This window comes from Escherichia sp. MOD1-EC5990, assembly GCF_002965285.1.
GTDB lineage: Bacteria > Pseudomonadota > Gammaproteobacteria > Enterobacterales > Enterobacteriaceae > Escherichia > Escherichia coli_F.
Genome location: NZ_PTRV01000021.1, coordinates 1 through 57,671 on the forward strand (window position 1 = coordinate 1; position 57,671 = coordinate 57,671).

Genomic DNA, 57,671 nt, shown 5'->3' on the forward strand with positions numbered 1-57,671 from the left:
GTGGTGGGTGATGACGGGATCGAACCGCCGACCCCCTCCTTGTAAGGGAGGTGCTCTCCCAGCTGAGCTAATCACCCGATACTACGCTGGATACTACAACTAACTAGGTTAGTGGTGGGTCGTGCAGGATGACTCGACTTCGTCTCGCCCTTCGGGCCGTTGCTGACGCAACGTTATCCTTCACGTTTTACTACCGCTTCCACCTTAGCGATTGGTGGGTCGTGCAGGATTCGAACCTGCGACCAATTGATTAAAAGTCAACTGCTCTACCAACTGAGCTAACGACCCACTTTTTCGTTGCTTTCGGTTTGTTTGATATCCCGTGGCAACGGCGGCATATATTACTGATTTCAGACTTGAGCGCAACAAAAATTTCGATGCAGATCACTCAACTGCTTATGATTCGCACGACACGACCAGAAATAATGCGACTTCTGGTCGTGTGTTATGCATTACATCGCGTTCAGACGTTTTTGCGCCTGTTTAGCGCCATCAGTACCAGGGTATTTACTGATAACCTGCTGGTATACGGCTTTCGCTTTTGCGGTGTCACCTTTGTCCTGCATGATGACGCCGACTTTAAACATCGCATCTGCAGCCTTCGGTGACTTCGGATAGTTTTTCACTACCGAAGCAAAATAGTACGCCGCATCATCTTTTTTACCCTTGTTGTAGTTTAACTGACCCAGCCAATAATTGGCGTTTGGCAGATAAGTTGAATCAGGGTAATTTTTGATGAAATTCTGAAATGCCACCATTGCGTCATCCTGGCGGGATTTATCCTGCACCAGCGCAATAGCTGCATTGTAATCCGTGTTTGCATCACCGCTTTTCACCGGCGCGCCAGCATTCGCAGTACCAGCATCAGCTGTCGGCGTCGTTGATGCCGCCGCACCGCTTTGATCGCCGCTGGTTGATTGCGCCGCTGCACCATCGCTGCTGAGGCTATCGATCTGCAACAGGATCTGCTTTTGCCGCTCCACGACCTGATTCAGTTGATACTGATTTTCCTGAATCTGACCACGCAGGGAATCAATATCGGATTGATTATCAGAGAGTTGTTGCTGGAGTTGGGTTAAAAGCTGGCTGTGAGCATTAGAAATACGCTCAAGTTGAGTGACGCGGTCTTCGACCGAGCCTGAGCCGACACTACTGATTGGTGCCTGAGCAAAAGCGGCCCAGGGGGCCGCTATACCAACCAGTAACGACAGACTCAATAGTTGATGTCTGAAGTTACTGCTCATGCAATTCTCTTAGTAAACCAGTACCGCACGACGGTTTTTGGAGTATGCCGCTTCGTCATGACCCAGTACTGCAGGTTTTTCTTTACCGTAAGAAACGATGGAGATCTGGTCTGCAGAAACGCCTTTACCCTGCAGGTACATCTTAACGGCGTTCGCACGACGTTCACCCAGGGAGATGTTGTATTCCGGAGTACCACGTTCGTCCGCGTGACCTTCTACGGTGACTTTGTAAGACGGGTTGCTACGCAGGAAGTTTGCGTGTGCATCCAGCATTTGAGCGAAGTCAGAACGGATATCGTACTTGTCCAGATCGAAGTAAACGATGTTGTTCTGCTGCAGCTGTTGCATTTGCAGACGAGCCTGCTCTTCGGAAGACATGTTGCCATTGCCGCCGTTCGCATCCATACCAGTGCCGGCACCCAGCATGCCTTCGCTGCCGTCATTGCTGGCGTTCTTGTTGGAAGAACATGCCGCAATTGCCATAACAGGCAGAGCAATCATCAGCCCTTTCAGCACTTTGTTCAGTTGCATTTCAATGATTCCTTTACTATTCAATTAATTATTATCACAGATACGGCGACCAGGCAGGGAATTTGACCTGTCCATCAGTTGCCGGAAGACGCGCTTTGAAACGCCCATCTGTAGAAACCAAATTCAGCACGGATCCCATCCCCTGAGAAGAGCTGTAGATTACCATAGTGCCGTTAGGTGCCAGACTTGGCGTTTCATCCAGGAACGTGGACGACAGAACTTGTACGCCTCCCGTTGCCAGATCTTGTTTGGCAATGTGCTGCTGCCCACCATTGGAGCTGACCATTACCATAAATTTACCGTCGCTGCTGACATCCGCATCCTGGTTCTGCGAACCTTCCCAGGTAATACGTTGTGGCGCACCGCCGTTGATATTCACTTTATAAACCTGCGGACGACCGGCCTGGTCAGAAGTAAATGCCAGGTTCTGGCTGTCCGGGAACCAGGTCGGTTCGGTATTGTTACTGCGACCATCAGTCACCTGGCGGATCTGACCAGAAGCCAAATCCATTACGTACAGGTTCAGGCTACCGGTTTTCGACAAGGCGAATGCCAGTTTGCTGCCGTCTGGCGAGAATGCAGGTGCACCGTTGTGACGCGGGAATGAAGCCACCTGACGTACAGCACCATTTGCCAGCGTTTGAATAACTAGCGCTGAACGACCGCTCTCGAAAGTCACATAGGCCAGTTTAGAACCGTCTGGTGACCACGCCGGAGACATCAGCGGCTGCGGAGAACGGTGAACGACAAACTGGTTGTAACCGTCATAGTCAGATACGCGCAGTTCATACGGGAACTGACCGCCATTGGTCTGAACAACGTAGGCAATACGGGTACGGAACGCACCTTTAATGCCGGTCAGTTTTTCAAACACTTCATCACTGGCGGTATGACCAGCATAACGCAGCCACTGCTTGTTCACTTTGTACGAGTTCTGAGCAAGTACAGTACCCGGTGCGCCGCCAGTGTCAACCAGCTGATAAGCAACATTGTAAGAGCCGTCCGGATTCGGAGTGACCTGGCCGACAACCACAGCGTCAATGCCCAGCGCAGACCATGCTGCTGGTTGTACTTCCTGTGCACTACCCGGCTGCTGTGGCAGACGAGCGCGATCTAATGGATTAAATTTACCGCTGTTACGCAAGTCAGCAGCAACGATGCCGCCAATATCTTCAGGTGCTGCACCAGGACCCGCCCACTGGAAAGGAACAACGCCAATAGGACGACCGGAATCTACACCGCTGTCGATCACAATGCGGACTTCAGCATGCAGAACTGATGCCCACAGTATGAGAAAACCAAATGCTACTCGTAATGCCTGCTTCATCATATCTCCCTTATCTGGACCGATGGCCCACGATAATTTAGCAGAATGTTAACAAACTAAAATACACAAAACTACCAGAACCCCGTGGCAACCGGTGTCTGATGTTGACCGTCGGAACAGTCAGCATCGCGATTACGGTTTGAAGTCCAATGGCGCGTTTTTGAACACTTCATATACTGCCTGGCTTGGTGGTTTCGGGATCTTCGCAAGTTTAGCTGCTGCCAACGCAGCCTGACAAAGTGCGGGATCGCCACCTTCAGGTTTGATATCCAGTAACATACCATCGGGTGCCAGTTTTATGCGCAGCGTACAGGTCTTGCCTGCATAGGACGATGCGTCATAGAACTTACTTTCGATAGCAGATTTAATCTGCCCGGCATAGTTATTGATATCGGCCCCTGATGCGCCATTGTTTTTAGTATTACCACTCCCGGCAGGCGAAGCATTGTTCCCTTTCGCCCCTCCCCCCGTTTTCGGTGCATTCTTACCAGAGCTTAGCTCACCGAAAATATCATCTGCCTCTGCGGCAGCTTTTGCTGCAGCGGCTTTTTCAGCTGCAGCTTTTGCCGCTGCCGCTTTTTTGTCTGCGGCGGCTTTTTCTGCCGCTGCTTTCTTATCAGCTGCTGCCTTTTCAGCAGCCGCTTTTTCTGCTGCTTTTTTGTCGGCTGCAGCTTTCTCTGCCGCTGCTTTCTTATCAGCTGCAGCCTTTTCAGCAGCCGCTTTCTTCTCAGCTTCTGCCTTGGTTTTTTCAGCAGCTTCAGTTGCCGCTTTTTTTCTTGCTTCAGCTGCAGCTGCTTCTGCCGCTTCCGCTTTCTTCTTCAGCGCCGCAGCGGCTGCTTCGGCTTTTTTCTGCGCTTCGGCTGCGGCTTTGGCGGCTTCTGCTTCTGCTTTTTTCTTCGCGTCTGCAGCCGCTTTCTTCACTGCTTCTTCCGCAGCTTTTGCATCCGCTTCAGCCTTCGCTTTAGCATCTGCCGCCGCTTTCGCTGCCGCCTCTTCCGCTTGCTTCTGCTTTAACTCGGCCTGTTTTGCGGCTTCTTCAGCCTGCTTTTTCTGCTCCTGAGCCGCTAACCGCTCTTTCTCAAGTTGCTTCAGGCGTTCCTGTTCAGCCGCTTGTTTCTCACGCAGTTCTTCCGCAGCCTGCTGTTCCTTCATCTTGCGCTGCTCATCAGAACGCTTCGCGCTTGATTCCTGGCTTTGCATGCGTTTGTACTGCTCAACTACCGCACCTGAATCAACCATTACAGCGTCGATGGACGAACCACCGCCGCCTCCGGCTGAAGCTTCTATATTCTCATCGAACGAACTCCAGATCAGCGCCGCAAATAAGATGACATGCAGCACTGCTGAAATAATTATCGCCCGCTTGAGCTTGTCGTTTTGTTCGGTTGCCTTTGACACTCTCGGTTTCCAAAAACTGTTCGCCTGTTACCCGCTCTCTTTCAAGCTAGGGAAACGCAGATGTTTAGATAGGCTGCGTCATTAAACCAACCGATTTCACACCCGCACTATGTAACAAGTTCAGTGCTTTAATTATTTCATCGTAAGGCACATCTTTTGCGCCACCGATCAGAAAGACCGTTTTCGGGTTGGCCTTGAAACGGCTGGACACTTCCGCCACCACCTGCTCTGGTGGTAAACGCTCCAGGCGATCTTTCTCAACCACCACGGTGTACTGACCAATACCAGACACTTCAACAATCACTGGCGGATTATCGTTACTGCTCACCGCCTGTGATTCAGTAGCGTCTGGCAGATCGACCTCCACGCTCTGGGTGATGATGGGCGCTGTCGCCATAAAGATCAGCAACAGCACCAGCAGTACGTCCAGCAACGGTACAATGTTGATTTCGGACTTGAGATCGCGACGACCTCGTCCACGCGCTCTGGCCATGGCTTACCCCTTGTTGCTCTCGCTAACGGTAAACGCCTGGCGGTGCAGAATCGCGGTAAACTCTTCCATAAAGTTGTCGTAATTCAGTTCCAGTTTGTTTACGCGCTGGTTGAGGCGGTTATAAGCCATTACCGCCGGAATTGCGGCGAACAGACCAATTGCCGTCGCAATCAACGCTTCTGCGATACCGGGCGCAACCATTTGCAGTGTTGCTTGTTTTACCGCCCCGAGGGCGATAAAGGCGTGCATGATCCCCCAGACCGTACCAAACAGACCAATATACGGGCTGATGGAGCCAACCGTACCGAGGAACGGAATGTGCGTTTCCAGATTTTCAAGTTCACGGTTCATGGAAATACGCATCGCTCGCGACGCCCCTTCCACTACGGCTTCCGGCGCATGGCTATTGGCACGATGTAGGCGCACAAACTCTTTGAACCCGCTGTAAAAGATTTGTTCCGAACCGGTCAGATTATCCCGTTTCCCCTGGCTCTCTTGATAGAGGCGAGAAAGTTCGATTCCAGACCAGAATTTATCTTCAAACGCTTCGGCTTCGCGCGCCGCTGCGTTAAGAATACGGGTCCGCTGGATAATAATGGCCCAGGATGCGATTGAAAAACCAATCAAAATCAACATGATAAGTTTAACCAGAAGGCTAGCCTTCAGGAACAAATCAAGGATATTCATGTCAGTCACTGCTTAAACTCCGCGACAATAGACTTGGGAAGCGCACGAGGCTTCATTTTGAGTGGGTCAACGCAAACAACCAGAACCTCTGCTTCATTCAGCAAAGTATTCTCGGCGTTGACAATACGTTGCGTGAAAACCAAAGAGGTGCCACGCATTGATGTTATTTCAGTCTGTATTTCGAGCATATCGTCGAGCCGCGCAGGTGCATAATATTCCACCGTCATTTTACGCACCACAAAGGCAACGCGTTCAGCCATCAGCGCCTGCTGACTGAAGTGATGATGACGCAGCATCTCTGTGCGTGCTCTTTCATAAAAAGCGACGTAACTGGCGTGGTACACCACACCACCGGCATCGGTATCTTCATAGTAGACGCGAACCGGCCATCGAAACAGCGTTGTATTCACTTTACATCCCGGTAATGCAACAAAAGTTAGAGCTTTTAAACGCTGCTACTATACGCGCGCGATTGAGGTTTGGGAATGAGGGCAAGTTAAGGGAGCGTAAAAATTTATGGGCCTGAAGCGGCCCATAAATTTTTAAAGAGAATTCTGGTTTAAAAGAAGAAGAAAATCAGCCCGACAATGAGAACAATATCGGCAAGCAAAGGGCAAAAAATCCCTTGCCAGAGAACCTTCTGCGGACGAAAGCCCACGCCGTGAATAACACCAGCACAGACGGCCCACATCAGCAATAAACCATGCCAGATTTCCAGTTCACTGGTCTTCGCGGCGAAATGTGACGGGTCCCAAAACATACATCCTGCTAACAGAAGCGCCATCACGAAGGAAAGCGCCCGCAGGGGGCGCTTGTCCATTACCGCATACAAGGTTGCGATAATCTTACTCATCAGATGTCTTCTTGACCGGCTTTGCCTGATTCGACGTGCTCAAGCGCCAGCGCGGTGATTACCCCAAACGAACAGGCAAGAAGCGTTCCAAGAATCCATGCGAAATACCACATTTTTAGCTCCTTACTTAGTACAGAGAGTGGGTGTTACGTTCAATATCTTCTTTGGTGATACGACCGAACATTTTCCAGTAGCACCAGGCGGTGTAGAGCAGAATGATCGGTACCAGAACCACCGCAACCCAGGTCATGACGTTAAGCGTCAGCTGGCTGGAAGTTGCATCCCACATTGTCAGACTTGCGTTCATCATGGTGCTGGACGGCATCACAAACGGGAACATTGCAATACCGGCAGTCAGGATGATGCAGGCCAGCGTCAGGGAGGAGAACACAAACGCCCACGCCGCTTTATCCATACTTGCAGTCAGAATGGTCAGCAGAGGCAGAACCACACCCAGTACCGGAATAGCCCACAGAATCGGCGTGTTGTTGAAGTTCACCAACCATGCGCCAGCTTCACGAACCACTTCTTTATTCAGTGGGTTAGATGCCGCGTAATGGTCCATTGTTGATTTCACAACATAACCATCGATACCGTACATCACCCATACGCCAGCCAGTGCGAAGCAGACCAGTGTCACCAGAGCCGCCACCTGAGCCGTTGCACGGGTACGCAGGTGCAGTTCGCCCACGGTACGCATCTGCAGATAGGTTGCGCCCTGAGTAATGATCATCCCTACGCTCACCACGCCAGCCAGCAGGCCGAACGGGTTAAGCAGCTGGAAGAAGTTACCGGTGTAGTACAGACGCAGGTATTCATCAACGTTAAACGGTACGCCCTGCAACAGGTTACCGAACGCCACACCAATCACCAGCGGCGGAACGAAGCTACCAATGAAGATGCCCCAGTCCCACATGTTACGCCAGCGGGTTTCTTCAATCTTGGAGCGGTAGTCAAAACCGACCGGACGGAAGAACAAAGACGCCAGCACGAGGATCATCGCCACATAGAAGCCGGAGAACGCAGCGGCATAGACCATCGGCCAGGCAGCAAACAGAGCGCCACCCGCAGTGATCAGCCATACCTGGTTACCGTCCCAGTGTGGTGCGATGGAGTTAATCATAATTCGACGCTCGGTGTCGTTACGACCGAGGAAACGGGTGAGCATGCCCACCCCCATGTCGAAACCGTCAGTGACTGCAAAACCAATCAGCAGAACGCCAACCAGCAGCCACCAGATAAAACGCAATACTTCATAATCGATCATTTGACGACTCCTGTCTTAGCGTGCCGGCTGAGTAGTCGTGGAAGACTGCTCAAAGTGATAGCGACCGGTTTTCAGGCTGCTTGGGCCGAGGCGTGCAAACTTGAACATTAAGAACAATTCTGCCACCAGGAACAGGGTATACAGGCCACAAATCAGCACCATCGAGAAGATGAGGTCGCCTGCGGTCAGTGACGAGTTCGCTACAGCTGTCGGCAGCACTTCACCGATAGCCCAAGGTTGGCGACCATATTCAGCCACGAACCAGCCCGCTTCTACAGCAATCCACGGCAACGGAATACCGTACAATGCAGCGCGCAGCAGCCATTTTTTCTCGCCAATACGGTTGCGGATGACACTCCAGAAAGAGAGCGCGATGATTGCCAGCAGCAGGAAGCCACACGCCACCATGATACGGAACGCGAAGTACAGCGGCGCTACACGTGGAATGGAGTCTTTGGTTGCCTGTTGAATCTGCGCTTCAGTTGCATCCGCCACGTTTGGCGTATAGCGTTTCAGCAGCAGACCGTAACCGAGGTCTTTCTTCATGCTATTGAACTGGTCACGAACCGCCTGGTCAGTAGAACCAGAACGCAGTTGCTCGAGCAGAGAGTACGCCTTCATCCCGTTACGGATGCGTTCTTCATGCTGCACCATCAGCTCTTTCAGGCCGATAACCGGGGTATCCACGGAACGCGTTGCAATGATGCCCAGCGCGTAAGGGATCTGGATCGCAAATTTGTTCGTCTCCTCTTCCTGATCAGGAATGCCGAACAGAGTAAAGGCAGCAGGTGCAGGTTGCGTTTCCCACTCGGCTTCAATAGCAGCCAGTTTGGTTTTCTGCACGTCGCCCATTTCATAACCAGATTCATCACCCAGAACAATAACAGACAGAACGGCAGCCATACCGAAGCTGGCAGCGATAGCAAAGGAGCGTTTAGCAAAGGCGAAGTCACGACCTTTCAACATATACCATGCGCTGATACCGAGGATGAACATCGCGCCAGTCACATAACCAGACGCTACAGTGTGAACGAATTTCACCTGAGCAACCGGGTTAAGCACCAGCTCGGAGAAGCTCACCATCTCCATACGCATAGTTTCAAAGTTGAAATCGGACGCGATTGGGTTTTGCATCCAGCCGTTCGCAACCAGAATCCACAGCGCGGACAGGTTTGAACCAAGCGCCACCAGCCAGGTGACACACATATGCTGAACTTTACCCAGACGATCCCAACCGAAGAAGAACAGACCTACAAAGGTGGATTCGAGGAAGAAGGCCATCAGACCTTCGATTGCCAGCGGCGCGCCGAAAATATCCCCTACATAGTGGGAATAGTAAGACCAGTTAGTCCCGAACTGGAACTCCATGGTCAGACCGGTTGCCACACCCAGAGCGAAGTTGATACCAAACAACTTGCCCCAGAACTTGGTCATATCTTTATAAATCTGTTTGCCGGAAAGGACGTAGACCGTTTCCATAATGGCCAGCAGGAACGCCATACCGAGCGTCAGTGGCACAAAAAGGAAGTGGTACATCGCGGTCAAGGCAAACTGTAAGCGCGACAGTTCGACTATATCTAACATCATGACTCCTTGCTCATCGCATGAAGACTCCGAGAGTGAACCCCGTTAGAAAGGGTCACACGCATGCCCCAATACAAAATTATTTGCTCGCCTCTATCGCTGTCTTTTCCTCAAAAGTGGAAAAGACAATGATAAAAAAGTTACAAATATGTTAATGAATAAACCAAATTGATCCCGTAATTATATTACGCCGCAAAATCCTTACAATAAACAGGTTTTTATTGAGCAAATTTGCATTTTTCGACAGTGATCAATTTATAGCGAAATTGTCACGACCTCACCAATTTGATCTACGACAATTTATCGTGTTTTGCAGATTTTTTTCAAGAATTAAAAATTGATTTATATCAAAACCAGTCAAGTATGTTAATTATGTATAAACCATAGACCATTGGTAATTTTATTGTTAATTTATTGTGAAATATTTATGTAACACAATTATTACAATAAAAAGACATAGATAAAAAACCAGTGTTTTATTTAACAGAATCGCCTTATCAACTTTTTATAATACCAATTGATTAGAGTAGCCAATTTGTTGCTATTTTACATAACATATTTTTATCAAAGTTAATTGATTGTTGCCTTTATGAGCATTGCCGTAAGACCGCCATGTTATTGTTTCATTTGTAATAATCACCAATAAGTATCGATGAGAGAGATATCGCTTAACAGAGGCGACTGTGTCTGCATGAACACAGGCAACTTTCGCCTGATAAATGAAAAATGAGCGATTTTTGCAAGTTAGTTTTTCTATAGCCGGGTACGCTGAGCGCCTCGCTTGATTACAATGAGGTTGCTGCCATGGGTCTTGATAATATAGGTTCTGTTGTCAATCGCTTCTCTGGTTGGCCATCAAATGATCCTCTAAAAACAGATAACGAATCAATGACATCACCCGTGACTGTGCAGGTAATAAAGTTGATTGCCGCCATCCTTGACCCACATCGGATAGTCGTTGGTATCGATACACTTTATACAACGCAGCGCAAAACATTTACCTCAGAGGGTCAACAACTCATTGAATCAGCATTGAAAACACTTAATGTGATGAATTTAAATAACCTGGAAACAGATCGTGATGAGGAGGGTAACTATCTGGCTTTTGGATATAACGTTGACACTCCTGACAGAATAACCGTTTCTGCTTATAATGAAAAAAAACCTTTCTGTTATGGCCAATGTCTTTTAATACAGGATGAAGAACCAGATTTATTTAACCTGGTAAAAATTAAAATCTTTGAAGCCAGGCATAATTATGTTTCTAAATTGATGAGCGATCCGGAATTTATGTTTAAATTCAGTTATAGCGCCCAACAAAATAGATTAGAACCTCATCTTCTGGTTCCCACTTATTTCCCTCTAAAAACAAACCAACCGGTTACGCTAGAGGATGTACTGATACTTTATCGTTTCTTTAAAATGAATGGCGATTTTAATATATTAACATCAGATGAATACATGAGTATCATGACACCTCTGATGAAGTGTGAGCGTAGTGTCCACGACCATAACAGGTATGTGACGGGCAAAGATGCTCTTCTTCTGGACAATCCTCCGTCTGGTAACCAGATATATTTCCATATTTCCCCTGACGAATCAGCAACACTTGTCCTTTATTTTTCAGACAATAACCTTGAATCCTTCGTCTTTGAAAATGATATTCCGAGCCAGTATCGACATTTCAAAATGTTTACCAATTTAGCACTAGTTATTGATCAGTTAACCGACGCCAATCAAATACTTTAATTTTCTATATATCCCCTATGGTAAATATTACTAAACAATACCTGGGGATTAATTTTTATTACTCACGGAAAGATTTAAATAATGATACCATCTCAGATTTCTTTTAATACTCTTCCTGTCAATGCAACATGCACTTCAGAGATAACAGTAAACACACAAAAATTCTCTGACATCCTCTACTCAGTGGGGTATTCCCTAAAGGATCTGGCTTATCTGAGCAGATGTCTGGCATCATTACACCCGACACTCGCCAAAAACATTTATGAAACGGAAAATCTCAGCGATCAAAAATTACTTTATATAGATTGCCGTAGTACAAATGAAATCAAGATAAATATCTTTTTAGGTCAAAAAAGAGAAGAATTAATCGAAATTAGTTCTGATACAGTCATTTTTTCGATACTGTCTTCATTGATTGACTCAGCTATTTCTGAACATCGACATCAAATCACCGTTAACGATTCAAATAATTCTGAACTATTTTATGAGGATTATACTGATTAAATCCACTCTGTGCGAACCTGTCCTGCATTTATGCCAGAAGTATTAGAATCTTTGCTTAACGTTACTCATACAGTAGCACCTTCATGTGCCTCTCTTTTTTACGAACAATCAAAAGAACTAACAAAGGGCATAATTCGTATAAATCATTAATTATTTGTTATTTTCAACATTATTTTTACATTAAGCATATATGAATTGCAGTGAAATTCGACTTAACTTTTATGAAATGCATTTACTCATGGCTAAATCCACGTCACAAAAATGCAAATTAGAAGTTGATCACAATTATCTCAATACATCAAATCAAGTTAATTTTAAAAATTTAACATTCATGACATTAGTTGACATAACACGCTGAATTAAAATGAGAATTTAAAAACACACTTTAAACAATCATTTCCCGAAAGACATTTTGAAAATAGATCAATTGCAACATTACGGTCAGATAAAGACACTCCTCTGATATTAAACCTGTGCCGTTATGAACGGCCATAAATACGACGTGTGTAACTTAATTTACTCTCTGTCTTACAAAGGATTACCCATGAAGAAAGCAACACTTGTGATTGGCGTTATTGGCGCGGACTGCCATGCAGTAGGCAATAAAGTTCTGGACCGCGTTTTTAGCAACCATGACTTCAGAGTCATTAATCTGGGCGTAATGGTCAGCCAGGACGAATATATTGATGCTGCCATTGAAACTGGCGCTGACGCAATTGTCGTCTCCTCTATCTATGGGCATGGCGATATCGACTGTCTGGGCATGCGCGAACGCTGCATTGAGCGTGGCTTGGGGGACATCCTGCTCTATGTGGGCGGCAACCTGGTGGTCGGAAAACATGACTTCGCTGACGTGGAAACCAAGTTCAAAGAGATGGGATTTGATCGCGTCTTTTCCCCAAGTCATGACTTAGAAGATGTTTGTCAGCTGATGGCCCACGATATCAACCAACGTCATGACGTTGATACTCGCATTCTTGAAGAGGCAATCTGATGCAAATCGTCTCTGTCGATATTGGATCGACGTGGACCAAAGCAGCCCTCTTCACCCGGGAGGGGGACGCGTTAACGTTGGTTAACCACGTTCTGACCCCAACCACCATCCATCATCTGGCAGAGGGATTTTTCTCCAGCCTTAACCAGGTGTTAAACGTAGATAATGCCCTCCCCCTGTTAAACCGTGGTGAGGTTGCATTGAAGTATTCCTCCTCTGCCAAAGGTGGGCTGGCGGTTGCCGCAATGGGATTGGTGCCTTCTATCACCCTGGAAACCGCGAAAGTAACCGCTCACTCTGCGGGTGCTAAAATTGCGCAATATTACGCCTACAAGCTGAACCGCCGTGATATCCAGGCACTGGAAGAAACGCAGCCCGATATTCTCTTGTTCACCGGCGGCACCGACGGCGGAGAAGAAAGCTACGGACTGAATAACGCCCGTGTGCTGGCAGAATCCAAACTCGACTGCGCCATTATTTATGCCGGAAACCGGGATATTCAGGACAAGGTGCAGGAGATCCTCGGGCATAAAGACCTGACCATCGTCGACAACGTTCTGCCCGATCTTGACCATCCGAACCCTTTAGCTGCACGCCAGGCTATCTGCGACATATTCCTTAAACGCATCATTAAAGGGAAAGGGCTGGATGTCATTGTTGATAAAACAGGCGAAGAACCAATGCCGACACCATGGACGGTCTTTGAACTGGTTAAGGCAATCAGTAACGTCGATCACAGCTGGAAAGAGTTCATGCTGATCGACATGGGCGGCGCAACCACCGATGTCTATTCCGCCTGTGCCAACACGCTCTCGCCCGACACTGTTTTACATGGCGTACCGGAACCCTTCGTAAAACGGACGGTGGAAGGCGATCTGGGAATGCGCGTCTCGGCAATGGTGGTTGGTGAAAGTGCGAAAGAGTTAGTCAGTGTGAATTTTGCTCAGCAACCCGCACAGTTGGACGCTTTTTATCATTACCTCCGTCATCTAGTCGCTCATCCCGACTACTTACCCGCGAATGCAGATGAAAAATATTTCGATACCGTCCTGGCCGGACTGTGTGTGGGTTATGCCACCGAAAGACATGCGGGCACCAAAAAAGAGGTCTGCACCTGCATCGGCAATGTCGATTTACAGATGGGCCGCGACCTGACAACTGTGCGTAAAGTCGTTGGATCCGGCGGATGGCTCTCGCGTGCCAGTCAGTTCGATATGCATCGCTGGTTGAAATACCGCGAGTTAAACGACGACGGTAAACGCATTCTCTTACCGACCGAATTTGAATATTACCGCGATTCCCGGGGGCTATTACCACTGCTGGCAAACGTCGCAAGAGTCGATCCGCTGGCCGCCGCGCGCACCAGTATTCAATGCTTAACCCTATAACAATTAAGGCTGCAATCAATGGAACTTCGAAATAAGAAATTAACCCATGACGAATTCATGACCGAGCGGCAACAGGTACTGAAAACCTGGGAAACCGGCAAGGATGTTGAAAACTTTGAAGATGGCGTTAAATACCAACAAACCATTCCTGAGCATAAACGCTTCTCTCTTGCCCTGCTGAAAGCAGACAAGGAAGGTAAAACCCTTAGCCAACCGCGCGCAGGCGTGGCGCTGATGGACGAACACATCGAACTACTGAAAACACTACAAGAAGAGTGCGATCTGCTGCCGAGCACTATCGATGCATATACCCGTCTGAATCGGTACGAAGAAGCGGCTGTAGGGATTAAAAAATCCATCGAAGCCGGAACCTCTAAACTGAACGGTTTACCGGTAGTTAACCACGGCGTCGCAGCTTGCCGTCGCCTCACCGAAACTCTGCAAAAACCGCTACAGATCCGCCACGGCACGCCAGATGCGCGTCTGCTGGCTGAAATCTCGATGGCCAGCGGCTTTACCAGTTATGAAGGCGGCGGCATTTCCTACAATATTCCGTATGCCAAGCGCGTAACGCTGGAAAAATCGATCCGCGACTGGCAGTACTGCGATCGTTTAATGGGGATGTACGAAGAACACGGGATCCGCATCAACCGCGAACCGTTTGGCCCACTAACGGGTACGCTGATCCCGCCGTTTATCTCGCACTCTATCGCAATAATCGAAGGCTTGCTGGCACTGGAACAGGGTGTGAAGTCTATCACCGTTGGTTATGGTCAGGTCGGTAGCCTGACGCAGGATGTTGCGGCGATCCAGTCTCTGCGGGAACTTGCACACGAATATTTTCAGAGCTATGGCTATACCGACTACGAATTAAGTACCGTGTTTCACCAGTGGATGGGAGGCTTTCCGGAGGACGAATCGAAAGCGTTCGCCATTATCTCCTGGGGTGCTGCCGTCGCGGGGATGTCTGGTGCTACCAAAGTCATCACCAAAAGTCCGCACGAAGCCTGGGGCATCCCGACTGCTGCTGCCAACATTCAGGGGCTAAAAGCCTCCCGCCAGATGCTCAACATGGTCAACGAGCAGAAATTCCCGCCGTGCCCGGCGGTTGAACTAGAAATTGAACTGATTAAGAGCGAGGTTCGCGCTGTACTGAACAAAGTGTTCGAACTGGGTAATGGTGATATTGCGCGCGGTACGGTGCTGGCATTTGAAGCGGGCGTACTGGATGTGCCGTTTGCACCAGCCGCCTGCAACGCGGGCAAAATTCTTCCGGTCCGTGACAACACCGGCGCGATACGCGTACTGGAAGCCGGAGCCGTTCCATTGCCAAAAGATATTCTCGACCTCCACCACGATTACGTTGCGGAACGCGCGCGCTTTGAAGGACGCCAACCGACATTCCAGATGGTTGTAGATGACATCAATGCTGTATCCCACAGTAAATTAATAGGAAGACCATAATGAAAATAAAACAGGCCCTTTTTACCGCTGGCTACTCCTCATTCTATTTCGATGATCAGCAGGCGATAAAAAACGGAGCGGGTCACGACGGCTTTTTCTACACCGGAGAGCCGGTAACACAGGGGTTTAACGCCGTACGTCAGGCCGGGGAGTGCGTTTCGGTTCAGTTGATTCTGGAAAACGGTGCGGTCGCCGTAGGCGACTGTGCTGCCGTACAGTATTCCGGGGCAGGCGGTCGCGATCCACTGTTCCTCGCAGAGCACTTTATTCCGTTCCTCAACGACCATATCAAGCCATTACTGGTAGGCCGCGATGTGGATGCTTTCCTGCCGAATGCCCGTTTCTTCGACAAATTGCGTATTGACGGCAACTTGCTGCATACCGCCGTACGTTACGGATTATCACAGGCGCTGCTTGATGCTACCGCGCTGGCAACCGGCCGTCTAAAAACTGAAGTGGTCTGTGATGAATGGCAGTTGCCACGCGTGGCGGAATCCATTCCATTATTTGGTCAGAGCGGCGACGATCGATATATCGCTGTCGATAAGATGATCCTTAAGGGCATCGACGTGCTACCTCATGCGCTGATTAATAACGTCGAAGAGAAACTAGGCTTTAAAGGAGAAAAACTGCGCGAATATGTCCGTTGGCTATCCGATCGGATTCTAAGCAAACGCACCAGCGCACGCTACCACCCTACCCTGCACATCGATGTATACGGCACTATTGGTCTGATCTTCGATATGGATCCGCTTCGCTGTGCGCAATACATCGCCAGTCTGGAAAAAGAGGCGCAAGGCCTGCCGCTCTACATTGAGGGGCCGGTCGATGCCGGTAACAAGCCCGATCAAATTCGCCTGCTGACCGCGATTACCAAAGAGCTGACGCGCCTCGGTTCCGGCGTGAAAATCGTGGCCGATGAATGGTGTAACACCTACCAGGATATTGTTGATTTCACTGATGCCGCCAGTTGCCACATGGTGCAAATCAAAACCCCGGACCTTGGCAGTATTCACAACATCGTCGATGCAGTTCTTTACTGCAACGACCACAGCATGGAAGCGTACCAGGGCGGCACCTGCAATGAAACTGATGTCAGTGCCCGCACGTGTGTCCACGTCGCCCTTGCCGCTCGCCCTATGCGTATGCTGGTAAAACCGGGGATGGGCTTTGACGAAGGCCTCGATATCGTCTTCAACGAAATGAATCGTACTATAGCGCTGTTGCAGGCTAAGGATTAACAAATGGCTCGTTCTTTTAAAGTCTTATCGCCAACGGCAATCCTCGGGTATGGATTCCCGGAAGAGAGCTTCCGCAAAGCGATGGCAGAATCGCCCGATCTGATCGCCGTTGATGCAGGCTCTTCCGATCCAGGTCCCCACTACCTCGGGGCAGGCAAACCGTTTACCGATCGCGCAGGAGTCAAGCGCGATCTGCGCTATATGATCACCGCAGGCGTGCAAAATAATATACCGGTGGTGATCGGAACGGCCGGCGGTTCTGGTGCCGCTCCACACCTGGAGTGGTGCCGAGAAATAATTCATGAGATTGCCCGGGAAGAGCGCCTCTCGTTCTCGATGGCGCTGATCCCGGCAGACGTTGACAAAGCCATCGTCCACCAGGCGCTGGATAACGGCAAAATCACGGCGCTGGATTTTGTCCCGCCGTTAACCCACGACGCGATTGACGAAAGTACTTATATCGTCGCGCAAATGGGCATCGAACCCTTCCAGCAGGCGCTGAAAGAAGGCGCGCAAGTAGTGCTGGGCGGGCGCGCTTACGACCCGGCCTGCTTTGCTGCGCTACCGATCATGCAAGGCTTTGATGAAGGTCTGGCGCTGCATTGTGGGAAAATCCTTGAATGCGCGGCAATCGCCGCAACGCCCGGCTCAGGCTCTGACTGTGCGATGGGCATCATTGATGACAACGGCTTTACGCTGAAGACATTTAATCCGAAGCGTAAATTTACCGAAACGTCAGCGGCTGCACAAATCCGATCCCTACTTCCTGCCAGGACCTGGCGGCGTGTTGAACCTGAAAGGCTGCACATTTAAAGCGGTCAATGACGGCGAAGTGTACGTCAGCGGTTCTAAGCATGAAGAAACGCCGTATGCCCTGAAACTGGAAGGTGCGCGACGGGTGGGCTTCCGCTGTCTGACCATCGCAGGAACGCGCGACCCGATCATGATCGCCGGGATCGATAAAATCATCGATGAAGTCAAAACCAGCGTTTCGCGTAACCTGTCGCTCGACGATGACAGCATTCGCATCAATTTCCACCTGTACGGCAAAAACGGGGTGATGGGCGACCATGAATCGATGCAAACTGCCGGGCATGAGCTGGGGATTGTCCTTGATGTAGTTGCACCGACCCAGGAAATTGCCAACAGCGTTTGCTCGCTGGTGCGCTCTACCATGCTGCACTACGGCTATGAAAACCGCATCGCTACCGCAGGCAACCTGGCGTTCCCGTTCTCCCCTTCTGATATCCAGGGCGGGCCGGTATACGAATTTTCCATATATCACCTGATTGAAGCCAACGACGCTCTGCGTTTTGATTTCCATATTGAACAGGTGACGCCAGAAGGAGTTCAGGCATGAAACAGTCAATTGTCTCACTGGCGCAAGTCATTCGTTCGAAAAATGCCGGACCTTACGAACTGGTTTTAGATATTTTATTTAAAACGAAAGAAAACTATGAGCGAGTAAAATCATCAGGGCAATTAACCCCAGAACTGATTGCGCGCTTATATCATGTTGAACCTGACTTTATTCATCGTATTGTCTGGTTTGATCCTTCTAACGCAGTAAAAATTGTCATGCCACGAGATATTATCTCCGGGAATGTAGGTGACAATGATGTCTATGGCGCACAGCAACATGCACCTTTATTAAATATGAGTTTCGATTTGTAAAAATCCGAACACTTTTAGCCAACTGACATCCCGTCACTTATTGCAGCTCAACACTTCAGCTATTTGTAAGGTTGTTATAGCAGGTAGATGCCTGAATCTCTATTCAGGCATCCACTTCTCCTGATTCTGATTTATCGCCGTGCACCTGATGGAGGAAAAAATGAAGAAAATAAGTTTAACCATGATGATTCTTTTGGCGCTGGTACTTGGAATGATTATCGGCGTAGTGCTCAATAACACTGCTTCACCGGAAACAGCAAAACTCTATGCGCAAGAAATATCGATATTCACGACGATTTTCTTACGACTAATAAAAATGATTATCGCTCCGTTAGTGGTCTCTACCCTGGTGGTAGGTATTGCTAAAATGGGCGATGCCAAAGCCCTTGGTCGTATTTTTTCTAAAACACTCTTTTTATTTATTTGCGCCTCATTGCTGTCAATTGCCTTAGGCTTGATAACGGTAAATTTCTTCATGCCAGGCACAGGAATTAATTTTGTTGCACACGGTGCCGAAACCACCGGAGTGGTCGCGTCAGAACCCTTTACACTAAAAGTATTTATTTCGCATGCTTTCCCCACCAGCATTGTCGATGCCATGGCGCACAATGAAATTTTGCAAATCGTGGTGTTCTCAATTTTCCTCGGCTGTAGCCTGACGGCGATTGGTGAGAAAGGCAGCGCCATCGTTCACGCCTTAGATTCGCTGGCACATGCCATGTTAAAGCTCACTGGCTACGTCATGCTCTTCGCTCCCCTGACCGTATTCGCCGCTATTTCAGCATTGATTGCTGAACGAGGACTGGCAGTTATGGTGAGCGCCGGGATCTTTATGGGTGAATTTTATTTCACCATGTTATTACTTTGGGTGCTGCTTATCGGTCTGGCCATCGTTTATGTCGGCCCCTGCATCAGACGCCTGACCCGCGCCCTTTCAGAACCCGCCCTGCTGGCATTTACCACATCCAGTTCTGAAGCTGCTTTTCCGGGAACGCTTGAAAAACTGGAGCAATTTGGCGTTTCCCCCAAAATTGCCAGCTTTGTCTTACCCATTGGCTACTCATTTAATCTCGTTGGATCAATGGCCTACTGCTCCTTCGCCACAGTTTTCATCGCCCAGGCCTGCAATATCCATTTATCCATCGGTGAGCAAATCACCATGCTGTTGATCCTGATGTTGACCTCGAAAGGAATGGCTGGCGTACCACGCGCCTCAATGGTGGTTATCGCCGCCACGCTCAACCAGTTCAATATTCCGGAAGCGGGGCTGATCTTGCTGATGGGCGTTGATCCGTTCCTTGATATGGGGCGTTCCGCGACAAACGTCATGAGCAACGCAATGGGCGCTGCGATGGTGAGTCGGTGGGAAGGCGAACATTTCGGCGAGGGTTGTCGGGGTAAAGCATTAAAACCCAACGAATCGAACGTTGCTCTGCCCTGAGGGGGATCTTAAGCAATCAGAAGCCAATGACTACGCATTTTTATAAGCCGGATCATGAAGTTAGACGGCAATTAAGTAACACTAACGTTTAAGGTGAAAAGTGAAATATGTCCAAACCATTTATCTGGCAAGAACCGTTTCTACAAAATAAAGACGGTACAGAATATACATTAATTAGCGATCAACATATTACAGTAACGGAATTAGACGGCGAAGAAGTGATAAAAATCGCTCCTGAAGCATTAACGCTGCTTGCCCGGCAGGCATTTTATGAAGCCTCTTTTTTCTTACGTTCCGCTCATTTGCAACAGGTCGCCAGCATTCTTAACGATCCGCAGGCCAGTAGTAATGATAAATACGTTGCGTTGCAGTTATTACGTAATGCTGAAGTCTCAGCAAAAGGGGTATTACCCAACTGTCAGGATACCGGCACCGCAACTATTGTTGCCAGTAAAGGGCAACAGATATGGACGGGAGGTAACGACGCTGAAGCCTTAAGCAAAGGCATTTACAGTACTTTCCAGGAAAATAATCTGCGCTTTTCACAAAATGCGCCGCTGGATATGTATACCGAAGTCAATACGCAAACCAATCTCCCGGCGCAGATTGATATCAGCGCTGTCGCTGGTAATGAGTACCATTTTCTCTGTGTTAATAAAGGGGGCGGCTCCGCCAATAAAGCCGCGCTTTATCAGGAAACCAAATCCTTATTGCAACCAGAAAAACTGACCGCGTTTTTAATCGACAAAATGAAATCGTTGGGCACGGCCGCCTGCCCGCCCTACCACATCGCCTTTGTCGTCGGAGGGCTTTCAGCCGATCAAACCTTAAAAGTTGCCAAGCTGGCCTCAACGAAATATTACGACAATTTGCCCACCAGCGGAAATGAGCAAGGACAAGCATTCCGTGATATTGAGCTGGAAAAAGTATTGCTCGAGGCCAGTCAGCAATTTGGTATTGGTGCGCAATTTGGGGGTAAATATTTCGCTCATGATATTCGCGTCATTCGTCTGCCGCGTCACGGTGGCTCCTGCCCGATAGCTATGGCGCTCTCCTGTTCTGCCGATCGCAATATCAAAGCCAAAATTAACAAGCACGGTATCTGGCTGGAAAAACTCGAACACAATCCGGGGCAATATATTCCAGCCTCATTGCGGGAAGAAAATCACGCGCAACATGTACACCTGGATCTAAACCGTCCGTTGCGTGACGTGATGCAGGATCTCGCCAGATTACCGGTAGGTACCCGTGTGTCGTTAAGTGGTCCCATCGTAGTGGCGCGCGATATCGCCCACGCAAAAATAAAAGCGCGGCTGGATAGCGGCGAATCGATGCCGGATTACCTGAAGCATCATATTGTCTATTACGCTGGCCCGGCGAAAACACCGGAGAACATGGCCTGCGGTTCACTGGGTCCAACCACGGGCGGTCGAATGGACGGTTATGTCGAAACCTTCCAGGCGGCTGGCGGCAGTCTGGTAATGTTATCGAAAGGTAACCGCAGCCAGCAGGTCACCGATGCCTGTCACAAACATGGCGGCTTCAATCTGGGAAGTATTGGCGGTGCAGCTGCGTTACTGGCGCAAGAATATGTCAAAAGTCTGCGTTGCCTGGAATACCCGGAGCTGGGTATGGAAGCGGTGTGGATGATGGAAGTGGAAAATCTGCCCGCATTCATCCTGGTCGATGATAAAGGCAATAATTTCTTTAGTCAGTTTGAGCAGCAACACCGCTGCGCCAGTTGCCCTGCGGGACATTAAGGAAAATGAATGGAAGCGCGAATTTCAACTGAACGGCATGTGCAGCGCCAGCAGAAATTGAAGGAACAGGTCGATACGCGCGTCGCGGCGGCGATAGAGAAAAAAGGGATCTTGATTGTTTTCACCGGCAACGGCAAAGGGAAATCCACTGCCGCGTTTGGTACTGTAACGCGCGCGGTGGGCCATGGCAAAACGGTGGGGGTTGCGCAGTACATCAAGGGGCAATGGGACAACGGCGAATACAACCTTCTCCAGCCGCTGGGGGTTGAGTTTCATATTATGGGAACCGGTTTTACCTGGGAGACTCAGAACCGGCAAGCGGATATCGACGCGGCGAAAGAGGTCTGGTCGGAAAGCAAACGGATGCTGGCTGACAAGCGTTACGACTTAGTGGTGCTTGATGAGCTGACCTATATGCTGGCTTACCATTATCTGGACACCGAAGAAGTGATCACTTCTCTGCAAAACCGCCCGGCACAACAAAGTGTCATTGTCACCGGACGCAGTTGCCACAGTCAGATATTAAAAATGGCGGATACGGTCAGCGAAATCCGCCCCGTCAAACATGCTTTTGATAACGGCATTCAGGCGCAGCCGGGTATCGACTGGTAATAACTGCGCCTGGCATCCCGCCAGGCGCAGGTTTTACATCTCCTGCGGTACGACCGATTTCGCCAGCAACCATTCACGAAATTGCTGCAAGTGCGGCGAGTCAGACTTCTCTTCCTGCCACGTCATAATAAAACGATTACCGGTACGAATAGGCACATCACAGGGAATCACCATATCGCCACTATCCAAATCATGTTGAATAGCGAACCGTGGTAACAGCGCCACGCCGAGATTAGAGCGCACGGCGGCAATCAGCATTGAAAGCAAATCGAAACGTGGTCCGTTATTGACCAGCGGACTGCTAACGCCAGATAAAGCAAACCACTCTTCCCAGCCAGTAATACGGGTGCTTTGATGCAGAAGTGGTAACTCAGTAAGCAGTTCTGCCACTGACAGTTTTTGATCGGACATTGCAAGCAAACTGCCGCTGCATACCGGCAAAATCTCCTCTTCAAAGAGATATTCGACCTCCGCCCAGGGCGCGCAAAAATTTTCGCGCATAATGACAGCATCGTACTCCCGATTAAGAAAATCGCCGTTATTAGCTAAAGAATGAATATTAACAATAATATCGGGATGTAACTTTGTGAATTCATGTAAATTTGGGATTAACCAGTGGGTACTAAACGTAGGATTAACGGCAAGTTCAATAACCTGAACCGTAGGCTGCCAGGTCATAATCGTATTGGTATCGCGTTCCAGCTTATTTAATGTTTCTTTTACTATCCCCAGGTAATACTTCCCTGCATCATTAAGAAAAATGCGTTTTTTAGAGTGTGAAAATAACGGAGTATGTAAAAATTCCTCCAGCGCACTTACTTGTCTGAATACAGCACTTTGGGTTAACGCTAACTCCTCTGCCGCTCTGGTATAGCTTTCATGACGTGCGACGACCTCAAAAGTCACCAGCAGCTCCGTTTTAGGTATTTTTCCTCGCATAATGCCGTCCGTGAAAAAATAACAATTCAAAAATTATTTTATAAAAAACAGTAGCACTAATGAATATCATAATTCAAATAAACAAACCAGTCAGCTATATGTCTAACCAGGAAAATAAAGTGACAATAATCCTAAAACAGGAATTTCACCTCAGTTATCCGCATGCAATACTTTAAAGCTATTATTGCAAGAATATTATTCATATACATGAATATACTCTAAATAAGTCAAGTTGCAGGAAGGGAACAAATAATGAATATCCAGAAGCTTACATAAGTAAGTGACCTGGGTGAGCGAACATCGATGCAGCACATGCAACTTGAATTATGACAAGTATACAATGATAAATTTATATACCCTATGTTATATATTATCTATGTCCGGTTAAATTGAATGAGTCATAGCCTTAAAAGACTTCACAAAAGATAATTCCTCTTTAACAATAAGCCAGATTTACCACTTGTAAAACTTGCTATCGCCACATACACTACGCGCGTTTTCTTTCCCTTTTGCTGGCTGCTGACCGGAAAGACAAAATTACCCTCGCAATACAGGGGGTTGATTAACGTCTATATTTCAGGACAGCGTTATGCATCATCTTTCAAGGCTTGATAAAGCCTTTCTGCGCAAAGGGATCCAACTTTCCCGCGCCAACAATATTGTTTCATTATGTCGTCCATCAGGAGCCAGTGCCCGCGTACTGCTGCCGGACGAACTGCTGCTGGAAGAAAAAGCAGTGACACAACTGCTTGATTTTGCAGAAGTGAAGATACCAGGCCATCCAGGTTACGTACGCCAGACCTGTGCGACGCCAGATTTTCATCCCGGCAATGGCGTCCCCGTTGGCGCGGTGGTGGCCTCTACGCCGGATTTAGTCATTCCTGCGGCCATCGGCACCGATATTTCTTGTGGCATGCGGCTGCTGACGACCGGATTAACACTTGAGCAAGCCGAAGCGCATAAAGACATCATCACTCAGCGGTTAACGCAAGTGCTACTGCAAAATGAGCGCGATGTTCCGTTATCCGCACAGGCGTTCACCGCGCTTTTTGATGGCGGACCGGCAGAGTGCATGTCAGCCTTGCCATCAGCAGGTCTCTGGACACGCACGAATATCCCCCGAATGGTACAAGAGATTGACCGCTGCATTGGGCTTAACGAGCATAACAGTCATTCGCGTTATGCCCCACCCGCCCTGCTGGCAACGGACCGCGCATTACTCCGCGATCCTTGTCTGGGTACGCTGGGTTCAGGTAATCATTTTATTGAACTTCAGGTCGTTGATAGCGTGGTTGATCGCCATGTAGCCTGGCAACAAGGGCTGAAAACAGGCGATATTGTGGTGATGATCCACAGTGGATCGCGAGATGTTGGCTTTTACGTCGGAAGACGCTGGATGGATCGCGCCCGTGCTGAATGGCCCACCGGACATAAACATCCACAAAGCGGGTTATATGGTCTGGCAGGCGGACTGGCGGAGGAATATCTACAAGCGATAGGAATGGCGGCGCGTTACGCGTGGTTAAATCGCGTGACAATTGCCGAAATGGTGCGCGTATGTCTTGCCAATCTCTTTCATCAGGACAATTCGCATCTGGTGGTGGATGTGCCACATAACATCATCCTTCGCGAGCATGAAATGAATATTCATCGCAAAGGCGCAACACCGGCACGAGTGGGCAATCTGGCGTTAATCCCCGGTTCAATGGGCGATTATTCCTGGCTTGCGGTAGGTTGCGGCAACCCGGAGTGGCTGTGGTCATGCAGTCACGGAGCAGGACGCAGCCAGCGTCGGCAGGCCATGCGCTCACGCGCGACTGAAGAGTCAACGTTGCCGTGGCAATGCGTCACATTGCGCGAAGAACGACGTCTTGAAGAAGCGCCAGCGGCTTATAAAGATATTGGTCCGGTTATCGAAGCTCAACAAGAAGCCGGATTAATTCAGCCAGCGGTCAGATTTCGACCGTGGTTAACGTTTAAAGCATAAAAAAGGCCATCATATGATGGCCAACCATGTCGAAACCGACAGCCCTTCGCCATTCCTGTAAAGGGAAGCGGCGAGGGCTATTTCTTATTACAGATATTTATTTCAGAACAGTTTTCAGTGCTTCACCGATATCCGCCAGGCTGCGAACGGTTTTCACGCCTGCGGCTTCCAGAGCTGCGAATTTCTCATCCGCAGTCCCTTTCCCACCGGCAATGATGGCACCCGCGTGGCCCATACGTTTGCCTTTTGGCGCAGTTACACCAGCGATGTAACCTACAACTGGCTTGGTAACGTGCTCTTTGATGTACGCAGCCGCTTCTTCTTCAGCGCTACCGCCGATCTCACCGATCATCACGATCGCTTCGGTCTGCGGATCTTTTTCGAACATTTCGAGGATGTCGATAAAGTTAGAGCCAGGGATCGGGTCGCCGCCGATACCGACACAGGTCGACTGACCGAAACCGTAATCCGTGGTCTGTTTAACCGCTTCATAGGTGAGTGTACCGGAACGGGAAACGATACCCACTTTACCCGGTTTGTGAATGTGACCCGGCTGGATACCGATTTTGCATTCACCCGGAGTGATAACGCCCGGGCAGTTCGGGCCGATCATACGAACGCCTGCTTCATCCAGTTTCACTTTCACGGTCAGCATATCCAGCGTCGGGATGCCTTCAGTGATGGTGATAATCAGTTTGATGCCTGCGTCGATGGCTTCCAGAATGGAGTCTTTGCAGAACGGTGCTGGTACGTAGATAACAGAAGCGGTAGCGCCGGTGGCAGCAACGGCTTCACGCACGGTGTTGAACACCGGCAGACCGAGGTGGGTAGTACCGCCTTTACCTGGGGTTACGCCGCCAACCATTTTAGTGCCGTATGCAATGGCCTGTTCAGAGTGGAAAGTCCCCTGGCTACCAGTAAAGCCCTGGCAGATAACCTTGGTGTTTTTATCAATTAAAATGGACATTATTTCCCCTCCACTGCGGCAACAACCTGCTGAGCTGCATCCGTCAGACCTTTTGCTGCAATAATATTCAGGCCGCTGTCAGCCAGTTTCTTCGCGCCGAGTTCGGCGTTGTTACCTTCCAGACGTACCACGACCGGTACGTTAACACCCACTTCCGCTACCGCGCCGATGATACCGTCAGCGATCAGGTCGCAACGAACGATACCACCGAAGATGTTAACCAGAACGGCTTTCACTTTGTCGTCAGAGAGGATGATTTTGAACGCTTCGGTTACACGTTCTTTGGTTGCGCCACCGCCAACGTCCAGGAAGTTAGCTGGTTCGCCACCGTGCAGTTTAACGATGTCCATGGTACCCATCGCCAGACCTGCGCCGTTAACCATACAACCGATGTTACCGTCCAGCGCAACGTAGTTCAGTTCCCACTGTGCAGCCTGTGCTTCACGTGGATCTTCCTGCGACTGGTCGCGCATTTCGCGCAGATCAGGCTGGCGGAACAGTGCGTTGCCATCAGCACCCAGTTTACCGTCGAGGCAGATCAGATCGCCCTGTTTGGTAATAACCAGCGGGTTAATTTCGATAAGAGCAAGGTCGCGCTCAAGGAAAATGGTCGCCAGACCCATGAAAATTTTGGTGAACTGTTGAACCAGTTTACCTTCCAGGCCCAGTTTGAACGCCAGCTCACGCCCCTGATACGGCATCGGGCCAGTCAGCGGATCAAGCGCAACTTTGTGGATCAGGTGCGGAGTTTCTTCCGCCACTTTTTCGATTTCCACGCCGCCTTCGGTGGAGGCCATAAAGACCACGCGACGGGAACTACGGTCTACAACGGCACCGAGATACAGCTCTTTAGCGATATCGGTCGCTGCTTCAACCAGAATCTGGTTAACCGGTTGGCCATTAGCATCTGTTTGATACGTTACCAGACGCTTGCCCAGCCAGTTTTCTGCAAAAGCACGGATGTCTTCTTTGCTGTTTACAACTTTCACACCGCCCGCTTTACCGCGGCCACCAGCGTGAACCTGACATTTCACTACCCACGGACCGGCACCGATTTTTGAAGCGGCTTCTTCTGCTTCGCGTGGAGTAGTACAGGCATAACCCACCGGTGCTGGTAAGCCATAGCGGGCAAACAGTTGTTTTGCCTGATATTCATGTAAGTTCATGTGTTCTGTCCATCCTTCAGTAATCGTTATCTTTTAAACCGTAGACCGAATATTTCGTATCGCTTCCGGGTATTGTCGGTCACCCGTAGGCCTGATAAGACGCGTCAGCGTCGCATCAGGCTTCAATTGCCGGAGAAAGCGATAATGCCTCATCCGGTCTACAGTGCAGGTGAAACTTAAACTACTACACGTCCAGCAGCAGACGCGTCGGATCTTCCAGCAACTCTTTGATCGTTACCAGGAAGCCCACGGACTCGCGACCATCGATCAGACGGTGATCGTAGGACAGCGCCAGGTACATCATCGGCAGGATCTCAACCTGACCATTCACTGCCATCGGACGATCTTTGATAGCGTGCATACCCAGAATTGCGCTCTGCGGCGGGTTGATGATAGGCGTAGACATCAGGGAACCGAACACACCACCGTTGGTGATGGTGAAGTTACCACCGGTCAGATCTTCAACCGTCAGCTTGCCGTCACGGCCTTTAACTGCCAGCTCTTTAATTTTCTTCTCGATGTCTGCCATGCCGAGGGTATCGACATCACGCAGAACCGGCGTCACCAGGCCGCGCGGCGTAGAAACCGCCATGCTGACGTCGAAATAGTTGTGGTAAACCACATCATCGCCGTCGATAGAAGCATTCACTTCCGGATAACGTTTCAGGGCTTCAACCACCGCTTTCACGTAGAAGGACATAAAGCCCAGACGGATGCCGTGACGTTTTTCAAACGCTTCACCGTACTGCTTACGCAGATCCATAATCGGCTTCATGTTGACTTCGTTGAACGTGGTCAGCATGGCAGTAGAGTTTTTCGCTTCCAGCAGACGCTCTGCCACACGCTTACGCAGGCGAGTCATCGGAACACGTTTTTCGCTACGTGCAGCCAGAGCCGGTTGCGCCGCCGTAGCAGCTGCTGCCGGTGCAGACTCTTTCGCCGGGGCTTTCGCCAGATGTTTTTCCACATCTTCACGGGTCAGACGACCACCTACACCGGTGCCTTTAATGGCGCTGGCATCAAGATTGTGTTCAGCCAAAAGGCGACGGATCGCAGGGCTTAACGCATCGTTGTTTTGCTCTTCCAGAGACGCCTGTTGGCGTTGTGCCGGAGTTGACGCTTTCTCTTCAGATTTGGCGCTGGTTTCTTTACCGGCGCTGTTGCCTTCACGCAGGCGACCAAGGATCTGACGAGACGTTACGGTTGTACCTTCATCTTCCAGAACCGCATCCAGAATGCCGTCTGCTGATGCCGGTACTTCCAGTACCACTTTGTCAGTTTCGATTTCTACCAGCACTTCATCACGTACGACTGCGTCGCCGGGTTTTTTATGCCAGGTTGCGACGGTGGCATCGGCTACGGATTCAGGCAGGTCAGGGACCAGAATATCTACGCTACTCATTGTGTATCCTTTATTTATTCGACGTTCAGCGCGTCATTAACCAGATCTTGTTGCTGTTTCTGGTGAACGGACATATACCCTACCGCCGGAGAGGCGGAGGCCGGGCGGCCTGCATAACGCAGAGAAGCCCCAAACGGAATCACTTCACGGAAATGATGCTGGCTGCAGTACCATGCGCCCTGGTTGAGCGGCTCTTCCTGGCACCAGACAAAATCCTTGACGTGAGCAAACTGCTGCAACACTTCCTGCATCGCTTTATGCGGGAACGGGTAGAGTTGCTCGATACGCACAATGGCGACATCGTGTTGATTGTTCTTACGGCGTTGTTCCAACAGGTCGTAATAAACCTTACCAGAACACATCACTACGCGCTTCACACCCTTAGGATCAAGCTCGTCGATTTCACCAATGGCAGGCAGGAAGGTGCCGTTCGCCAGTTCTTCGAGGCTGGAAACCGCCAGCGGATGACGCAGCAGGGATTTCGGCGACATCACCACCAGCGGACGACGCATCCCGCGCAGCGCCTGACGACGCAGCATATGGTAAACCTGTGCCGGGGTAGACGGTACGCACACCTGCATGTTTTGTTCAGCACAAAGTTGCAGATAACGTTCCAGACGCGCGGAGGAGTGCTCCGGCCCCTGCCCTTCATACCCGTGCGGCAGCAGCATTACCAGACCACACATCCGGCCCCATTTCTGTTCGCCAGAGGAGATGAACTGGTCGATAACCACCTGCGCACCGTTAGCGAAGTCACCAAACTGCGCTTCCCAGATGGTCAGCGTACGCGGCTCTGCGGTGGCATAACCGTATTCAAACGCCAGCACTGCTTCTTCAGACAGTACGGAGTCCCAGACGCGGAACGCGCCCTGACCATTATGGATATGTTGCAGCGGCGTGTAAGTGGAACCGTTGGACTGGTTGTGGATCACCGCATGGCGATGGAAGAAGGTACCGCGACCGGAGTCTTCACCCGACAGGCGGACCGGAATGCCTTCATCAACCAGCGTGGCGTAAGCGAGGTTTTCCGCGCCGCCCCAGTCGAACAGTTTCTCACCGGCAGCCATTGCCTGGCGATCGCCATAAATCTTGGCAACGCGAGACTGCATTTCAACCGCTTCCGGCACCGTACTGATACGTTTCGCCAGTTCCTGCAGGCGCTTCATCTCAACTTTGTTCGGGTACTCTTCGTCCCATTCGTGGTTGAGGTACGGCGACCATGTGAAAGAGTGCATGTTCATCGGACGCCACTCTGCTACCACGCAATCGCCAGCATCCAGTGCATCGCGGTACAGGTTAACCATCTCAGTGGCATCTTCCAGCGTCGCGACTTTTTCCTGCTCCAGCTTGTCAGCGTAGATTTTGCGCGGCGTCGGATGTTTTTTGATTTTCTGATACATCAGCGGCTGAGTTGCACTCGGCTCGTCGGCTTCGTTGTGGCCGTGACGGCGGTAGCACACCAGGTCGATGAAGACATCACGTTTAAAGGTATTACGGAAATCGAGCGCCAGACGGGTCACAAAGGCAACGGCTTCCGGATCATCCGCATTAACGTGGAAAATCGGTGCCTGTACCATCTTGCCGATATCAGTACAGTACGGCGTAGAACGGGCATCCAGCGGGTTAGAGGTAGTGAAACCGACCTGGTTGTTGATAACGATACGTACCGTACCGCCAACTTCATAACCACGCGCTTTCGACATGTTCAGGGTTTCCTGAACCACGCCCTGCCCGGTCACTGCGGCATCACCGTGGATGGTGATTGGCAGCACTTTGTTGCTGCTCGGCTCATCGAGTCTGTCCAGACGGGCGCGAACAGAACCGATAACTACCGGGCTTACAATCTCAAGGTGAGACGGGTTAAACGCCAGCGCCAGGTGAACCAGGCCGCCATCGGTCTGGAAGTCAGACGAGAAGCCCATGTGGTATTTCACGTCGCCCGTGCCGAGGTGTTCTTTATGTTTACCGGCAAATTCGTCGAACAAATCTTGCGGTTTTTTACCCAGTACGTTAACCAGCACGTTCAGACGACCACGGTGCGCCATCCCAAGAACCACTTCACGGGTGCCGCTGTTGCCAGCATGGCGGATCATCTCTTTAAGCATCGGGATTAACGCGTCACCGCCTTCCAGCGAGAAGCGTTTTGCGCCTGGGAATTTTGCGCCGAGGTAACGTTCAAGACCTTCAGCGGCGGTCAGTTCGCTTAAGAAGCGTTTTTTCTCTTCGCTATTGAAAGTCGCGCGACCAGACTCGATACGCTGTTGGATCCAGCGTTTTTCTTCGGTGCTGGTAATGTGCATGTACTCGGCACCAATCGGGCCGCAGTAGGTTTGCTTGAGGGCTTCCAGCAGCTCGCCGAGTTTCATGGTTTCTTTGCCGCTGGCAAATGAACCGACGTTGAAGGTCTCCTGGAAGTCTGCTTCGGTCAGATCGTGGAAAGACGGATCCAGATCGGCCACTTTATCTTGCTGCCACAGTCCCAGCGGATCGAGATTCGCATGCTGGTGACCGCGGAAGCGGTATGCGTTAATGAGCTGCAGGACTTTAACCTGCTTCACATTGGTGTCAGGGTCGGAGATCGTTGAAGAGTAACGTGAAGCGTCTTTCGCCAGGCGGCGGAAATATTCACGCGTTTGAGAGTGGAATTGATCCGGTTTGACTCCCGTACCAGGTAACTGCTGGAACGTCGAACGCCAGTTAGCGTCAACCGAGTCAGGATCGGTTAAGAAGTCTTCATAGAGCTGTTCTATCCAGCTCTGGTTTGCGCCAGAGAGGTAAGAAGAGTCCAACCAGGCTTTCAAAGCGCTGTTCTGCATCGTGATCCCTTAAGCATCTTTTTTATGCTTACTTCGCCGTGGATACTACCACGCACAGTGATGTGCGTGCCGGGGTTCACTTGCGAGCTCTTGTCTACGTAGTGGCTCGCGAAGGAACCTTTAAAAACTGTCTTAGTGTCAGGGGCAGTTTTTAAAGATTTCCTGCATTTCTTTTGTAGGCCGGATAAGGCATTCACGCCGCATCCGGCCCTGGTTGCCTGATGCGACGCTTGCGCGTCTTATCAGGCCTGGAATTTATGCATTACGTTGCAACAACATCGACTTGATATGGCCGATAGCGCGCGTCGGGTTCAGCCCTTTCGGACATACACTGACGCAGTTCATGATGCTGTGACAGCGGAATACACTGAATGCATCGCTCAAACCGTCGAGGCGGCTGTCAGTCTCGGTATCACGGCTATCGATCAGGAAACGATATGCCGCTAACAAGCCTGCCGGGCCGATAAACTTATCGGGATTCCACCAGAAAGACGGACAAGAGGTTGAACAACATGCGCAGAGAATACATTCATACAGCCCGTCGAGTTTTTCGCGCTGCTCTGGCATCTGTAAATGCTCGCGAGCTGGCGGATTTTGTCCATTATTCAACAGGTAAGGCTTAATTTTCTCATATTGCGCATAGAATTGTCCCATGTCTACCACCAAATCGCGGATCACCGGTAAACCTGGCAGCGGGCGAATCACAATCTTCTTGCCCGGCTGGTTGAGTGCCGAAATCGGGGTAATACAGGCCAGACCATTCTTGCCGTTCATGTTCAGACCGTCGGAACCGCACACACCTTCACGGCAGGAGCGGCGGAACGACAGGCTGGGATCTTTCTCTTTCAACTGGATAAGCGCATCCAGCAGCATCATGTCGCGACCTTCTTCCGCTTCCAGGGTGTAATCCTGCATACGCGGAGCATCATCAACATCCGGGTTATAGCGATAAATTGAAAACTCGAGTCTCATTTTCCTGTCTCCGCATTAGTAAGTACGAATCTTCGGCGGGAATGCCGGGCGCAGTTTCGGTTCCATGTTGACGCTTCGGCGCGTCATGGATTCCGACTCTGGCAGATACAGGGAGTGGCACAGCCAGTTTTCATCATCACGATCCGGGAAGTCGAAGCGGCTATGCGCGCCACGGCTTTCGGTACGGAAGTTGGCAGAAACAGCCGTTGCATACGCCGTTTCCATCAGGTTATCCAGTTCCAGGCATTCAACGCGCTGGGTGTTGAACTCGCTGGAAGTGTCATCCAGACGGGCATTTTTCAAACGCTCGCGGATCACTTTCAACTGCTCAAGCCCTTTTGCCATCGCATCACCTTCACGGAAGACCGAGAAGTTATGCTGCATACATTCTTGCAGTGCTTTACGAATCGCCACTGGATCTTCACCATTACGGTTGTTGTTCCAGCGATTCAGACGATCCAGAGACGCTTCAACATCAGACTCGCTGGCATCGCGCAGTGCGCCCTGCTCGGCAATAGACTCTTGCAGATGCAGGCCAGCTGCGCGACCAAAGACCACCAGGTCCAGCAGCGAGTTGCCGCCAAGACGGTTAGCGCCGTGTACCGATACACAAGCGATTTCACCTACCGCGAACAGCCCCGGAACAACCACATCTTCGCCTTTCTCGTTCACCGTCAGCGCCTGACCGGTCACTTTGGTCGGAATACCGCCCATCATGTAGTGACAGGTTGGGATAACCGGAATCGGCTCTTTCACCGGATCGACGTGTGCGAAGGTACGGGAGAGTTCAAGGATACCCGGCAGACGGGATTCGAGAACTTCTTTGCCCAGGTGGTCGAGTTTCAGTTTTGCATGTGGCCCCCACGGACCATCACAGCCGCGACCTTCACGGATTTCGATCATGATGGAGCGCGCCACCACGTCACGGCCCGCCAGATCTTTGGCGTTCGGCGCATAACGCTCCATAAAGCGTTCGCCATGTTTGTTCAGCAGATAACCGCCTTCACCACGGCAACCTTCGGTGACCAGTACGCCCGCACCTGCTATACCGGTCGGGTGGAACTGCCACATTTCCATATCCTGCACAGGTACACCTGCACGGATAGCCATACCGACGCCGTCGCCGGTGTTAATGTGCGCGTTGGTGGTGGACTGATAAATACGCCCTGCCCCGCCGGTTGCCAGCACAGTCGCACGGGCTTTGAAGTAAACCACTTCACCGGTTTCGATGCACAGTGCGGTACAACCAACTACCGCGCCATCCTGGTTCTTCACCAGATCCAGCGCATACCACTCGGAGAAAATGGTGGTGTGGTTTTTCAGGTTTTGCTGATAAAGCGTGTGCAACAGTGCGTGACCGGTACGGTCAGCTGCCGCCGCAGTACGTGCCGCTTGCTCGCCACCGAAGTTTTTCGACTGGCCGCCAAACGGACGTTGATAGATACGACCATCATCAAGACGCGAGAACGGTAGCCCCATGTGTTCCAGTTCCAGAATCGCTTCCGGCCCGGTTTTACACATATATTCAATCGCGTCCTGGTCACCGATATAGTCCGACCCTTTTACGGTGTCGTACATATGCCATTCCCAGTTATCTTCATGGGTATTACCCAGCGCAACGGTAATGCCGCCTTGCGCAGAAACGGTATGGGAACGGGTCGGGAAGACTTTGGAGAGCAGCGCACAGGTCTGGCCGCTCTGGGAAATTTGCAGCGCCGCGCGCATACCTGCGCCACCGGCACCAATCACAACTGCATCAAATTCTCTGACTGGCAATTTCATCACACACCCCACACCACAACGAATCCATAAATCACGTAAACCACCAGTGCAACGACAATCACCAGTTGCAGCATCAGGCGCAAGGCCAGCGGTTTAACGTAGTCGGTCAACACCTGCCACATGCCGATCCAGGCATGGATCAAGATAGAAAACAGCGCCAGCAGGGTGAACACTTTGGTGAACGCAGAGGCGAAGAAACCAATCCAGACTTCATATGTCAGCTCGCCAGTGGTAGCGAAAAAACCGACCATATAAATGATGTAAAGCGTCAGGACGATAGCGGTAGCGCGAACGAGGATGAAATCATGTACGCCATTGCGTCCTAATGCGGAGGCGTTGCTTACCATACGAGGACTCCTGCGAGAAGTGAAAGCACGACAGTAATAACAAAGGAGATTTTGGCGGAGCGTTTACCCGCTTCGAATGTTTCTTCCAGATAGCCAAAATCCATCATCATGTGGCGAATACCTACGACGACGTGATACGCCAGAGCGGTAAGGATGCCCCACATGATAAATTTGACGAAGAAGCTGCCCATAATCGCGGAAGCTTGCTCGAAACCTTCAGGGGAAGAGAGGCTGGTACCCAGAAGCCACAGCAGGATGCCCACTGCAACAAAGGTGATCACACCGGAAACGCGATGGAGAATGGACGCTATCGCCGTGACGGGGAACCGGATGGTCTGTAGGTCCAGATTAACAGGTCTTTGTTTTTTCACATTTCTTATCATGAATAACGCCCACATGCTGTTCTTATTATTCCCTGGGGACTACGGGCACAGAGGTTAACTTTCTGTTACCTGGAGACGTCGGGATTTCCTTCCTCCGGTCTGCTTGCGGGTCAGACAGCGTCCTTTCTATAACTGCGCGTCATGCAAAACACTGCTTCCAGATGCGAAAACGACACGTTACAACGCTGGGTGGCTCGGGATTGCAGGGTGTTCCGGAGACCTGGCGGCAGTATAGGCCGTTCACAAAATCATTACAATTAACCTACATATAGTTTGTCGGGTTTTATCCCGAACAGTGATCTGGGTCACGATAACAACATTTATTTAATTTTTAATCATCTAATTTGACAATCATTCAACAAAGTTGTTACAAACATCACTAGGAAAAGCATATAATGCGTAAAAGTTATGAAGTCAGTATTTCACCTAAGATTAACTTATGTAACAGTGTGGAAGTATTGACCAATTCATTCGGGACAGTTATTAGTGGTAGACAAGTTTAATAATTCGGATTGCTAAGTACTTGATTCGCCATTTATTCGTCATCAATGGATCCTTTACCTGCAAGCGCCCAGAGCTCTGTACCCAGGTTTTCCCCTCTTCCGCAGAGCGGCGAGCCAAATAACAAACGGGTAAAGCCAGGTTGATGTGCGAAGGCAAATTTAAGTTCCGGCAGTCTTACGCAATAAGGCGCTAAGGAGACCTTAAATGGCTGATACAAAAGCAAAACTCACCCTCAACGGGGACACAGCTGTTGAACTGGATGTGCTGAAAGGCACGCTGGGTCAAGATGTTATTGATATCCGTACTCTCGGTTCAAAAGGTGTGTTCACCTTTGACCCAGGCTTCACCTCAACCGCATCCTGCGAATCTAAAATTACTTTTATTGATGGTGATGAAGGTATTTTGCTGCACCGCGGTTTCCCAATCGATCAGCTGGCGACCGATTCTAACTACCTGGAAGTTTGTTACATCCTGCTGAATGGTGAAAAACCAACTCAGGAACAATATGACGAATTTAAAACGACGGTTACCCGCCATACCATGATCCATGAGCAGATTACTCGTCTGTTCCATGCTTTCCGTCGCGACTCGCATCCAATGGCAGTCATGTGTGGTATTACCGGCGCGCTGGCGGCGTTCTATCACGACTCGCTGGATGTTAACAATCCTCGTCATCGTGAAATTGCCGCGTTCCGCCTGCTGTCAAAAATGCCGACCATGGCCGCGATGTGTTACAAGTATTCCATTGGTCAGCCATTCGTTTACCCGCGCAACGATCTCTCCTATGCCGGTAACTTCCTGAATATGATGTTCTCCACGCCGTGCGAACCGTATGAAGTCAACCCGATTCTGGAACGCGCGATGGACCGTATTCTGATCCTACACGCAGATCACGAGCAGAACGCGTCTACATCCACCGTGCGTACCGCTGGCTCTTCGGGGGCGAACCCGTTTGCCTGTATCGCAGCAGGTATTGCTTCACTGTGGGGACCTGCGCACGGTGGTGCTAACGAAGCAGCGCTGAAAATGCTGGAAGAAATCAGCTCCGTTAAACACATTCCGGAATTTGTTCGTCGTGCGAAAGACAAAAATGACTCTTTCCGCCTGATGGGCTTCGGGCACCGCGTGTACAAAAATTACGACCCGCGCGCCACCGTAATGCGTGAAACCTGCCATGAAGTGCTGAAAGAGTTGGGTACCAAAGATGACCTGCTGGAAGTGGCTATGGAGCTGGAAAACATCGCGCTGAACGACCCGTACTTTATCGAGAAGAAACTGTACCCGAACGTCGATTTCTACTCTGGTATCATCCTGAAAGCGATGGGTATTCCGTCTTCCATGTTCACCGTGATCTTCGCTATGGCACGTACAGTTGGCTGGATCGCCCACTGGAGCGAAATGCACAGTGACGGCATGAAGATTGCCCGTCCACGTCAGCTGTATACCGGCTATGAAAAACGCGATTTTAAAAGCGACATCAAACGTTAACTGCTGATTCCTAAGCAGTAAATTCTGTTAACCCGCCTTTAAAAGGCGGGTTAATTTTTATCTACCTGAACACAAAAAAATGTAAAAATAAAATTAATTAACCGGCTGACATTAATATTGCAAAATAATAAAATTGTTCATTTTATAGGCAAAATAATAAATTTTAATTAAGGTATCTGCTTTTAGTTACTTTTATAACCTCATGAAAATGAGGTATATCTCTCTCATTCCCCCCGATAACATTCATTAAATTATTAATTCATCACATCAATTAGTTAACCTTGCATTTAATATAATTAATAATATTTTTAAGTAAAACTAAAAACATTCGACAATCAAATAAGATATTCTGATATCGCTATACTTTTTCTATTTCTGTAAAGGACTCAGTTATGTTTAAAGGACAAAAAACATTGGCCGCATTGGCCGTATCTCTGTTATTCACTGCACCGGTTTATGCAGCTGATGAAGGTTCTGGTGAAATTCACTTTAAAGGTGAGGTTATAGAAGCACCATGTGAAATACATCATGATGATATTGATAAAGAAATTGAGCTAGGTCAGGTGACCACCAGCCACATTAATCAGTCTCATCACAGCGATGCGGTTGCTGTCGACCTGCGTTTAATCAACTGCGACCTGGAAAACTCTAATAACGGTTCCGGTGGCAAGATTTCTAAAGTCGCGGTCACCTTCGATAGCTCAGCGAAAACCACTGGCGCAGATCCGATACTCAACAATACCAGCACTGGCGAAGCCACCGGTGTCGGCGTGCGTTTAATGAATAAGGATCAAAGCAATATCATTTTAGGCACTGCTTCTCCGGATATCGACCTCGCACCAACGTCCAGTGAACAAACACTGAACTTCTTTGCCTGGATGGAACAAATTGATCAAGCGACACCAGTAACGGCAGGGGCTGTTACAGCGAATGCAACCTACGTACTGGATTATAAATAAGCGTTATTGGGCGGCATCACTGCCGCCTTTCTTAAAATATTTATCTGGTATGGACACCGTGAATATTTATCGACTCTCTTTTGTATCCTGCCTGGTCATGGCGATGCCTTCCGCCATGGCGGTTGAATTCAACCTGAATGTCCTCGACAAATCGATGCGTGAGCGCATTGATATTTCATTATTAAAGGAAAAAGGTGTCATTGCTCCCGGTGAATATTTTGTCAGCGTTGCGGTAAATAATAACCAAATCAGTAATGGGCAAAAAATTAACTGGCAAAAAAAGGGTGACAATACCATTCCGTGCATCAATGAGTTATTGGTCGATAAGTTTGGCTTAAAACCCGAAGTCCGTCAGTCGTTACCCCTGATTAATCAGTGCGTCGATTTTAGCACCCGACCAGAAATGCTCTTCAATTTTGATCAGGCCAGTCAGCAACTGAATATCACCATCCCACAGGCCTGGCTGGCGTGGCACTCAGATAACTGGACTCCACCCTCCACATGGAAAGAAGGTGTCCCCGGTGTCCTGATGGATTACAACTTGTTTGCCAGCAGCTACCGCCCACAGGATGGTAGCAACAGCACTAACCTGAACGCCTATGGAACAGCCGGAATTAACGCGGGAGCATGGCGTTTACGCAGTGATTACCAATTGAATCAGACCGATAGCGATGATAACCATGAACAGTCAGGCGAAATATCACGCACCTATCTTTTTCGTCCATTACCGCAATTAGGTTCAAAATTAACCCTCGGCGAAACGGATTTTAGTTCCAATATTTTCGACGGTTTTTCTTATACCGGCGCGGCACTGGCGAGTGACGACCGGATGTTACCGTGGGAACTGCGCGGCTACGCTCCACAAATTAGCGGTATTGCACAAACCAATGCCACGGTGACGATCAGTCAATCAGGCCGCGTCATCTACCAGAAAAAAGTCCCGCCAGGCCCGTTTATCATTGATGATCTGAATCAGTCCGTCCAGGGGACGCTGGATGTCAAAGTGACGGAAGAAGATGGTCGGGTGAACAATTTCCAGGTTTCGGCAGCATCGACGCCTTTCCTTACGCGCCAGGGACAGGTTCGCTATAAACTGGCCGCCGGTCAGCCGCGAACATCTATGTCTCATCAAACTGAAAATGAAACCTTTTTTAGCAATGAAGTTTCCTGGGGGATGCTGTCAAATACCTCGCTGTACGGCGGCCTGCTGATTTCGGGTGACGACTACCATTCTGCCGCAATGGGTATCGGGCAAAATATGCTGTGGCTTGGTGCATTGTCGTTTGATGTCACCTGGGCCAGTAGTCAGTTTGATACTCTGCAGGACGAGCGGGGCTTAAGTTACCGCTTTAATTACAGCAAACAAGTGGATGCCACTAACAGCACGATTTCGCTCGCCGCTTATCGCTTCTCAGATCGTCATTTTCACAGCTACGCCAACTATCTGGATCACAAATACAACGACAACGATGCGCAGGACGAAAAACAGACGATCAGCTTATCCGTGGGGCAACCGATTACCCCACTGAACCTCAATCTGTACGCCAACCTGCTGCATCAAACCTGGTGGAATGCAGACGCCTCCACGACCGCCAACATCACGGCAGGTTTTAATGTTGATATTGGTGACTGGAGAAATATCTCTATTTCGACGTCATTCAATACAACCCATTACGAAGATAAAGATCGCGACAACCAGATTTACCTGTCGATTTCGCTTCCCTTCGGTAACGGTGGTCGGGTCGGTTATGACATGCAAAACAGTAGCCACAGCACCACACACCGCATGTCGTGGAACGATACGCTGGATGAACGAAATAGCTGGGGGATGTCTGCTGGACTACAATCCGACCGTCCGGACAATGGAGCCCAGGTGAGCGGTAACTATCAGCACCTGAGTTCAGCGGGTGAGTGGGATCTTTCTGGTACTTATGCTGCCAATGACTACAGTTCTGTTAGCAGCAGCTGGAGTGGTTCTTTCACGGCGACGCAATATGGTGCAGCCTTCCATCGCCGCAGCTCCACCAATGAACCACGCCTGATGGTCAGCACCGATGGCGTGGCAGATATTCCGGTTCAGGGCAATCTCGACTACACCAACCATTTTGGCATTGCAGTGGTACCGCTGGTTTCCAGTTATCAACCTTCCACCGTGGCCGTGAACATGAACGACTTACCCGACGGCGTGACGGTAACAGAAAACGTCATCAAAGAAACGTGGATTGAAGGCGCAATAGGTTACAAATCACTGGCATCCCGTTCCGGTAAAGACATTAACGTCATCATTCGCAACGCCAGCGGTCAGTTCCCTCCCCTCGGTGCGGATATCCGTCAGGATGGCAGCAGCATTAGCGTGGGGATGGTTGGCGAGGAAGGACACGCCTGGTTAAGCGGAGTCGCTGAAAATCAAAGGTTTACCGTGGTCTGGAGTGATAGTCAGCGTTGCTCGATCCATCTTCCTGAACATATGGAAGACACCGCAAATCGCCTGATTTTACCTTGTCATTAATTAAGGAAATGAAAATGACATTTATGAAAGGACTTCCCCTTTTGTTGTTGGTTACCAGTCTGTGTAGCCACGCTGCACTACAACCCGACCGCACTCGCATTGTGTTTAACGCTAATGATAAAGCTACCAGTCTGCGAGTAGATAATCGTAGCGATAAACTCCCCTACCTCGCTTATTCCTGGCTCGAAAATGAAAAAGGGGAGAAAAGCGACGATCTTCTGGTCGCCCTGCCACCGATACAACGTCTGGAACCGAAAGCAACAACGCAGGTGCGGATAGTCAAGCAAGCCTCGACCTCGAAATTACCTGGCGATCGCGAAACGCTATTTTTCTACAATATGCGTGAAATTCCTCCCGCCCCGGAAAAAAACAGCGACCATGCCGTTCTGCAAGTCGCCATCCAGAGCCGTATCAAGGTGTTCTGGCGACCGTCTGCATTACGCAAGAAAACAGGAGAAAAGGTCGAACTGCAGTTACAGGTCAGCCAGCAGGGCAATCAGCTTAGCTTAAAAAACCCTACTGGCTATTATCTGACCATCGCGTATCTTGGGCGAAATGAGCAAAGCGTTCTCCCGGGCTTCAAAACTGTGATGATTGCGCCTTTTAGTACAGTAAGCACAACCACTGGAAATTATAGTGGCAGCCAGTTTTATCTCGGTTATATGGATGATTATGGCGCATTACGCATGACAACGCTCAACTGTAACGGGCAATGCCGTTTACAGGCGGTGGAGGCGAAGAAATGAGTGCTGGCAAGGGATTGTTGCTCATCATCTGTCTGTTATTTCTACCGTTAAAATCTGCGCTTGCCCTGAACTGTTACTTTGGTTCATCCGGTGGTTCGGTAGAAAAATCGGAATCTATTCAACCATTTGCTGTACCAGGGAATGCCAAACCCGGCGATAAGATCTGGGAGTCTGACGATATTAAAATTCCCGTCTATTGTGACAACAATACCAACGGCAACTTTGAGAGCGAGCATGTCTACGCCTGGGTTAACCCGTACCCGGGAATTCAGGATCGCTATTATCAACTCGGCGTAACTTACAATGGTGTTGATTATGATGCTAACCAGGGAAAAAGCCGCATCGACACTTACCAGTGCATCGACAGCAAAAACATTAATATTTATACCCCTGAGCAGATCATCGCGATGGGATGGCAGAACAAAATTTGCTCTGGTGATCCCAATAATATTCATATGTCGCGTACGTTTCTCGCTCGCATGCGGTTATACGTCAAGATACGAGAGATACCGCCGCATGATTATCAAAGCACGCTCAGCGATTACATTGTGGTGCAATTTGATGGCGAAGGAAGCGTTAATGAGGACCCTACCGCCCAAAACCTGAAATATCATATTACCGGTCTGGAAAACATTCGGGTATTGGATTGCAGCGTCAATTTTTCTATTACCCCAGCCAACCAGGTCATTGATTTTGGTAAATTTAATGTACTGGATATCCGGCGACACAACATGACAAAAACATTCGGTATTAAAACGACAAAATCACAAAACGATCAATGTACCGACGGATTCAAAGTCAGCTCCTCGTTTTATACCGAAGAAACGTTGGTTGAAGAAGATAAAGCATTGCTGATTGGTAATGGTCTGAAGCTACGTTTACTGGATGAAAACGCCTCGCCCTATACCTTCAACAAATACAGCGAATATGCCGACTTCACCAGTGACATGCTGATCTACGAAAAAACCTATACGGCTGAACTTTCGTCTATTCCCGGCACTCCCATTGAGGCTGGCTCCTTCGATACCGTGGTGCTTTTTAAGATTAACTATAACTAATTTCCCATGATGCCCTTTGCAACCGAAAGGGCATCTCTTTCAGAAAATTGCTGATTTTCCCCTTTTCCTTGATTGCTGTTATTTTTTCCTGGCCCGGCTTTCTTTATGCTGTATCGATACACCAAAGAGAAAATAATGAGGAAGCGAAGGATGCCAGTTTTGCAGTGGGGAATGTTATGTGTGCTTTCACTTCTCCTTTCTATTGGCTTCCTCGCGGTACATCTTCCGGCGGCACTATTACTTGGGCCAATGATCGCCGGAATCATCTTTAGTATGCGCGGAATTACTCTGCAACTTCCCCGATCCGCTTTTCTCGCCGCGCAGGCCATTCTTGGCTGCATGATTGCGCAAAACCTGACCGGTTCGATCCTGACCACGCTAGCGGTGAACTGGCCGATTGTGTTAGCTATTTTACTGGTGACGTTACTTTCCAGCGCCGTCGTGGGTTGGTTATTGGTGCGCTATAGCTCACTGCCTGGAAATACCGGTGCCTGGGGTTCTTCTCCTGGCGGCGCGGCGGCAATGGTCGCTATGGCGCAAGATTACGGCGCAGATATTCGCCTGGTGGCATTTATGCAATATCTGCGAGTGCTGTTCGTCGCGGGGGCCGCTGTTCTGGTCACCCGCATGATGCTGGGCGATAACGCTGAAGCGGTTAACCAGCAGATCGTCTGGTTCCCGCCAGTGAGCATTAATCTCCTGCTTACGATTTTGCTCGCGGTCGTTGCCGGTACGGCGGGATGCTTGCTACGTCTTCCTTCCGGCACGATGCTCATCCCGATGCTGGCGGGCGCAGTGCTCCAGTCTGGTCAGCTCATCACCATCGAACTACCAGAATGGCTGCTGGCGATGGCGTATATGGCAATTGGCTGGCGGATTGGTCTTGGTTTCGATAAACAAATCTTACTGCGGGCATTGCGCCCGCTGCCACAAATCTTGCTGTCGATTTTTGCTCTGCTGGCTATTTGTGCAGGTATGGCGTGGGGACTGACCCGGTTTATGCATATTGATTTTATGACTGCCTACCTCGCCACCAGTCCCGGCGGGCTTGATACCGTGGCGGTCATCGCCGCAGGGAGCAATGCCGATATGGCGCTTATTATGGCGATGCAAACCCTACGCCTGTTCAGTATTTTGCTGACGGGGCCAGCCATTGCGCGGTTTATTTCAACCTATGCGCCGAAGCGGTCGGCCTAGTGCTGGCAGCCTGGACACCAGTAAAACGGGCGCGAGGACAACGTGGTTTTCTCAATGATGCTGCCACAACGTTCGCACGGTTCGCCATCACGATGAAAAACCTTAAAGCGAAACAGCGCCCCATGATGTTTATTCTCATCCACCTGCCCCCGCGTAGCGTAAGAAAGTCGAGGAATCTCCAGTAACGCGTGTGCGAGTGCATCCAGTTGCGCCGCATTGAGATCTTTCGCTTTATGATTGCCGGTTAACCCCACCTGCCAGAGGATCTCCACCCGCAAATAATTGCCAAGCCCAGCCAGAAACGCCTGATCGAGTAGTAATCCAGCAAACTGACGGTTACGAAAGCGCGGCGACAATAACCGTTCTTTCGCCACCTCCGGCGTCAGTTTCGGATCCAGCACATCGGGGCCAACGCGTTGTAAAAACGGATGCGTGGTCAGTTGTTCCGGGGTCAACATCTCAATATCCGAGGCGCTATAAAGCAGAATGGTTTTGTCAGCCGTTTGCAGTTTTACCCGCAATACTCGCGTGGTCTGCGGCTCTTCGCCGGTATCAACCACGCGCCAGACGCCGTAAAGCTGATTATGGCTGTAGAGCGTTAACCCGTTGGAAAAATGAGTTAACAACGCCTTACCTCGCGTTTCCACATGGGTAACGTGTTGACCGATAAGTTGTGATTGATACGGTTTTAACTGCGGGAAGGCAAACCAGACATCAGTTAGAGGTTTACCTTTGATCGCCGCCTCCAGGTTATCCGCTGCACGGCGGATCTCCGGGCCTTCAGGCATGGTGATATCCTTTTTTCATTCTTTATTAAGCGGGGTTATGCTGCGACAACAATCCCCTTTTCGGCAAATGTAGAGCGTAGTCGGCGGGCGAACGCCAGTGCGTGTTCTCCATCGCCATGCAGGCAGACCGTTTGCGCCGTGACCGTCGCCCATTCGCCGGTGATACTTTTGACTCTGCCGTGTTGCACCATCTCCAACGTTTGCGCCAGCGCCTGTTCTTCGTTTTCAATCAACGCGCCTGGCTGGCTTCGCGGCACCAGCGAGCCGTCAGCCTGATAACTGCGATCGGCAAACACTTCCTCGCGCGTTGTCAGGCCATATTGCTTGCCTGCACGAATCAGCTCGCTTCCCGCCAGCCCAACGAGAATCAACGCCGGATCGCAAGCGTAAACTGCTCTGGCAATGGCGTCTGCCAGTTGTGCCTCTTTCGCCGCCTGGTTGTATAACATGCCGTGCGGTTTGACATGACGCATCACGCCGCCTTGCGCGCGAGCAATAGCGGCCAGCGCACCAATTTGATACAGCGTTTGGGCGTAAACGGTTTCCGGCGGCAATTGCATGGCGCTACGGCCAAAATGTTCCCTGTCCGGAAAGCTCGGGTGAGCGCCAATGGCGACACCATTTTGTATGGCATCACGCACGCAAGCCTGCATGGTTTGTGCATCGCCTGCATGAAATCCACAGGCAATATTGGCTGAGGAAACCAGCGTTAATAGCTCTGCGTCGCTGACACAGCCTTCGCCCAGATCGGCGTTCAGGTCAATTTTCATTGTGCAGCCGCCACGCTAATTGTTCGAAATAACGTTGCTGATCTTGCCGTGCTTTCAGTGCCTCTTCCAGTGAACACTGGACAAAATGAATCGGCTGACCGAGCGGAATTTGCGCCAGATGGTACATATCAGCCTCAATGATACAGGCAATACGCGGATAACCACCGGTGGTCTGTGCGTCGTTCATCAATACAATCGGCTGCCCGTTATGCGGCACCTGCACCACGCCCGGCAACAAACCATGAGATAACAGTTCGCGATCGGTGGTGCGTTTTAAGATTTGCCCCTGTAGGCGATAGCCCATCCGGTTACTTTGCGGGCTAAGCTGCCAGGGCGAACGCCAGAATGCATCCTGCGAGGCGCGATCGAACTCATGATATTCCGGCCCCGGCAAGGCGCGAATGCGGTTGCCCCACAGCAGCTGTTTAACGCCCTGCGCTTCCATAAAATCACGCTTCGATTTACCCATCGGGAGTCGGTCACCATCCTTCAGTAAACGGCCTTCCAGCCCACCAATCCCCACTTTGAGATCGGTACTGCATGACCCCATTACCGGCGGAACATCAATACCACCCGCGACCGCCAGATAACTGCGCATCCCGTGCTGCGGGCGTTTAAGCGTTAAACGCTGGCCTGCTTTCATCGGCAATCGCCAGCCAGTCCAGACGGCATTATCATCCAGCCGCGCTTCGCAACCTGCCCCCGTCAGGGCAAACCAACCATCAGTTTCGAACTCTACCGTTAACTGACCGAGCGTTATCTCCAGCGCGGGGGCATTGGCGTCATTACCCACCAGCAGGTTAGCAATGCGTAACGCAGGCATATCCAGTGCGCCGCAGTGGCTGATACCCGACTGGCGAAAACCGTGACGACCGCCATCCTGCACAGTAGTATACATGCCCGCACGAATAATCTTCAGCATACTCCCTCCTTCTGCGGTACAAAGCGCACGCTGTCTCCCGGACGTAATAAGATGGGTTCGTCACGCGCCGGATCAAACAGGCTGAGTGAGGTATGACCAATCAACTGCCAGCCGCCCGGCGTTGCCAGCGGATAAACACCGGTCTGCGGCCCGCCGATCCCGACAGAACCTGCCGGAACGAGCAAGCGCGGTTCAGCGCGCCGTGGCGTGTGTAGTTGTTCCGGCAAACTCCCGAGATACGGGAAGCCCGGTTGAAAACCTAAAAACCAGACCACGTATTCCACAGAGGAGTGCAATTCAACAACCTGTTTTTCGCTCAATCCACAATGCGCCGCGACCACCGCCAAATCCGGTCCGCCTGCGCCACCGTAAACCACCGGAATTTCAATAAAACGAGACTCCGGCTCCAGCGCCTCACTCTCCTCCCACCAGCGTTGCAAACGCTCTATGGCATCCAGCGCCAGCGACTCAGGATTACGTAAAATCACCGTGATATTGTTCATGCCGGGAATGGCTTCAACCACATTCGGCATATCCACCAGACGCTGCGCCAGTCGCCAGATACGTTTCTGGCTAGCCAGCGTCACCGGCGGTTCCAGCTCCAGCACTACCGCCGTTTCACCTATCAGATAACAACGCGCTCGTTGCACTTTCGATCCCTCTGATTATTCGTTATGCAGGATTAGGAATATCAATAAAGGTCACATCAAGATCGGTATTTTCATTCAGCCACTCGCTCAATGCGCGAATACCACCGCGTTCAGTGGCATGGTGACCCGCAGCATAAAAATGCAATCCCTGCTCGCGGGCTGAATGAATGGTCTGTTCAGAAACTTCGCCAGTAATAAAAGCATCCACGCCAAAACGCGCGGCGCTATCGATAAAACTCTGCCCGCCGCCCGTGCACCAGGCGACGCGCTGAACCACCTCAGGTCCGGTATCGCCACACCATAACGGCTTACGTCCCAGACGCGCTTCAATCCAGGAAGCCAGCTCCAGTCCCGGCACAGGCATGGTCAGTTCGCCCCACGGCACCAACGGCTCAATTTCGCCCATGACCGTGATCCCCAGTATCGCCGCCAGCTGTGCGTTATTGCCCAGCTCTGGATGTGCGTCAAGCGGCAAATGCCAGCCATACAGGTTGATATCATTCACCAGCAACGTTTTTAAACGGTTACGCTTCATGCCGCGAATTACCGGGGATTCGCCTTTCCAGAAGTAGCCATGATGCACAATGACCGCATCCGCGCCCAGACGCACCGCTTCATCGAGCAGCGCCTGGCTGGCGGTGACACCGGTAACAATTTTTTGCACCGTCTCTTTGCCTTCTACCTGCAAACCATTCGGCGCGTAATCACTTATGGCCGCGCTGTTCAGTTTCTCGTTAATCAGTTGTTCCAGTTCGGTGTTTTTCATCTTCGCGCCTTCCGTATTCTGATAGCTATACCGTTAACATAGCGTTACCTCGCCTGTTCGTCGATAGCCAATCTTTTGACATATTAAGAAACAAACCCGACGCCAAAAGACGCAAATTGTTTATATCATCACGCTTCAGCTAATGTATATTTATGCAATCAGACAGCATATTGCACAAATAATCAGATCTGTATCAAAGTTTTAACTTTAAGGAAACACAAGCACGCCGCGCAACTATTACGTGACGTTGCAGTTAATTGTGGAATTATTATGAATAAACACGCATCACAGCCGCGCGCTATTTACTATGTCGTTGCGCTGCAAATCTGGGAATATTTTAGCTTTTACGGCATGCGTGCCCTGCTGATTCTCTATCTCACCAATCAACTAAAATACAACGATACTCACGCCTACGAGTTATTTAGCGCCTACTGTTCGCTGGTGTATGTCACGCCAATCCTCGGTGGCTTTTTGGCGGATAAAGTTCTCGGCAACCGTATGGCGGTGATGCTGGGGGCGTTATTGATGGCGATCGGACATGTGGTGCTGGGTGCCAGTGAGATCCATCCGTCATTCCTCTATCTGTCCCTGGCGATTATCGTTTGTGGTTACGGTCTGTTTAAATCCAACGTCAGTTGCCTGCTCGGCGAGCTGTATGAGCCAACCGATCCGCGTCGTGATGGCGGTTTCTCGCTGATGTATGCGGCGGGTAACGTGGGGTCTATTATCGCACCTATCGCCTGTGGCTACGCCCAGGAAGAGTACAGTTGGGCGATGGGCTTTGGCCTGGCGGCGGTTGGCATGATCGCGGGTCTGGTTATCTTCTTATGTGGCAATCGTCATTTTGCTCATACCCGTGGCGTTAACAAAGACGTACTGCGTGCGACAAACTTTCTCCTGCCTAACTGGGGATGGCTGCTGGTTCTGCTGGTGGCAACACCTGCGCTGATTACCGTACTGTTCTGGAAAGAGTGGTCGGTATACGCCTTGATTGTCGCGACTATCATTGGCCTTGGCGTTTTGGCAAAAATTTATCGCAAAGCAGAAAACCAGAAACAGCGTAAGGAGCTGGGGCTGATTGTTACCCTCACCTTCTTCAGTATGTTGTTCTGGGCCTTCGCACAACAGGGCGGTAGCTCGATTAGCCTTTATATCGACCGCTTTGTTAACCGCGATATGTTTGGTTATACGGTTCCGACCGCGATGTTCCAGTCGATTAATGCCTTCGCAGTTATGCTGTGCGGTGTGTTCCTGGCGTGGGTAGTTAAAGAGAGCGTCGCAGGTAATCGTACCGTGCGCATCTGGGGAAAATTTGCTCTTGGTCTCGGCCTGATGAGCGCCGGATTCTGCATTCTGACCTTAAGCGCCCGCTGGTCTGCAATGTATGGTCACTCTTCTCTGCCACTGATGGTGTTAGGCCTGGCGGTGATGGGGTTTGCGGAACTGTTTATCGACCCGGTTGCTATGTCGCAGATTACGCGCATTGAAATCCCCGGCGTGACCGGCGTATTAACCGGTATTTATATGCTGCTTTCCGGCGCGATTGCGAACTATCTGGCGGGCGTGATTGCCGATCAGACATCGCAAGCTTCGTTTGATGCTTCCGGAGCGATCAACTACTCCATCAATGCATATATTGAAGTGTTTGATCAAATCACCTGGGGTGCACTGGCGTGTGTAGGACTGGTACTGATGATTTGGCTGTATCAGGCGCTTAAGTTCAGAAACCGCGCGCTGGCGCTGGAGTCTTAACAGGCCAGCACCGATGCCTGATAAGACGCTTAATGCGTCTTATCAGGCCTGGATGTCCCTGCAATATATTGAATTTGCACTATTTGCCAGGCCGGAGAAGGTGTTCACGCAGTATCCGGCATCCGGGCAAGATTGCCTGACGCGTCTGTTATTTCCCCTTCCTCGCCGCCTCATACGCTGCCAACGTTCGTACTCTCGCTTCTTTGTGATCGACTATCGGTTGCGGATAATCCAGCGTCACACCTGATTTATCTGCCCACTTCCACGGTTCATGCACCGCTTTCCCTGGTACATCGCGCAGCTCCGGTAACCATCGGCGGATAAACTCACCTTCGCGATCAAATTTCTCGCCCTGGGTTGTCGGGTTAAAAATACGAAAATACGGCGCAGCATCGGTTCCGGTGGAGGCCGCCCATTGCCAGCCACCGTTATTGGCTGCCAAATCACCATCAATCAGCTGCGACATGAAATATCGCTCGCCTTCGCGCCAGTCGATCAATAAATCTTTCACCAGAAAACTGGCTGTAATCATCCGTAGCCGGTTATGCATCCAGCCACTGCTATTAAGCTGACGCATGGCGGCATCAACAATTGGGTATCCCGTTTTGCCTTCCTGCCAGGCCTTTAAATGGGCGGGATTGCTTTGCCACTGTACGCGATCGGTCCAGGCAATAAAGGGGCGATGCTTACACAGTGACGGGTGATACGTCATCAAATGACGGTAGAACTCGCGCCAGATCAGCTCATTAAGCCAGACGCTACCAGCCCCGCCATCCAGCGCTTGCGGCTGTTCCGCCAACAGGCGATGCAGACACTGGCGAGGCGATAACCCGCCCGTTGCCAGGCTGGCGGACAAACGACTGGTGCCTTCCACTGCCGGAAAATCTCGTTGTTGCTCATACTCTCCGGCACCGTTCTGGCAAAACTGGCGTAATTGCGCAATCGCCGCTTTTTCTTCCACCGGGAAATGCGCAGTATCGAAAGACTGACGAGGATAATTCAGCGTAATGGATGGCGCGGGCTCTATCGATCCGCTACTACGAACTTTTGGTGCAGCGACGCACTCCGGCCCCCCTTCTCGCAGCCGTTTCAGCCAGGCGTTTTTAAATGGCGTAAAGACTTTGTACATCTCATGATTGCCAGTCATCACCGCCCCCGGCGGCAGGATCACGCTGTCATCAAATCCTTCACACACCACGTTACGCAGCGTTCTCTCAACCTGCACATCCCGAGCCCGCTCATTCACCTCATACTGATAGTTATAAAACAGATGGGTAACACGATTTTCCGCGCACACCTGTTTAACTATTTCGACGCTGGCGGCAAAGTCATCCACTTCATGAAACAGCAAAGGAATGCCTTTTTCCGCCAGCGCGATTTGTAGCCCGTTCAGTTGTGCATTGATAAATTCAGCCTGACGCGGCGACATATTATGCGCCGCCCACTGGCGTGGTGTAGCGATATACAACGCCAGCACGCGTGCAGACGAATAGCGGCAAGCGGCCGCCAGCGCGAGATTATCATGCAGACGTAAATCCTGGCGAAACCAGACCAGATGGGTAGTCATAAAACTCCTGCATGGCGCAAGTTAATCACCCGCGGCCAAAGTTCGAAATAACGCTGCTCTGAAAGCCAGGCGTCAGGATAAAGCGCCATATAGTGTTTGATACGCATCAGCGGCGCAAGAAGCGGTTGCTCGCCACGGCGATAACTGTCGATAAGCGCCGCCAGCTGCTGGCGTTCTGTGGAATCAATATGTGGGCGAAAATATCCCTGAACGTGCATCAAAACATTGGTGTGGTCACGTCGGTTGGCGGGGTGAGAAAGCAAAACAATTACGCGTTGGCGGTACTGGTTGTAATAGTCATCCAGATTTTGCCACTGGTGAATATCAGCCACAAACGGGCCAAGTTTGCGGTATTCCGGCTGGGAATGAGCCAGAAAGACGAGTTTATAGCGGCTGTGATAATCGTTGAGCGCCCCGCGCGTTAAGCCTCGCTCTTTAAGACGGTGTAACTCATGCAAAGCAAAAATGCGGATAAGGGTGCTGTCATCAAAAAGTTGTTGATTCATTACTACTCCTGGGCGGTTTACAGGAGTAAGTGTAGACGGCGGTACTGAAAAAACGAAACGAATAAATGATAACAGTAAAAAAATTCAATTATTCATAATAAATTTCATGGTGGCAAGAAATAGTTTCTTTTCTTCATCGCTCATGGCAGCAACGTTTAACATGTTGTCATCAAAATTATTGATGATATTTTTTAATTTCAGTAACTGCAAAGGAGAAAAATAGTCACTCCGATGAGATTACTCAATACCAGCAATAGCTCCCCATCATATAAATAGCCCACCATAAGATTAATCTCTATCATCTCAATTGCTTTTTGTACAGCAAGCGCCGGTAAGATATTCTGACGAAGCATTTTGGCAATATCATTTTCATCCAGTTCATCGGGTGTTTTATCTAATAAAGAATTATACCAGTTTATTAAACCACTTTTGAAAGCGAACGAATCATATTGCAGGTGATAAATCTGTTTTAGGGTTTCTTTATTTTTCAATTTATAGTACCTTTGTTTGCTATAATTTTTCTGAAATAACATCAGCGAGTTTGCTCAGGTGCAGGGATGACCGAAATTGTCATGTATTTTTTCAGTCTGGCTTCTCGTTTCACACCTTTCGGATCTGAACCAAAAGGAAGCGTCAAGCATGGTGAGTCAACGGTTTGGATTGTCCAGAGAGAATCACCAATGAATCTGAAATTGATGCTATCCGCTGTAACGGATAATCCCTCAAAACTTCCCGTCGCATACTCATTACCCAAACGTACGGTCTCTTTAACTCCATCGTTAACATCGATAAGGACAATTGTCAGTGATTCCTCAAAAATAACGTCATCCGTCAGAAAAAGGATATAACGCTGGTCATTAACCTGAATTGCCGCTTCCAGTATTTGCCCTGGTACAATAATACCTGTGTTATTGCCATTAAGCACAACGTCAGACTGAGCCTGAGATAAATCAGTCGCTTTGTGAACCTTGACCAACGATATCGAATTAACCTGTTGCATAATCAATTCCACAAGCGCCCCATTTCCCATGCGGCAAGTGCACCGCCGACAAAGCCGCCAATAAGTACGCAAACAGGTGCTCCTGGACCACACATCAATCCGGTCAACGCACCGCCTGCGACAGCACCGGCAATAATATTCATCCGGGTACGACTGCCAGTGGTTTTAACAGATTTACGCTCACCGTTACGTATCCTGCCACCACTCAGGTTGCAGACGCGGCAGTCACAGCCTTGACGGTGTTGAAACTAAAGTTCAGGTGATAGTCTGATGTTCATAGTTTGAGCATTATCCCCTGACAGAATCAAATCAAGCAGTGTCAATGATCACGTGTATATATCATTTAAAGCATTATCAAGCCAATCTTCCATGTTTTTAATTTTAGCCCGCGCATATAAATCATTCATAACATCCTCATAACTCTGTCCATCATTGACCATACAATTAGCTGTATGAGGCAGAACATGTATAAAATCAGACAATATAAAACAAGCCTTTGAATTTCCAGAGTTAGCTGCAATTCTGATATCAATCAATCCTCTGGCAATCAATTTAAGAATAACATCTTGCATTTTAATTTCCATATCATCCAGTTAAATTTCAGTAGTAAATCGTCTATCAAAAAAAGATGAAATTAACATTCATAAATTTATTACAATATGAAAATCAAAAATATACATCATCAGCTTCTACCGAAAACTCCATGGCTCCTAAGGCACCTAAATCAATACTAAATATAGTATCACTTTCCTTAGCACTCCCAACATAGATAAAATAGCCTAAATCTCCGTCTTGACCTATCAAAAAATAGTCAGGTTCCACTTGTTGAATATCATATGTTTCATTTCTTTCAATAAGATCAGAATAGTTATATAAATATAATGTTTCGTGCTTCTTATTAGTTATTTCATAGGTCTCACTATCTTTAATTTCTTCTATCAAAAAACGTTTATACACTGGAGGAAACTTGATTGACATGTCAAATTCAATTTTATTTATATATTCTATAATTTTATTCATGTTAAGAATACCTGAAAGATTATTTATTGATTATCTTGATGAATATATCTTCACTTTTTATTTTCATTTACTCATCGCGGAAATACACATTGCCTTGTAGACAAGCGCTAATAATACGTTATGAACCTGACTTCCGCCAGACAATCAATCTATGAATTCATTACGCCGTAGTGTTTTAGAAAGACACTTTCTGACCAGATGGTGAACCATATACTACATCGCGCATTATAAAAAAACCGCCAGCGTTTCCACTAGCGGTTTTCAATGTTTTCAAAACTCAGCAATCAGTAAAAATCACCGGTTGCCTTTTCGGCCTGATCCATCCACACCGGCTTATCGCTGGTTTTCGACCAGACGCGATGCAGGTAGCTGTAAAAGCGGGCGCGGTCTTTCCAGAAAAGCATGAAAGGCAGCGCCAAAACGCCCGCTGCAACCGCATAAGTACGGCGTAAAAAGATAAGCCATGCAGGATATTCTCTGTAGAGTTCCATACTTTTCTCCCCCTTTTGTATCTACCCGGTGAATGGCACCGGAAAAATGAATTTGTTTATCTGATGAAAATAGTACCGCCTTTTGTGTAATTTTACTACTCATCCGACCACTTATTTTTGCTTATTGATGGTTTATTTACATTCATCGTGTAATTAAGTTACATGAAAGTTAAATTAATACTAAACATTAGTTAAATCATGGCTTTTGCCATTTTTATACTTTTTTTACACCCCACCCGCAGATTTTTGCGAAATCTTTGCAGCCAGAATTCTACCCTTCCGGTATCACTTTTAGGCCACTGGAGGTGCACTGTGAGTGCAGGCGTGATAGCCGGCGTGTTGCTGGTGTTTTTATTACTGGGTTATCTGGTTTATGCCCTGATCAATGCGGAGGCGTTCTGATGGCTGCGCAAGGGTTCTTACTGATTGCCACGTTTTTACTGGTGTTAATGGTGCTGGCGCGCCCTTTGGGCAGTGGGCTGGCGCGGCTGATTAATGATATTCCTCTTCCTGGTACGACGGGCGTTGAGCGCGTACTTTTTCGCGCACTTGGCGTGTCTGACCGTGAGATGAACTGGAAGCAGTATCTCTGTGCCATTCTCGGCCTGAACATGCTGGGGCTGGCAGTGCTGTTTTTTATGTTGCTCGGTCAGCACTATCTGCCGCTTAATCCACAGCAGTTGCCAGGGCTGTCGTGGGATCTGGCGCTGAATACCGCCGTCAGCTTTGGCACGAATACCAACTGGCAATCTTACAGCGGTGAAACCACGTTGAGCTATTTCAGCCAGATGGCGGGCTTAACGGTGCAAAACTTTCTTTCTGCCGCCAGCGGGATTGCGGTGATTTTTGCCCTCATTCGTGCATTTACCCGCCAGAGCATGAGCACACTCGGGAATGCCTGGGTCGATCTGCTACGCATCACGTTATGGGTGCTAGTCCCTGTGGCGTTGTTGATCGCACTGTTTTTTATTCAACAAGGTGCGCTGCAAAACTTTCTGCCCTATCAGGCGGTGAATACCGTTGAAGGAGCGCAACAGCTGTTACCCATGGGGCCTGTAGCTTCTCAGGAAGCGATCAAGATGCTCGGTACTAACGGCGGTGGCTTCTTTAATGCCAACTCGTCGCATCCGTTTGAAAACCCAACCGCACTGACCAACTTCGTGCAGATGCTGGCGATTTTCTTGATCCCAACAGCGCTGTGCTTTGCCTTTGGTGAAGTGGCAGGCGATCGCCGCCAGGGGCGCATGTTGCTGTGGGCGATGTCAGTGATTTTTGTCATCTGCGTAGGCGTGGTGATGTGGGCAGAAGTTCAGGGTAATCCTCATCTGCTGGCGCTGGGTGCGGACAGCAGCATCAATATGGAAGGTAAAGAGAGCCGTTTCGGCGTGCTGGTCAGTAGCCTGTTTGCGGTCGTGACTACAGCGGCTTCCTGTGGCGCGGTGATTGCGATGCATGATTCGTTTACCGCTCTCGGCGGCATGGTGCCGATGTGGCTGATGCAAATTGGTGAAGTGGTGTTCGGCGGTGTCGGTTCTGGTCTTTACGGCATGATGCTGTTTGTCCTGCTGGCGGTGTTTATTGCTGGGCTGATGATTGGTCGTACGCCGGAATATCTGGGTAAAAAAATCGACGTACGCGAGATGAAACTGACCGCACTGGCGATTCTGGTCACTCCAACGCTGGTACTGATGGGCGCAGCACTGGCGATGATGACCGACGCCGGACGTAGCGCCATGCTCAACCCTGGCCCGCATGGTTTTAGCGAAGTGCTGTACGCCGTGTCATCCGCCGCTAACAACAACGGCAGCGCCTTTGCCGGATTAAGCGCCAACTCTCCGTTCTGGAACTGTTTACTGGCGTTCTGCATGTTTGTTGGTCGCTTCGGGGTGATTATCCCGGTAATGGCAATTGCCGGTTCGCTGGTGAGTAAAAAGAGCCAACCCGCCAGCTCCGGCACGCTGCCAACGCACGGCCCGCTGTTTGTTGGCCTGTTAATCGGCACCGTGTTGCTGGTTGGCGCACTGACCTTTATCCCTGCCCTGGCGCTTGGTCCGGTGGCGGAATATCTCTCCTGATGATATTGAGTGAGCACTGAATATGAGTCGTAAACAACTGGCGCTATTCGAACCAACACTTGTCGTTCAGGCGCTGAAAGAAGCGGTGAAAAAATTAAACCCGCAGGCGCAATGGCGCAATCCGGTGATGTTTATCGTCTGGATCGGCAGTCTGCTGACCACCTGTATTAGCATCGCGATGGCAAGCGGTGCGATGCCTGGCAATGCGCTGTTTAGCGCGGCCATTAGCGGCTGGCTGTGGGTCACCGTACTGTTCGCTAATTTCGCCGAGGCGCTGGCAGAAGGCCGCAGTAAAGCGCAGGCCAACAGTCTGAAAGGGGTGAAAAAAACTGCCTTTGCCCGCAAGCTGCGTGAGCCGAAATATGGCGCTGCGGCGGACAAAGTTCCTGCCGATCAACTGCGTAAAGGCGATATCGTGCTGGTAGAAGCTGGCGATATTATCCCCTGCGATGGTGAAGTCATTGAAGGGGGCGCATCGGTCGATGAAAGCGCCATCACCGGGGAATCGGCACCGGTGATCCGTGAATCCGGCGGCGATTTTGCCTCCGTCACCGGCGGCACGCGTATTCTTTCTGACTGGCTGGTGATTGAGTGCAGCGTTAACCCCGGTGAGACATTTCTGGATCGGATGATCGCGATGGTGGAAGGCGCGCAGCGACGTAAAACGCCGAACGAGATTGCCCTGACCATTCTGCTGATTGCCCTGACTATCGTCTTTTTACTGGCAACCGCCACGCTGTGGCCGTTTTCCGCGTGGGGCGGTAATGCAGTCAGTGTAACGGTACTGGTGGCGCTGCTGGTCTGTCTGATTCCAACCACCATCGGTGGCCTGTTGTCAGCGATCGGCGTCGCCGGGATGAGTCGGATGCTGGGCGCGAATGTGATTGCCACCAGCGGGCGTGCAGTTGAAGCGGCGGGCGACGTGGACGTCCTGCTGCTGGATAAAACCGGTACCATCACCCTCGGTAACCGTCAGGCATCAGAGTTTATCCCTGCGCAGGGCGTAGAGGAAAAAACGCTGGCCGACGCAGCGCAACTGGCTTCGCTGGCCGACGAAACGCCGGAAGGCCGCAGTATTGTGATCCTCGCCAAGCAGCGTTTTAACCTGCGCGAGCGCGATGTGCAGTCGCTTCACGCCACTTTTGTACCGTTTACTGCGCAAAGTCGAATGAGCGGGATCAATATCGATAACCGTATGATCCGTAAAGGTTCTGTCGATGCCATTCGCCGCCATGTTGAGGCTAACGGTGGTCACTTCCCTGCCGATATCGATCAAAAAGTCGATCAGGTTGCGCGTCAGGGAGCCACGCCGCTGGTGGTGGTGGAAGGTTCTCGTGTGCTGGGCGTTATTGCGCTGAAAGATATCGTCAAAGGCGGTATTAAAGAGCGCTTCGCCCAACTGCGCAAAATGGGCATTAAAACGGTGATGATTACTGGCGATAACCGTCTGACTGCCGCCGCCATTGCCGCGGAAGCGGGCGTCGATGATTTCCTCGCCGAAGCGACACCGGAGGCCAAGCTGGCGTTAATTCGTCAGTATCAGGCGGAAGGCCGTTTGGTGGCGATGACCGGCGACGGCACCAACGATGCTCCGGCGCTGGCGCAGGCAGATGTCGCGGTGGCGATGAACTCTGGTACTCAGGCGGCGAAAGAAGCGGGCAATATGGTGGATCTCGACTCTAACCCGACCAAGTTGATCGAGGTGGTGCATATTGGCAAACAGATGCTGATGACCCGTGGCTCGCTGACCACCTTCAGCATTGCCAACGATGTGGCGAAATACTTCGCCATTATTCCGGCGGCGTTCGCGGCAACATATCCGCAGTTAAATGCGCTGAACATCATGCGCCTGCATTCACCCGACTCCGCCATCCTCAGTGCGGTGATTTTCAACGCCTTGATTATCGTCTTTTTAATTCCCCTGGCGTTAA

Annotated in this window: 54 protein-coding genes, 2 tRNA genes and 2 pseudogenes (1 of these 58 running past the window's edge); 23 read left to right on the forward strand and 35 right to left on the reverse strand. The window is 50.0% G+C overall.

Features of this window, described 5'->3' with window-relative positions; genetic code table 11:
• Position 1 precedes the first annotated feature (1 nt).
• The 13 genes from BEB42_RS19915 to cydA all read right to left on the reverse strand — a co-directional run bounded on the left by BEB42_RS19915 (position 2) and on the right by cydA (position 9,384).
• A tRNA-Val gene (locus BEB42_RS19915) sits at positions 2-77 on the reverse strand.
• A 135-nt stretch (positions 78-212) separates the two neighbouring features.
• Positions 213-288, reverse strand: a tRNA-Lys gene (locus BEB42_RS19920).
• A gap of 164 nt (positions 289-452) precedes the next feature.
• Entirely contained in the window at positions 453-1,244 is a 792-nt protein-coding gene (cpoB, locus tag BEB42_RS19925) for a cell division protein CpoB (RefSeq protein ID WP_105267499.1), read from the reverse strand.
• 9 nt (positions 1,245-1,253) lie between these two features.
• Positions 1,254-1,775, reverse strand: coding sequence for a peptidoglycan-associated lipoprotein Pal (pal, locus tag BEB42_RS19930; protein WP_001295306.1), 522 nt, complete (start codon positions 1,773-1,775; stop codon positions 1,254-1,256).
• 34 nt (positions 1,776-1,809) lie between these two features.
• Positions 1,810-3,102 carry a Tol-Pal system beta propeller repeat protein TolB gene (gene tolB / locus BEB42_RS19935; protein WP_001295307.1) on the reverse strand — a complete coding sequence of 431 codons (1,293 nt, stop codon included), beginning with the start codon at positions 3,100-3,102 and terminating at the stop codon, positions 1,810-1,812.
• A gap of 132 nt (positions 3,103-3,234) precedes the next feature.
• The gene (gene tolA, locus BEB42_RS19940) at positions 3,235-4,500 is read right to left on the reverse strand and encodes a cell envelope integrity protein TolA (protein ID WP_105267500.1); all 1,266 of its coding nucleotides are present in this window, start codon (positions 4,498-4,500) and stop codon (positions 3,235-3,237) included.
• Between the two features lie 64 nt (positions 4,501-4,564).
• On the reverse strand, positions 4,565-4,993 hold the full coding sequence (tolR, locus tag BEB42_RS19945; protein WP_000090097.1) for a colicin uptake protein TolR: 429 nt from the start codon (positions 4,991-4,993) through the stop codon (positions 4,565-4,567).
• Positions 4,994-4,996: 3 nt separating this feature from the next.
• Positions 4,997-5,689, reverse strand: a complete 693-nt coding sequence (tolQ, locus tag BEB42_RS19950; protein ID WP_000131314.1) for a Tol-Pal system protein TolQ — start codon at positions 5,687-5,689, stop codon at positions 4,997-4,999.
• Positions 5,686-6,090 carry a tol-pal system-associated acyl-CoA thioesterase gene (gene ybgC, locus BEB42_RS19955; RefSeq protein WP_001098384.1) on the reverse strand — a complete coding sequence of 135 codons (405 nt, stop codon included), beginning with the start codon at positions 6,088-6,090 and terminating at the stop codon, positions 5,686-5,688. Before ybgC ends, tolQ begins: the two co-directional genes overlap by 4 nt.
• 149 nt (positions 6,091-6,239) lie before the next feature.
• Entirely contained in the window at positions 6,240-6,533 is a 294-nt protein-coding gene (ybgE, locus tag BEB42_RS19960) for a cyd operon protein YbgE (RefSeq protein ID WP_105267501.1), read from the reverse strand.
• Positions 6,533-6,646 carry a cytochrome bd-I oxidase subunit CydX gene (cydX, locus tag BEB42_RS19965; protein ID WP_000270282.1) on the reverse strand — a complete coding sequence of 38 codons (114 nt, stop codon included), beginning with the start codon at positions 6,644-6,646 and terminating at the stop codon, positions 6,533-6,535. Before cydX ends, ybgE begins: the two co-directional genes overlap by 1 nt.
• Positions 6,647-6,660: 14 nt before the next feature.
• Positions 6,661-7,800 carry a cytochrome d ubiquinol oxidase subunit II gene (gene cydB / locus BEB42_RS19970; protein ID WP_105267502.1) on the reverse strand — a complete coding sequence of 380 codons (1,140 nt, stop codon included), beginning with the start codon at positions 7,798-7,800 and terminating at the stop codon, positions 6,661-6,663.
• A gap of 15 nt (positions 7,801-7,815) precedes the next feature.
• Positions 7,816-9,384, reverse strand: coding sequence for a cytochrome ubiquinol oxidase subunit I (cydA, locus tag BEB42_RS19975; protein WP_000884361.1), 1,569 nt, complete (start codon positions 9,382-9,384; stop codon positions 7,816-7,818).
• A gap of 804 nt (positions 9,385-10,188) precedes the next feature.
• On the opposite strand from cydA, the gene BEB42_RS19980 reads away from it, so the two are divergent.
• From BEB42_RS19980 to cobO, 11 genes and pseudogenes are all read left to right on the forward strand, one after another.
• Positions 10,189-11,133 carry a hypothetical protein gene (locus tag BEB42_RS19980; RefSeq protein ID WP_105267503.1) on the forward strand — a complete coding sequence of 315 codons (945 nt, stop codon included), beginning with the start codon at positions 10,189-10,191 and terminating at the stop codon, positions 11,131-11,133.
• Positions 11,134-11,214: 81 nt separating this feature from the next.
• Complete coding sequence (locus BEB42_RS19985) at positions 11,215-11,637, forward strand: hypothetical protein (protein ID WP_105267504.1); 423 nt, start codon at positions 11,215-11,217, stop codon at positions 11,635-11,637.
• Positions 11,638-12,181: 544 nt separating this feature from the next.
• Positions 12,182-12,631, forward strand: coding sequence for a methylaspartate mutase subunit S (glmS, locus tag BEB42_RS19995; RefSeq protein ID WP_000710392.1), 450 nt, complete (start codon positions 12,182-12,184; stop codon positions 12,629-12,631).
• Positions 12,631-14,019, forward strand: coding sequence for a methylaspartate mutase accessory protein GlmL (gene glmL / locus BEB42_RS20000; protein WP_105267506.1), 1,389 nt, complete (start codon positions 12,631-12,633; stop codon positions 14,017-14,019). The genes glmS and glmL overlap by 1 nt, the downstream gene beginning before the upstream one ends.
• Before the next feature lie 18 nt (positions 14,020-14,037).
• The gene (locus BEB42_RS20005) at positions 14,038-15,483 is read left to right on the forward strand and encodes a methylaspartate mutase subunit E (RefSeq protein WP_000423321.1); all 1,446 of its coding nucleotides are present in this window, start codon (positions 14,038-14,040) and stop codon (positions 15,481-15,483) included.
• Entirely contained in the window at positions 15,483-16,724 is a 1,242-nt protein-coding gene (locus BEB42_RS20010) for a methylaspartate ammonia-lyase (protein WP_088541591.1), read from the forward strand. The genes BEB42_RS20005 and BEB42_RS20010 overlap by 1 nt, the downstream gene beginning before the upstream one ends.
• Before the next feature lie 3 nt (positions 16,725-16,727).
• A pseudogene (locus BEB42_RS20015) lies at positions 16,728-18,084 on the forward strand (acyclic terpene utilization AtuA family protein).
• A complete protein-coding gene (locus tag BEB42_RS20020; protein WP_000813947.1) occupies positions 18,081-18,398 on the forward strand; it encodes a DUF4387 domain-containing protein in 318 nt (105 codons plus the stop codon). The pseudogene BEB42_RS20015 and the gene BEB42_RS20020 overlap by 4 nt, the downstream one beginning before the upstream one ends.
• 160 nt (positions 18,399-18,558) lie before the next feature.
• On the forward strand, positions 18,559-19,839 hold the full coding sequence (locus BEB42_RS20025) for a dicarboxylate/amino acid:cation symporter (RefSeq protein WP_000724195.1): 1,281 nt from the start codon (positions 18,559-18,561) through the stop codon (positions 19,837-19,839).
• 107 nt (positions 19,840-19,946) lie between these two features.
• Entirely contained in the window at positions 19,947-21,599 is a 1,653-nt protein-coding gene (locus tag BEB42_RS20030) for a class I fumarate hydratase (RefSeq protein ID WP_074501071.1), read from the forward strand.
• 9 nt (positions 21,600-21,608) lie between these two features.
• Complete coding sequence (gene cobO, locus BEB42_RS20035) at positions 21,609-22,211, forward strand: cob(I)yrinic acid a,c-diamide adenosyltransferase (RefSeq protein WP_000388210.1); 603 nt, start codon at positions 21,609-21,611, stop codon at positions 22,209-22,211.
• Between the two features lie 33 nt (positions 22,212-22,244).
• Here the strand turns inward: cobO and BEB42_RS20040 are convergent, their stop codons facing one another.
• A complete protein-coding gene (locus tag BEB42_RS20040) occupies positions 22,245-23,150 on the reverse strand; it encodes a LysR substrate-binding domain-containing protein (RefSeq protein WP_001214260.1) in 906 nt (301 codons plus the stop codon).
• Positions 23,151-23,739: 589 nt separating this feature from the next.
• Between BEB42_RS20040 and BEB42_RS20045 the strand changes: the two genes are divergently transcribed.
• Positions 23,740-25,137, forward strand: a complete 1,398-nt coding sequence (locus BEB42_RS20045; RefSeq protein WP_000546470.1) for an RtcB family protein — start codon at positions 23,740-23,742, stop codon at positions 25,135-25,137.
• Positions 25,138-25,234: 97 nt separating this feature from the next.
• Here the strand turns inward: BEB42_RS20045 and sucD are convergent, their stop codons facing one another.
• The 8 genes from sucD to sdhC form a co-directional block, all read right to left on the reverse strand.
• A complete protein-coding gene (gene sucD / locus BEB42_RS20050; protein WP_000025458.1) occupies positions 25,235-26,104 on the reverse strand; it encodes a succinate--CoA ligase subunit alpha in 870 nt (289 codons plus the stop codon).
• Positions 26,104-27,270: an ADP-forming succinate--CoA ligase subunit beta gene (sucC, locus tag BEB42_RS20055; protein ID WP_001048602.1), complete on the reverse strand. Its 1,167-nt coding sequence runs from the start codon at positions 27,268-27,270 to the stop codon at positions 26,104-26,106. Before sucC ends, sucD begins: the two co-directional genes overlap by 1 nt.
• Positions 27,271-27,454: 184 nt before the next feature.
• On the reverse strand, positions 27,455-28,672 hold the full coding sequence (odhB, locus tag BEB42_RS20060) for a 2-oxoglutarate dehydrogenase complex dihydrolipoyllysine-residue succinyltransferase (protein WP_000099832.1): 1,218 nt from the start codon (positions 28,670-28,672) through the stop codon (positions 27,455-27,457).
• 14 nt (positions 28,673-28,686) lie between these two features.
• Positions 28,687-31,488 (reverse strand): 2-oxoglutarate dehydrogenase E1 component, encoded by a 2,802-nt coding sequence (sucA, locus tag BEB42_RS20065; RefSeq protein ID WP_001181473.1) that lies wholly within the window; start codon positions 31,486-31,488, stop codon positions 28,687-28,689.
• Between the two features lie 255 nt (positions 31,489-31,743).
• Entirely contained in the window at positions 31,744-32,460 is a 717-nt protein-coding gene (sdhB, locus tag BEB42_RS20070; RefSeq protein WP_001235263.1) for a succinate dehydrogenase iron-sulfur subunit SdhB, read from the reverse strand.
• A gap of 15 nt (positions 32,461-32,475) precedes the next feature.
• Positions 32,476-34,242 (reverse strand): succinate dehydrogenase flavoprotein subunit, encoded by a 1,767-nt coding sequence (gene sdhA, locus BEB42_RS20075; RefSeq protein WP_000775540.1) that lies wholly within the window; start codon positions 34,240-34,242, stop codon positions 32,476-32,478.
• Positions 34,242-34,589, reverse strand: coding sequence for a succinate dehydrogenase membrane anchor subunit (gene sdhD, locus BEB42_RS20080; protein WP_000254368.1), 348 nt, complete (start codon positions 34,587-34,589; stop codon positions 34,242-34,244). The genes sdhA and sdhD overlap by 1 nt, the downstream gene beginning before the upstream one ends.
• Complete coding sequence (gene sdhC, locus BEB42_RS20085; RefSeq protein ID WP_000263355.1) at positions 34,583-34,987, reverse strand: succinate dehydrogenase cytochrome b556 subunit; 405 nt, start codon at positions 34,985-34,987, stop codon at positions 34,583-34,585. Before sdhC ends, sdhD begins: the two co-directional genes overlap by 7 nt.
• A 380-nt stretch (positions 34,988-35,367) precedes the next feature.
• Here sdhC and BEB42_RS26310 point away from each other — a divergent pair, with 380 nt between their 5' ends.
• From BEB42_RS26310 to BEB42_RS20120, 7 genes are all read left to right on the forward strand, one after another.
• Positions 35,368-35,475, forward strand: a complete 108-nt coding sequence (locus tag BEB42_RS26310; protein WP_123057340.1) for a hypothetical protein — start codon at positions 35,368-35,370, stop codon at positions 35,473-35,475.
• A 205-nt stretch (positions 35,476-35,680) separates the two neighbouring features.
• Positions 35,681-36,964: a citrate synthase gene (gltA, locus tag BEB42_RS20095; protein WP_000785834.1), complete on the forward strand. Its 1,284-nt coding sequence runs from the start codon at positions 35,681-35,683 to the stop codon at positions 36,962-36,964.
• Between the two features lie 392 nt (positions 36,965-37,356).
• Positions 37,357-37,923, forward strand: coding sequence for a fimbrial protein (locus BEB42_RS20100; RefSeq protein ID WP_000472411.1), 567 nt, complete (start codon positions 37,357-37,359; stop codon positions 37,921-37,923).
• Positions 37,924-37,972: 49 nt separating this feature from the next.
• Complete coding sequence (locus tag BEB42_RS20105) at positions 37,973-40,432, forward strand: fimbria/pilus outer membrane usher protein (RefSeq protein ID WP_172954551.1); 2,460 nt, start codon at positions 37,973-37,975, stop codon at positions 40,430-40,432.
• Positions 40,433-40,446: 14 nt separating this feature from the next.
• Complete coding sequence (locus BEB42_RS20110) at positions 40,447-41,178, forward strand: fimbrial biogenesis chaperone (RefSeq protein WP_105267507.1); 732 nt, start codon at positions 40,447-40,449, stop codon at positions 41,176-41,178.
• Positions 41,175-42,236, forward strand: coding sequence for a fimbrial protein (locus BEB42_RS20115; protein WP_105267508.1), 1,062 nt, complete (start codon positions 41,175-41,177; stop codon positions 42,234-42,236). The genes BEB42_RS20110 and BEB42_RS20115 overlap by 4 nt, the downstream gene beginning before the upstream one ends.
• A 150-nt stretch (positions 42,237-42,386) precedes the next feature.
• The gene (locus BEB42_RS20120) at positions 42,387-43,433 is read left to right on the forward strand and encodes an AbrB family transcriptional regulator (protein ID WP_105267509.1); all 1,047 of its coding nucleotides are present in this window, start codon (positions 42,387-42,389) and stop codon (positions 43,431-43,433) included.
• Here BEB42_RS20120 and nei read toward each other — a convergent pair.
• From nei to ybgI, 5 genes are read right to left on the reverse strand one after another with little or no spacing between them, the layout of a single operon-like run.
• Positions 43,430-44,221, reverse strand: a complete 792-nt coding sequence (gene nei, locus BEB42_RS20125; RefSeq protein WP_001353356.1) for an endonuclease VIII — start codon at positions 44,219-44,221, stop codon at positions 43,430-43,432. The genes BEB42_RS20120 and nei overlap by 4 nt on opposite strands.
• Before the next feature lie 35 nt (positions 44,222-44,256).
• Positions 44,257-44,991 (reverse strand): 5-oxoprolinase subunit PxpA, encoded by a 735-nt coding sequence (gene pxpA, locus BEB42_RS20130; RefSeq protein WP_105267510.1) that lies wholly within the window; start codon positions 44,989-44,991, stop codon positions 44,257-44,259.
• Complete coding sequence (gene pxpC / locus BEB42_RS20135; protein WP_000912727.1) at positions 44,981-45,913, reverse strand: 5-oxoprolinase subunit PxpC; 933 nt, start codon at positions 45,911-45,913, stop codon at positions 44,981-44,983. The genes pxpA and pxpC overlap by 11 nt, the downstream gene beginning before the upstream one ends.
• A complete protein-coding gene (gene pxpB, locus BEB42_RS20140) occupies positions 45,907-46,563 on the reverse strand; it encodes a 5-oxoprolinase subunit PxpB (protein ID WP_001188343.1) in 657 nt (218 codons plus the stop codon). Before pxpB ends, pxpC begins: the two co-directional genes overlap by 7 nt.
• Before the next feature lie 22 nt (positions 46,564-46,585).
• On the reverse strand, positions 46,586-47,329 hold the full coding sequence (gene ybgI, locus BEB42_RS20145; protein WP_000798881.1) for a radiation resistance protein YbgI: 744 nt from the start codon (positions 47,327-47,329) through the stop codon (positions 46,586-46,588).
• A 270-nt stretch (positions 47,330-47,599) separates the two neighbouring features.
• Between ybgI and dtpD the strand changes: the two genes are divergently transcribed.
• Positions 47,600-49,081, forward strand: coding sequence for a dipeptide permease DtpD (gene dtpD / locus BEB42_RS20150; protein WP_001032684.1), 1,482 nt, complete (start codon positions 47,600-47,602; stop codon positions 49,079-49,081).
• Positions 49,082-49,229: 148 nt separating this feature from the next.
• Here dtpD and phrB read toward each other — a convergent pair whose 3' ends face one another.
• The 8 genes and pseudogenes from phrB to BEB42_RS20185 form a co-directional block, all read right to left on the reverse strand.
• Positions 49,230-50,648 carry a deoxyribodipyrimidine photo-lyase gene (gene phrB, locus BEB42_RS20155; protein ID WP_000207160.1) on the reverse strand — a complete coding sequence of 473 codons (1,419 nt, stop codon included), beginning with the start codon at positions 50,646-50,648 and terminating at the stop codon, positions 49,230-49,232.
• Positions 50,645-51,154: a YbgA family protein gene (locus tag BEB42_RS20160; RefSeq protein WP_001075789.1), complete on the reverse strand. Its 510-nt coding sequence runs from the start codon at positions 51,152-51,154 to the stop codon at positions 50,645-50,647. The genes phrB and BEB42_RS20160 overlap by 4 nt, the downstream gene beginning before the upstream one ends.
• A 197-nt stretch (positions 51,155-51,351) precedes the next feature.
• Positions 51,352-51,645: a contact-dependent growth inhibition system immunity protein gene (locus tag BEB42_RS20165; RefSeq protein ID WP_227456958.1), complete on the reverse strand. Its 294-nt coding sequence runs from the start codon at positions 51,643-51,645 to the stop codon at positions 51,352-51,354.
• 41 nt (positions 51,646-51,686) lie between these two features.
• Positions 51,687-52,154: a hypothetical protein gene (locus tag BEB42_RS20170; protein WP_001188052.1), complete on the reverse strand. Its 468-nt coding sequence runs from the start codon at positions 52,152-52,154 to the stop codon at positions 51,687-51,689.
• 89 nt (positions 52,155-52,243) lie between these two features.
• A pseudogene (locus BEB42_RS27060) lies at positions 52,244-52,363 on the reverse strand (IS630 family transposase); the annotation flags it as partial.
• Positions 52,364-52,480: 117 nt separating this feature from the next.
• A complete protein-coding gene (locus tag BEB42_RS20175; RefSeq protein WP_002431428.1) occupies positions 52,481-52,738 on the reverse strand; it encodes a hypothetical protein in 258 nt (85 codons plus the stop codon).
• Positions 52,739-52,820: 82 nt separating this feature from the next.
• Positions 52,821-53,174, reverse strand: coding sequence for a hypothetical protein (locus BEB42_RS20180; protein ID WP_001033417.1), 354 nt, complete (start codon positions 53,172-53,174; stop codon positions 52,821-52,823).
• 284 nt (positions 53,175-53,458) lie between these two features.
• A complete protein-coding gene (locus BEB42_RS20185; RefSeq protein ID WP_000424924.1) occupies positions 53,459-53,665 on the reverse strand; it encodes a YbfA family protein in 207 nt (68 codons plus the stop codon).
• 312 nt (positions 53,666-53,977) lie between these two features.
• Between BEB42_RS20185 and kdpF the strand changes: the two genes are divergently transcribed.
• The 3 genes in view from kdpF to kdpB are tightly spaced (at most 22 nt apart) and all read left to right on the forward strand, a layout consistent with a single transcriptional unit that may run on beyond the window.
• The gene (kdpF, locus tag BEB42_RS20190; RefSeq protein ID WP_001365534.1) at positions 53,978-54,067 is read left to right on the forward strand and encodes a K(+)-transporting ATPase subunit F; all 90 of its coding nucleotides are present in this window, start codon (positions 53,978-53,980) and stop codon (positions 54,065-54,067) included.
• Positions 54,067-55,740 carry a potassium-transporting ATPase subunit KdpA gene (kdpA, locus tag BEB42_RS20195; RefSeq protein WP_000741127.1) on the forward strand — a complete coding sequence of 558 codons (1,674 nt, stop codon included), beginning with the start codon at positions 54,067-54,069 and terminating at the stop codon, positions 55,738-55,740. Before kdpF ends, kdpA begins: the two co-directional genes overlap by 1 nt.
• A 22-nt stretch (positions 55,741-55,762) precedes the next feature.
• Positions 55,763-57,671, forward strand: partial view of a potassium-transporting ATPase subunit KdpB gene (gene kdpB / locus BEB42_RS20200; RefSeq protein WP_000087973.1) — the 5' portion only. It continues 140 nt past the right edge of the window; the window shows 1,909 of its 2,049 coding nt (coding positions 1-1,909); its start codon is at positions 55,763-55,765; its stop codon lies off the right edge, out of view.

Excerpts from the sequence above, each read along its gene's own strand:
- cpoB (WP_105267499.1), bottom strand. The coding sequence starts at position 1,244 with ATGAGCAGTAACTTCAGACATCAACTATTGAGTCTGTCGTTACTGGTT.
- pal (WP_001295306.1), bottom strand. The coding sequence starts at position 1,775 with ATGCAACTGAACAAAGTGCTGAAAGGGCTGATGATTGCTCTGCCTGTT.
- tolB (WP_001295307.1), bottom strand. The coding sequence starts at position 3,102 with ATGAAGCAGGCATTACGAGTAGCATTTGGTTTTCTCATACTGTGGGCA.
- tolR (WP_000090097.1), bottom strand. The coding sequence starts at position 4,993 with ATGGCCAGAGCGCGTGGACGAGGTCGTCGCGATCTCAAGTCCGAAATC.
- ybgE (WP_105267501.1), bottom strand. The coding sequence starts at position 6,533 with ATGAGTAAGATTATCGCAACCTTGTATGCGGTAATGGACAAGCGCCCC.
- cydX (WP_000270282.1), bottom strand. The coding sequence starts at position 6,646 with ATGTGGTATTTCGCATGGATTCTTGGAACGCTTCTTGCCTGTTCGTTT.
- cydB (WP_105267502.1), bottom strand. The coding sequence starts at position 7,800 with ATGATCGATTATGAAGTATTGCGTTTTATCTGGTGGCTGCTGGTTGGC.
- cydA (WP_000884361.1), bottom strand. The coding sequence starts at position 9,384 with ATGTTAGATATAGTCGAACTGTCGCGCTTACAGTTTGCCTTGACCGCG.
- BEB42_RS19980 (WP_105267503.1), top strand. The coding sequence starts at position 10,189 with ATGGGTCTTGATAATATAGGTTCTGTTGTCAATCGCTTCTCTGGTTGG.
- BEB42_RS19985 (WP_105267504.1), top strand. The coding sequence starts at position 11,215 with ATGATACCATCTCAGATTTCTTTTAATACTCTTCCTGTCAATGCAACA.
- glmS (WP_000710392.1), top strand. The coding sequence starts at position 12,182 with ATGAAGAAAGCAACACTTGTGATTGGCGTTATTGGCGCGGACTGCCAT.
- glmL (WP_105267506.1), top strand. The coding sequence starts at position 12,631 with ATGCAAATCGTCTCTGTCGATATTGGATCGACGTGGACCAAAGCAGCC.
- BEB42_RS20005 (WP_000423321.1), top strand. The coding sequence starts at position 14,038 with ATGGAACTTCGAAATAAGAAATTAACCCATGACGAATTCATGACCGAG.
- BEB42_RS20010 (WP_088541591.1), top strand. The coding sequence starts at position 15,483 with ATGAAAATAAAACAGGCCCTTTTTACCGCTGGCTACTCCTCATTCTAT.
- BEB42_RS20020 (WP_000813947.1), top strand. The coding sequence starts at position 18,081 with ATGAAACAGTCAATTGTCTCACTGGCGCAAGTCATTCGTTCGAAAAAT.
- BEB42_RS20025 (WP_000724195.1), top strand. The coding sequence starts at position 18,559 with ATGAAGAAAATAAGTTTAACCATGATGATTCTTTTGGCGCTGGTACTT.
- BEB42_RS20030 (WP_074501071.1), top strand. The coding sequence starts at position 19,947 with ATGTCCAAACCATTTATCTGGCAAGAACCGTTTCTACAAAATAAAGAC.
- cobO (WP_000388210.1), top strand. The coding sequence starts at position 21,609 with ATGGAAGCGCGAATTTCAACTGAACGGCATGTGCAGCGCCAGCAGAAA.
- BEB42_RS20040 (WP_001214260.1), bottom strand. The coding sequence starts at position 23,150 with ATGCGAGGAAAAATACCTAAAACGGAGCTGCTGGTGACTTTTGAGGTC.
- BEB42_RS20045 (WP_000546470.1), top strand. The coding sequence starts at position 23,740 with ATGCATCATCTTTCAAGGCTTGATAAAGCCTTTCTGCGCAAAGGGATC.
- sucD (WP_000025458.1), bottom strand. The coding sequence starts at position 26,104 with ATGTCCATTTTAATTGATAAAAACACCAAGGTTATCTGCCAGGGCTTT.
- sucC (WP_001048602.1), bottom strand. The coding sequence starts at position 27,270 with ATGAACTTACATGAATATCAGGCAAAACAACTGTTTGCCCGCTATGGC.
- odhB (WP_000099832.1), bottom strand. The coding sequence starts at position 28,672 with ATGAGTAGCGTAGATATTCTGGTCCCTGACCTGCCTGAATCCGTAGCC.
- sucA (WP_001181473.1), bottom strand. The coding sequence starts at position 31,488 with ATGCAGAACAGCGCTTTGAAAGCCTGGTTGGACTCTTCTTACCTCTCT.
- sdhB (WP_001235263.1), bottom strand. The coding sequence starts at position 32,460 with ATGAGACTCGAGTTTTCAATTTATCGCTATAACCCGGATGTTGATGAT.
- sdhA (WP_000775540.1), bottom strand. The coding sequence starts at position 34,242 with ATGAAATTGCCAGTCAGAGAATTTGATGCAGTTGTGATTGGTGCCGGT.
- sdhD (WP_000254368.1), bottom strand. The coding sequence starts at position 34,589 with ATGGTAAGCAACGCCTCCGCATTAGGACGCAATGGCGTACATGATTTC.
- sdhC (WP_000263355.1), bottom strand. The coding sequence starts at position 34,987 with ATGTGGGCGTTATTCATGATAAGAAATGTGAAAAAACAAAGACCTGTT.
- BEB42_RS26310 (WP_123057340.1), top strand. The coding sequence starts at position 35,368 with ATGCGTAAAAGTTATGAAGTCAGTATTTCACCTAAGATTAACTTATGT.
- gltA (WP_000785834.1), top strand. The coding sequence starts at position 35,681 with ATGGCTGATACAAAAGCAAAACTCACCCTCAACGGGGACACAGCTGTT.
- BEB42_RS20100 (WP_000472411.1), top strand. The coding sequence starts at position 37,357 with ATGTTTAAAGGACAAAAAACATTGGCCGCATTGGCCGTATCTCTGTTA.
- BEB42_RS20105 (WP_172954551.1), top strand. The coding sequence starts at position 37,973 with ATGGACACCGTGAATATTTATCGACTCTCTTTTGTATCCTGCCTGGTC.
- BEB42_RS20110 (WP_105267507.1), top strand. The coding sequence starts at position 40,447 with ATGACATTTATGAAAGGACTTCCCCTTTTGTTGTTGGTTACCAGTCTG.
- BEB42_RS20115 (WP_105267508.1), top strand. The coding sequence starts at position 41,175 with ATGAGTGCTGGCAAGGGATTGTTGCTCATCATCTGTCTGTTATTTCTA.
- BEB42_RS20120 (WP_105267509.1), top strand. The coding sequence starts at position 42,387 with ATGCCAGTTTTGCAGTGGGGAATGTTATGTGTGCTTTCACTTCTCCTT.
- nei (WP_001353356.1), bottom strand. The coding sequence starts at position 44,221 with ATGCCTGAAGGCCCGGAGATCCGCCGTGCAGCGGATAACCTGGAGGCG.
- pxpA (WP_105267510.1), bottom strand. The coding sequence starts at position 44,991 with ATGAAAATTGACCTGAACGCCGATCTGGGCGAAGGCTGTGTCAGCGAC.
- pxpC (WP_000912727.1), bottom strand. The coding sequence starts at position 45,913 with ATGCTGAAGATTATTCGTGCGGGCATGTATACTACTGTGCAGGATGGC.
- ybgI (WP_000798881.1), bottom strand. The coding sequence starts at position 47,329 with ATGAAAAACACCGAACTGGAACAACTGATTAACGAGAAACTGAACAGC.
- dtpD (WP_001032684.1), top strand. The coding sequence starts at position 47,600 with ATGAATAAACACGCATCACAGCCGCGCGCTATTTACTATGTCGTTGCG.
- phrB (WP_000207160.1), bottom strand. The coding sequence starts at position 50,648 with ATGACTACCCATCTGGTCTGGTTTCGCCAGGATTTACGTCTGCATGAT.
- BEB42_RS20160 (WP_001075789.1), bottom strand. The coding sequence starts at position 51,154 with ATGAATCAACAACTTTTTGATGACAGCACCCTTATCCGCATTTTTGCT.
- BEB42_RS20170 (WP_001188052.1), bottom strand. The coding sequence starts at position 52,154 with ATGCAACAGGTTAATTCGATATCGTTGGTCAAGGTTCACAAAGCGACT.
- BEB42_RS20175 (WP_002431428.1), bottom strand. The coding sequence starts at position 52,738 with ATGGAAATTAAAATGCAAGATGTTATTCTTAAATTGATTGCCAGAGGA.
- BEB42_RS20180 (WP_001033417.1), bottom strand. The coding sequence starts at position 53,174 with ATGAATAAAATTATAGAATATATAAATAAAATTGAATTTGACATGTCA.
- BEB42_RS20185 (WP_000424924.1), bottom strand. The coding sequence starts at position 53,665 with ATGGAACTCTACAGAGAATATCCTGCATGGCTTATCTTTTTACGCCGT.
- kdpA (WP_000741127.1), top strand. The coding sequence starts at position 54,067 with ATGGCTGCGCAAGGGTTCTTACTGATTGCCACGTTTTTACTGGTGTTA.